The organism is Micromonospora sp. HM134 (assembly GCF_007833915.1).
Taxonomy (GTDB): domain Bacteria; phylum Actinomycetota; class Actinomycetes; order Mycobacteriales; family Micromonosporaceae; genus Micromonospora; species Micromonospora wenchangensis.
On record NZ_CP041061.1, the window covers coordinates 6,530,359 to 6,587,534 of the forward strand.

Consider the following 57,176-nt stretch of genomic DNA (forward strand, 5'->3'; position numbering starts at 1 on the left):
TTCACCGAGCTGGCGGGCGGCACCGGCCGGACCACCGCCCCCGGCTTCGACGTGGACGCCCTGGTGGCCTACCTGGGTGCCGGCGCGCCGGTCGCCCCCACGGCGGCGGACCGCATCACCCGGCTGGGCTGACCGGCGGGAAGGGCCCCTCGTCGGCGCGTCCGCGCGGCGACGGGCGGGCCCTTCCCTCGGCCGTCCGGGTGCTTGCGCGGCCGGTCACCGGTCGGCATACTCGACGACGTGATCGAGCGGCGGTTCTTCTTTTACTACGGCACCGGGAGTCCGGCAGCCGTGGGTCGCGCCTGATCGACAGACCTACGAAAGCCCCGGGCTCGGAGAGCCCGGGGCTTTTTCGTCCCGGGATCCGAACACCGGGCCCGAGACCCGAGGGGTACGACGATGATGACTGACGTGGTGGAGTCCAGCGGTGGCCCCGCGCGGCACGACGATCCGGCCGGGGCGGACCCGACCGGGGCCGCGGCCGCCCGTACCGGCACCGGCGACACGGTGGCGGCCGAGCGGATCGTGGCGATCAGGGAACGGATCGACGAGATCGACCGTACGCTGATTGCCCTCTGGCAGGAGCGGGCGGCGCTGTCCCAGGAGGTCGGGGCGACCCGGATGGCCTCCGGGGGCACCCGGCTGGTGCTCTCCCGGGAGCGGGAGATCCTGGAGCGTTTCCGCAGCGAGCTGGGGGCCGACGGCACCCAGCTGGCGCTGCTGCTGCTGCGGGCCGGGCGCGGGCCGCTGTAACGGCGACCCGGCGGGCGTGGGGCGCCGTAGCGGCACCCGGGTGGACGCGGGCCGCTGTTAGGGGCGCCGGGGGCGTGGGCCGTGGTGGAACGACGAACCGCCTGCCGCCGTCGGGTGGACGGTGGCAGGCGGCCCGGGTGGTGTCACGCCTCGTGCGTGGCGACGATCTCCCGCTTCTCGGCGAAGTGGCAGGCGCTCGGGTGGTCCGAGCCCGACCGGATCTCCAGCAGCGGCGGCTGCTCGGCGCAGACGTCCTGCGCCTTCCAGCACCGGGTCCGGAACCGGCAGCCCGACGGCGGGCTGATCGGCGACGGCACGTCGCCGGTGAGCCGGATGATCGCCTTGTTCTCCCGCAGCGTCGGGTCCGGCACCGGCACCGCCGACAGCAGCGCCTGGGTGTACGGGTGGGTCGGCCGCTCGTAGATCTCGTCCTCGGTGCCGATCTCCACGATCTTGCCGAGGTACATCACCGCGACCCGGTCGGAGAGGTGCCGGACCACCGACAGGTCGTGCGCGATGAACACGTACGACAGGCCCAGCTCGTTCTGGAGCTTCTCCAGCAGGTTCATCACCTGGGCCTGGATCGAGACGTCCAGGGCGGAGACCGGCTCGTCGCAGACGATCACCTCGGGGCGCAGGGCGAGCGCGCGGGCGATGCCGATCCGCTGCCGCTGGCCGCCGGAGAACTGGTGCGGGTACCGGTTGATGTGCTCCGGGTTGAGGCCGACCAGGTCGAGCAGTTCCTTGACCTTGTCCCGGCGGCTGCCCCGCGGCGCGACCTCCGGGTGGATCTCGAACGGCTCGCCGATCAGGTCACCGACGGTCATCCGGGGGTTCAGCGAGGTGTACGGGTCCTGCATCACCAGCTGGATCTGCCGGCGCAGCCGCCGCAGCGCGCCACCGGAGAGCTTGGCGATGTCCTGGCCCTTGTAGTGCACCGTGCCGGCGGTCGGCTTCTCCAGGTTCATCAGCACCCGGCTCAGCGTCGACTTGCCGCAGCCCGACTCACCGACCACGCCCAGCGTCTCGCCCGCCTTCAGGTCGAACGAGACGCCGTCGACGGCCTTGACCTGGCCGATGGTCTTCTTGAACACGATGCCCCGGGTGACCGGGTAGTGCTTGACCAGGTCACGGACTTCGATGATGTTGTCAGTCACGGTTCACCAGCTCCTCGGCGAAGTGGCAGGCGCTGGCCCGACCGGTGCCGATCTGCAACAGCGGGGGGACGGTCTCCCGGCACACCGGCTGCGCCATCGGGCAGCGCGGGTTGAACGGGCAGCCCGGCGGGATGTTCATCAGGTTCGGCGGGAGGCCCTTGATGGTGCGGAGCTGCTGCCCCTTCTCGTCCAGCCGGGGGATCGAGTCGAGCAGGCCGAGGGTGTACGGGTGCGCCGGCTTGGCGTACAGGTCGTAGACGTCGGCTTCCTCGACGATCCGGCCGGCGTACATGACCGCGATCCGGTCCGCGACGTCGGCGACCACGCCGAGGTCGTGGGTGATCAGGATCATGCCCATCCGGCGTTCCCGCTGGAGTTCGCCGAGCAGGTCCATGATCTGGGCCTGCACGGTCACGTCCAGCGCGGTGGTCGGCTCGTCGGCGATCAGCACCTCGGGGTCGAGCGCCAGCGACATCGCGATCATCGCGCGCTGCCGCATGCCGCCGGAGAACTGGTGCGGGAAGTTGCTGAACCGGCCCTTGGCGTTCGGGATCTTGACCTGGTCGAGCATCTCGATCGCGCGCTTCTTGGCGTCGGAACGGCTCATCCCGCGTCGGATGCGGAACTGCTCGGCGATCTGGAACCCGACGGTGAAGACCGGGTTCAGCGCGGAGAGCGAGTCCTGGAAGATCATCGCGATGCCCTCGCCACGGATGCGGCGACGTTCCTCGGCGGACATGGTGAGCATGTCCTTGCCGTGGAAGCGGACCTGACCGCCGGTGACGAAGCCGGGCGGCATGTCCAGGATGCCCATGATGGTCTGCGCGGTGACGCTCTTACCGGAGCCGGACTCGCCGAGCACGGCGAGGGTCTCCCCCGCGTCGACGTGGTAAGTCACTCCGTTGATGACCTTGGCGACGCCGTCCCGGGTGCGGAACTCCACCCGCAGGTCGTCGACCTCGAGCAGCCGACCGGAGGGGCGGCCGGATCCGTCGGCACCGGGCGCGGACTGCTCGGACACGAGAATGTCGGACAACTCAGTCTCCCCTATCGGAGCTTCGGGTCGAGGGCCTCGCGGACCGCCTCGCCGAGCATGACGAAGCTCAGCACGGCGGTGACGAGGAACGCGGAGGGGAAGAAGAGCAGGAAGGGCGAGACCCGGAGATAGTTCTGCGCTTCATTGATCATGATGCCCCAGGAGACCACCGGGCTCTGCAGGCCGATGCCCAGGAAGGAGAGGGTGGCCTCGGCGCCGATGAAGGAGCCGATCATGATCGTCCCGTAGACCAGCAGCGGCGCCAGGCAGTTCGGCAGCAGGTGCTTGAAGATGATCCGACCGGTGCTGGCACCCATCGCCCGGGCGGCCACGATGTAGTCGGCCTCCTTCGTGGCGAGCACCGAGGACCGCATCAGCCGCATGACCACCGGCCAGCTCAGCAGCACCAACGAGCCGATCACCAGGAACTTGATCTCCCACTCGCTGTTGTTGGAGCCGGCACCGTTGAAGGTGGTCAGGATGACGATCGCGCCGAGCACGAACGGCAGGCCGAAGAAGATGTCGGTGACCCGGGAGAGCAGGCCGTCGATCCAGCCGCCCTTGTAACCGGCGATGACGCCGATCGTCCCACCGATCAGCAGGGTGCCGATCGTGGAGAGCAGCGAGACCACGATCGAGGCGTTGGCCCCGTAGATCACCCGGGCGTAGACGTCGCGGCCCTGCACGTCGTAGCCGAACCAGGCGTCGGACGACGGCTCGACCCGGCTGCGGGCCAGCACACCGTCGGTCGGGTTGCCGGAGGTGAACAGCGACGGGAAGGTCGACATCACCACGAAGAGCACGATGAAGACGGCGGAGATCCAGAACAGCGGCTTGCGACGCAGGTCGAGCCAGGCGTCGCCGAGCAGGCTACGCGGCTTCTCCTTCTTGTCCGCCGGGCCGGCGGGGGCCGGGGAGCTTGCCTCGGTCAACTGCTCGGGACGGGGCGTGCTCACGATCGAAGCGGCACTCGGGTCGCTCATGCCTGCACCTCGCTGCGCTCGGCGCCGGCCTGGTTGCCCGCGCACACTGCAATGACGGTTCGTTCGCTGCTGCGCTCACTCATAGCGGATCCTCGGGTCCAACGCGGCGTAGAGCAGGTCCACGAGCAGATTCATCACCAGGTAGACGAGCACCAGCACGACCACGATGGAGACAACGGTAGCGCTCTCCTTGGTGACGATCGCCCGCAGCACGGTGCGGCCGATGCCGTTGATGCCGAAGATGCCCTCGGTGATGATCGCGCCACCCATCAGGGCGCCGAGGTCGGTGCCGAGCAGGGTCACCACCGGGATCAGCGAGTTGCGCAGCAGGTGGATACCGACCACCCGGCGCATCGGCAGCCCCTTGGCGATCGCGGTACGCACGTAGTCGGCCCGGCGGTTCTCCGCGATGCTGGTACGCGACACCCGGGCGATGTACGCCATCGACGCGCTGCCCAGCACGAAGCCCGGTAGGAGCAGTTCGGAGATCCGCATCTCGTTGGAGACGGTCGGCTTGACGATGCCCAGCTTCACACCGAAGAACCACTGGAGCACGAAGCCGACCACGAAGACCGGCAGCGCGATCAGGAAGAGCGTGGAGACGAGGACCAGGTTGTCCAGGAAGCCGTTGCGGCGCAGGCCGGTGAGCACACCGGCGGTGAGGCCGATGACACCCTCGATGATCAGGGCCACCAGGGCCAGCTTGAGGGTGTTCGGGTAGGCGGTGGAGATGATCTCGCCGACGTCGCGCCCCGACCAGGTGGTCCCGAAGTCGCCTTGCAGGAGGTTCTTCATGTAGGTGGCGTACTGCACGAACCAGGGCTGATCCAGCTGGAACTTCTCGGTCATCATGGCCCGGTAGTTGTCCGGGCAGCCACGGTCACCGCACTTGCCGGCGAACGGGTCCCCGGGGACCTTCCACACCAGCAGGTAGATCATCAGCGTCGTCCCGATGAACACCGGGACGAGTTGGAGCAGCCGTCTCACCAGATAACGGCCCATGGGGTGGTCCTCCTGACAAGGGGTGTGCCGGGGGCGGGGGTGCGGCCGACACGGGTGGCGACAACGTGGCGAGGGATGGGGTGCACCCACTCGCGGAACGGCCCCGGGTCGGGCTCACCGGTAGGCGAGCCCGACCCGGGGTCAGACCGTTCGGATCAGAGCTCGACGGAGGTGATGTCGAGCTCGCCGACGTTGGTCAGCTCCATCTTCTTGATCTTCTCGGAGTGACCGGACTGCTGGCCACCGAAGTAGATCGGCATCGACGGAACGTCCTGGTCGATCTTCTCGACCGCCTTGGCGAACAGCTCGTGCGAGGCCTCCAGGCTCGGGGCGGAGCTGGCCTGCTTGGCCAGGGCGTCCACCTCGGGGTTGCTGTAGAGACCGTCGTTCGAGGAGCCACCGGTCACGTAGAGCGGGTTGACCCAGTTCTCGACGTCCGGGTAGTCCTGCTGCCAACCGGCGCGGTAGGCGCCGTCCATCTTGTGGGCGTTGATGTTCTGCCGGAAGACCGCGAAGGTCGGCACACCGACGGCGACCGCGTCGATACCCAGGTTGGTCTTGATCTGCTGGGCGACGGCCTCCATCCAGTCCTTGTGGCTGGCGTCGGCGTTGTAGTACATCTTCAGCTGCCCGGTGAAGCCACCGGCCTCGGTCAGCAGGGTCTTGGCCTGGGCCACGTCGAAGGCGCACGCGGTGCAGTTGCCCGGCTTGGCGCCCGGGGTCAGCGGGTTGGCCCAGCTGTCGGCCGGCTTGCGGTTACCGAAGAAGATCTTGTCGGTGATCTCCTGCCGGTTGATCGACAGCGAGATCGCCTTGCGCAGCTTGGCGTTCTGGAAGCGCTTGTCGTAGATCGGGAACGCGATGATGCCGGTGGACGGCGTGGTCGACGGGATCGCCCGGTCGGCCAGGTCGGCCTTCCACTTGTCGCCGGCCAGCGAGGAGACCGGAACCTGCTGCTGGAAGTCCAGGTTGTTGGAGACCAGGTCGTTGTAGGCCGCCGTGTCGTCCTGGTAGATCTTGACGGTGACGTCCTTGATCTTCATCTTGTCGCGCAGGTTGTAGTCGTCGAACCGCGTCAGCTTGATCGCGACGTTGTTCTCCCACGAGACGAAGCTGACCGGGCCGTTACCGATCGGCTTCTTGCCGAAGGCCTCGGCGCCCTGCGAGAAGAAGGCGTCCGGCAGCGGCATGAAGGTGCTGTAGCCGAGCTTGGTCGGGAACACGGCGGTCGGCGCGGCGAGCGTGACCTCGAAGTTCCAGTCGTCGACGACCTTGAGGCCGGACATCTCCTTGGCCTTGGGCTCGGGGGCCTTCTTCGGGCCGTCGCCGTCCGGGTCGGAGGTGTTGACGTCGGCGAAGCCGGCGATGTCGGCGAAGAAGCTGGCGTTCTGCGCGCCGTTCGGCGAGTACGCGCCCCAGTTCCAGGCGTCCACGAAGTTCTTGGCCTTGACGACGGTGCCGTCGTGGAACTTCGTGTTCTGCTTGATCTTGATCTTGTAGACCTTGGAGTCGCTGGTCTCGATCGACTCGGCCAGCGCGTTCTGCGGCGCGCCACCGTTGTTCGGGTACTCGACCAGGCCGGTCCAGAGCCAGTCGATGATCTTGCCGCCACCGGTCTCGGTGGTGTTCGCCGGAACCAGGGGGTTCTCCGGCTCGGTGCCGTCGACGACGATGGCACCGTCCGAGCTGCTGGCGCTGCCGCCTTCGTCGTCGTTGCCGCTGGAGCAGCCGGACGCGATGAGCGCGAACGCCGCACCCATCGCGATGGCGCCGCTCGCCCGCTTCGAGACTCTCATTCCGAGGGGCCTCCTCTTTCTAACCTGGTTCCGTCGTGGGTTTCACGCACGTTGGGGGGTGACACCGCACGGCGATCCTGTGTTGCGGATCACCGGTTACCGCAGAGAAATCGGGACACCCCAGGGGGACCGATCCGCCGGGCCACCGCACTCCCGCACTCGGCTCCCGGGCAGGCTCGACGACCACGATCCGCGCCATGGGCAGCGGTGACGTGGTCGGTCGGGACACACGGGTGCCTCACGTCAGGGGTGAGGTGCTGCCACTGTGACACCCACCGGCCCATTACGTGAAGGTGCCGTTATCAAGCCGTTAGTTGCCCGCCATGTTGCCGATACTTGAGAAAAGATCATGAGATGCCCTGGTCGTACCGCTCTGAGCAGGAAAGACAGCAAGTCTGCCCCACCAGGTGGTGACCGGCGGGTAGCAAGTGTGAGCTTTCCCGCCGTCCGGTCGAGGCGGTTCGACGTCCACCGAGAGTTGGCCGATTTCGACCATCCGGATGATGGTGCCTTCCGCCGGGCGGAGGCAAGTCCCGCCCGGCCGGCCGACGACACCGGCGCAGGTCCGCGCCGGCTCGTCCGGACGCCGCCACCACGTGCCGACGCCGCCCCACCGGGGCCGGACCGGCCCGGCCGAGACGGGCCGGCCCCGGCACCGTTGCGGTGCCGGGGCCGGAGGTACCCGTACCTCAGACGGTGAAGCGGATCCGGCGACGGCGGACCAGCAGCACGGCCACCGCGCCGAACGCGAGCAGGGCCATCCCGGCCAGGGCGGCCAGCGCGATCGGCGACCCGGTCAGCGGCAGCCCACCGCCGTTGCTGGCCGGCGAGGTCGACGGAGCAGGGCTGGCCGGCGGCGACGAGGACTCCGCCGGGGTCGACGGCGACGGGGACGCCGCCGAGGGCGACGGCGACGGGGACGCCGCCGAGGGCGACGGGGACGGCGTCGGCGACCCGGACGGCGAGGCCGACGGCGACGGCGAGGCCGGGGCGGCGGCGAAGGTCGCCGCCGCGTCGGCGGTGACCGAGGTGCCGGTGCTGCCACCCAGGATCAGCTTCTGCTTGGCGTTCTTGCCGCCGGAGAAGAGGAAGACCCGCCCGAACGAGACCGAGTCCGGGGCGGAGACGGTCACCGTGACCCGGCCGGCGGCGGTGGCGGTCAGCCAGAACCGGCCGCCGTTGGTGGTCGTGTCGACCGGACGCCCCTCGGCGTCGACGGCGCTGCCGCCCTCGACCTTCAGCGCGATCTCCCCGGCCGGTCCGTGCACGGTGAACGGCCCGGCCCGCCCGCCGGTGGTCGCGGTGGCCGAGGCCGGGTCCAGGCTCAGCTCGGCCTTCGGCTCCGGCTGGTCGGTGGCGTTGCGCACCAGGTAGTCGTGCACCCGCCGGATCACGTCGTACTCGGCGGCGGCGGTCAGCCCCCGCTCCCAGTCACCCAGGGTGATGCCGTCGCTGAAATGCCAGACGGCCGTCTGGGTGCCGAAGTAGAGCAGCGCGTCACGCCGCGAGTCGGGCAGCCCGGCGGGCAGGCTCGCCCCGGCCGCCGCGAGCAGCTTCGCCCGGTCGGCGTTCGGGTAGCCGTGGGTGAGCACCCACTGCACCCGGCCGAGGTTCTTCACCTCCGACTCGTCCCAGCTGCCCTCGGCGTACTCGCCGTTGCGGGCCACCGGGGTGTGGAAGTCGATGCAGAAGACCGGCACGGTGCCGTCCTTCAGCTCCAGGGCCAGCGCCGAGGTCTTCTGCGCCCGACCGTCCAGCTTCAGCGTGACGCTGGTGCCCGGCACCGCCCGCGCCACGCCCTTCGTCGCCGGCTCGGCGGCGGCCGGACCGGCTGCGGCGAGCACCAGCGCGCCACCGGTGACGAGCGCCGTGGCGATACCCGCCCAGCGTCGTCCTCGTTCTCCGAACATCAGTTCCGTGCACCTCTCCCCAGGGGTGGGCCCGCTACCGGCGGGCCTGCGTGCGTCGCCGTCCCGCGGGGTCGTGACACCACCCGCACGCGCGAAGGCGACGGGGCATTATGCGACACGAATTGATCTCTTGTCAGCCCTGGGGTGATGCTCCCGGAATGGGAGGTGTCAGACGAGTCGTCGGTCCGCCGCCCAGCGGGACAACTCGTACCGGTTGGACATCTGGAGCTTGCGCAGCACGTTCGACACGTGCGTCTCGACCGTCTTGATCGAGATGAACAGCTCCTTGGCGATCTCCTTGTACGCGTACCCCCGGGCGAGCAGGCGCAGCACCTCGCGCTCCCGGTTGGTGAGCTGGTCCAGCTCGGGGTCGGCCACCGGGGCGTCCGGCCGGGCCGCGAAGGCGTCCAGCACGAACCCGGCCAGCCGGGGGCTGAACACGGCGTCCCCGTCGGCCACCCGGCGGATCGCGTCGGTCAGCTCGTCCGGGGAGATGGTCTTGGTCACGTAGCCCCGGGCACCCGCCCGGATCAGCCCGATCACGTCCTCGGCGGCGTCGGACACGCTCAACGCGAGGAACTTCACCTGCGGGTGGCTGCGGCGCATCGCGTCCAGCACCGCCCGTCCCCCGCCGTCGGGCATGTGGACGTCGAGCAGCACCACGTCCGGCCCGGTGGCGGCGATCCGGACGACCGCCTCGGCCACCGTGCTCGCCTCCCCCACCACCTCGACGTGCGCCCCCAATTCGGCCCGGACCCCGGCCCGGAACATGGCGTGGTCGTCGACCAGGAAGACCTTCAACCGTTGCGCCCGGTCCGGCGTGCCCGTCCCCGGTTCCATCGACTGTTCCGCCATCTCAGCTGTCCCTTTCCGCCGTGGAGCCGGTGCCGGTGATCGGCAGCATCAACCGGACCTCCGTCCCCTCCCCGGGCTCGGAACGGATCTCCGCCCGGCCACCGTGCCGCTTCATCCGCCCGATGATCGACCCTCGGACCCCGTGCCGGTGATCCTCCACGGTATCCGGGTCGAAACCCTTGCCCCGGTCCCGGACGAAGACGCTCACCTGCTCCGGCTCGACCTCGGCATAGAGCGACACCGTCTGCACCCCGGCGTGCCGGGCCGCGTTGACCAGCGCCTCCCGGGCAGCCGCCACCAGCGCGCCCACCCGTTCGTCGGTCTGCCGGTCGCCCACCACCACCGCCTCGACGGTGATCGCGAAGGTGTCCTCCACCTCGGCGGCGGCCTGCTCCAGCGCCGCCGCGAGCCGCTCGGTCGGCGAGGCGGTCGGTTTGTAGAGCCAGTTGCGCAACGACCGCTCCTGGCCCCGGGCGAGGCGCTGCACCGTCTTGACGTCGCTGGCGTTGCGCTGGATCAGGGCGAGGGTGTGCAGCACCTGGTCGTGCACCATGGCGGCCAGCTCGGCACGCTCCTGCTCGCGGATGCGCCCCTCCCGCTCCGAGCGGAGCTGGTTCCACGTCCGCCACAGCACCGGCGCGGCGACCACCCCGACGCCGACCAGCCCGACCAGCGCGAAGATCACGCCGTTGACCACCGCGTCGAGGTTCTGCACCGGGGAGTAGACCGCCGCCACGCCGATGATGCCCACGGCGACCAGCACCGCGCCGCCGGCGAAGCGGAGCACGAGGGCCCGCCGGTCGGTCTCCTCCACCACCGCGCCGAGCCACGGCACCGGCATCGACCCGCTCCACTGCCGACGACGTTCCGGCGCGGACTGGTGCCAGATCACCCCGGCACCGACCGCGATGATCGCCACCAGCCAGCCGGCGGTGCCCGCCGCGCCGACCGAGTCGAAGAGCATCACCTGGACCAGCAGCACACCGAGGCCGATCGCCACGAACGGCAGTAACTGGCCGGGGTCGCGCCGGGGCGGCGTGGCGGTGTCGCCCGGTCGCAGCGGCACCACCGCCCAGAACGCCGCGTACAGCAGCAGGCCCAGGCCGCTGAGCCCGAGCAGCACCATGAACGCGACGCGGACCCGCAGCACCGAGATGCCGAGGTGGTCGGCGATGCCGGCGGCCACCCCGGCGGCCAACCGGTGCTCGGGCGCCCGGTAGAGGCGGGGTGGCGGCGGGGTCACGACGCTGATCGGAGGCTCCCTGGTCACGGTGGGTGGTGAACGGACACCGAAGCGGTACGGTGCCGCTCCGATCGTCACACGCCCGGGACGTCGCCGACCACGGGGACGCCCCCGACATCCGCCCGCCGGGATCTCAGGGTGGGGTCAGGGTCGGTTCCGGAGGCAACCCGGCCCGACGACGGCGCAGGATCGAGTCATGACCGAGGACCCCGCCCTGCCGCCGTACCCTCCGGTGGCCGCACCGGGTGGTACGCCGCCGCCCGGTCCCGCCGCCGGGCCGGACCCCACGGCGCCCGCGTCGCCCACGGGGGGCGACGACGCGCCGCCACCGCCCGGTGGCTATCCCCCGCCGTCCGGCGCGGCCAGCTTCACCTCCCGGTACGGCCTGGTCCGGCCCCGCGACGGCCGTTACCTCGCCGGGGTCTGCGCGGCGATCGGCCGGGCCACCAACACCGACCCGGTGCTGTGGCGGGTGCTGCTCGCCGTGCTCGGGTTCTTCGGCGGGGTGGGCATCCTGGTCTACGTGGCCGCCTGGTTGATCATCCCGGGTGAGGGCGACAGCGCCTCCCCGCTGGAGTCGATGCTCGGGCGGGGCCGGTCGAGCATGTCCCCGATCACCGTGATCGTGCTGACCATCCTGGTCGCGGTCAGCTTCGGCTACATCGTCACCGACGCGTTCCGGGCGGTGCTGCTGGGCGCGGCGATCCTGATCGGTGGCGCGCTGCTGCTCAACCGGGACGGCCGGTCCGGCCTCGCCGGTCCGGCACCCGCGCCGGCCGGGCCGCCCGGACCGGTGCCCCCGGTCGGTTACCCGGCGCCCGCGCCGTTCACCCCGCCCGCACCCGCCGTGCCGTTCCCGGCCGACGCCCCGGCGGCCCCCCGGGCGGGCGGCGCGGTGGGCTGGCCGGCACAGGGGCCGACCGCCGCGCTGCCGCCCTGGCCGGCGGCCCGGCCGGTGGAGATCACCGCGACCCGGGCGGAGGCGCCGGGCTGGCCGCCCCGCCCACCGGTGCCCGGTCGACCCGCCGCCGCACCGGCGGCCGTCCCGCCACCCGGTACGGGCTACCGGCCACCGTTCGCCCCGCACGGCCCGTACGCCGGGTCAGGCCCGCCCCCGCCCGCGCCCCGGGTCAAGCCGCCGAAGAAGCCGAAGGAACGCTCGGCACTGGGTGCCGCGACCTTCTCACTGATCTTCCTGGTCCTCGGCGTGGTGGCCATCCTGGACCTGCTGGACGTCTTCCCGATCGGCGCGGCCGGCTACTTCGCGGCGGTGCTCGCCACCATCGGGCTCGGCCTGCTGGTGGGCACCTGGTTCGGGCGGGCCCGCTGGCTGATCGCCCTCGGTCTGGTCGCCGCCGCCGCGCTCGCCGTCGCCACCGTCGCCGAGTCCTACGACCGGGTCCGGGGCGTCGACGGGGCGGTCACCTGGGCACCCACCAGTTACCGGGAGCTGGCCGACCGCTACGAGAACAGCTTCGGCGACACCACCCTGGACCTGCGCGCGGTGGACTTCGACAAGCGGGACACCGACCTCACCGTGGTGGTCAACTTCGGGGAGGCCACCATCGTGGTCCCGCCGAACGTGGACGTCACCGTGGTGACCAACGTCAAGGCCGGGGAGGCGACCGTGTTCGGGCGACGTAGCGCCGGATTCGAGGGACAGGCACGGCAGGTCACCGACCTGGGCCCGGACGGGGCCGGCGGCGGCACGCTGCGGCTCACCGTCCAGGTCAACGCCGGCAACCTGGAGGTGACCCGGTGAAGGCCCACCGCACCGACCTGGTGTCGTTCGTCTTCGGGCTGCTCTTCGTCGGCCTCGCCCTCTGGTGGCTGCTGGCCCAGATCCTCGGGTTGGCCCTGCCGGCGGTGGGCTGGTTCCTGGCCGGCGCGCTGGTGCTGATCGGGCTGCTCGGCCTGGTCGGCGCGGTCCGGTCGGCGCGGACCACCGACGCCGGGTCCCCGGCCGACGGCAGCGCCGCGACCCCCACCCCGGCCCCGGCCGACCCGGCGGGCCGGCCGGTGAGTGGGCAGGTCAGCGGCCCGACGGGCAGCCCCGTGGGCGGTTCTTCGGGTGGGTCCGACGAACGGGTCGGCTGGCGGGACACCGCCGAACTGCACCTCGGTGACCCGGCGGACGAGCCGGGACGGCCGGACGCGGTGGACCGCCTGCCCGGGCAGGACGAGCCGGCCCGGGTCGACGACGGGGACACCCGGCGGTGGCCGGCCGACGACCCGGTCACCGGTCCACCCGGCACCCCACCACTGCCGCCGAGCTGACCGCGCCGGTGCGGGCGGCCTCCGCCGGCTCGTATGCTGGCCGGGGAGATCCCGCCTCCGTCGGCCGAGCCCCGCCGGTGGCCGCGCGCCGGGCGGCCCGGCACCGGCCCGGGTGCGCCTCGTCCGGGCACCCGAGGCGGTCCCGCCGCGACGTCCGTCTACCCCGTCAGGAGCCCGCCCGACATGACCCAGTCCCCCGCCGTGCGCCCCTCCGGTCCGCCCGGTCCGGTCCGCATCGGCGAGCGTGCCGCCCGTACCCTCGTCGCCGAACTCGCCCGACGCAACGACCCGAAGGCCGCCCTGCTGGTGGGTGCGGCCCCGGGGACCGCGGTCCTCGCCGCGGCGATCGACGCGCTGCTGCCGGGCGACACGCTGACCGTCGTGCCGGGCCCGACGACCGACGCCGCCACGCTGCGCGACCACGTGACGGCCCAGGGCCGCTGGGTGGCCGACCGGGTACGGGTGGTCGACTCGCTGGCCGAGGCGGACGCCGCCGAGCTGGTCATCGCCGCCGAGCCGTTCACCGGCACCGGTGAGGAGGCCCGCGACGCCGTCGACGGCCTCACCAAGTACCTGACCGACGGCGCGGTGCTCAGCGTCGCCGCGCCGGTGTTCCGTACCGGGGGGGCCGCCGCCGAGCTGGACCGGCACGGCGTGCTGCACGGTGTGCGTTCCGACCTGGTGCTGCGCAACTCCCCGCCGGTACGGGTGCACCACCTGCGGTTCACCCCCGCCGGTGCCGCGTCGGCCGCCCGGCTCGCCCCGGCGTACCGGCCGTCGAGTGTGCCGCTGACCCGGGGCATGCACATCGACTCGAACGGGGTCGCCGCGGCCGGTATCGCGCTCGGCCTGGCCGCCGTCGCCCGGGTCGCCCGGCCGAAGTCGAAGCTGTGGCTGGTGCCGGCGCTCGCCGCCGCCCCGGTGGCCGCGTTCTTCCGGGACCCGCAGCGGGACGTGCCGGAGGACCCGTCCGCGGTGGTCGCCGCCGCCGACGGTCAGGTGCTGTCGGTGCAACGGCTGTACGACGAGCGGTTCGGCGACGGCGAGTGGCTGCGGATCGCGGTCTTCCTGTCGGTGCTGGACGTGCACGTCAACCGCTCGCCGGTGGCCGGCAAGGTGGTCGACTACTTCGTCGCCGACGGCGGCTTCGTCAACGCGATGAAGCCGGACGCGGAGCACAACGTCGCCGCGTACACGGTGCTGGACACCGAACACGGCACGGTGGTGGTGGCGCAGCGGACCGGGTTGATCGCCCGCCGGATCGTGCAGCGGGCTCCGGTGGGGGCGCTGCTGGCCCGGGGGGAGCGGTTCGGGCTGATCCGTTTCGGCTCCCGTACCGACGTCTACCTGCCGGCCGACGCCGCCACGCCGCTGGTCGGCCCCGGCGACAAGGTGGTCGGCGGTTCCTCGGTCATCGCCCGCTGGAGCTGAGCAGACCCGGTACCGATGCGAACAGGGGCGCCGCGGTCGCGGCGCCCCTGTCGTTGTCGCTGCGGACGGGTCAGGCGGTACGGCGCTGGTGCAGCCAGAGCAGCGGCCCGCTGACCAGGTAGCCCACCACCACGAGGGCGAAGGTGAGCCGGATGTCGACCAGCGCGCCGACGGCCGGGGCCAGCCACAGCCACGGCGGCAGCTTGACCAGCCGGGCCAGCTTCGCGTACGGGAAGCTGGAGACCATCGCGAAGGCGAGCAGCGCCACCCCGCCGATCTGCACGGTCGCCGGCAGCGGCAGCCCGATGGCCACGCCGAGCGCGAGCACCGCCGCCGCCATCGTGGTCGGTACGCCGCAGAAGAACCGGCCGTCCTTCGGCGAGACGTTGAACCGGGCGAGCCGGATCGCGGCGCACGACGCGACCAGGGCCGCGGCGACCGCTGCGGCGCCGGTGGGGGCCGATCCGGCCAGCGAGGCGTAGACCACCACCGGGGCGGCCAGGCCGAACGAGCACATGTCGGCAAGCGAGTCCATCTGGGCGCCGAACGGGCTGGCCACGCCGAACTTGCGGGCGAGCGCGCCGTCGAGGCCGTCGAACGCGACGCAGGCGATCAGCAGCAGGGCCGCGATCCGGGTCTGGCCGTTCATGGCGACGAAGATGGCGTTGATGCCGAGCACCAGGCTAGCCAGGGTGCAGGCGTTGACCAGCGCGAACTTCATCCGCCGGGCGGGGGTACGCGCGCCGGGGAGCAGCGGGATCGCCATCGCGGGCGACTCGTCGACTCCGGCGGTGGGGCCCAGGACCGGGCTGACCGGGGCGACCGCCTCGATCTCGGCGCGGTCGAGGGTGATACCGCGACGGTCGAAGCCGTACCGGCGGTGCTGGCGGTCGACGCGGTGCTCGGGAAGGACCAGATCGGTGCCGCTGAGCTGGTCACCGTCCCGGCGACCCACCCGGACCAGCAGTACCTGGCGGGCGAATGTGCTGCTGCGGCGCAACCGGCCCGCCCAGCGACGCCCTGCGGGGCGCGGACTGTCAGTCGTACGACGCCGGCGCCATGGGGCTCTCGGCACGTTTCCTCCATCACCGGATCGGCTGGCCGCCCGTGCGGGCGGGTGTCCGGCTGTCTCGTGCCGGACCGCTCTTGGCCCGGCAGCCGTTCAAGCGGAGTACACCATTGCACAGCGGCGTGGTGGTTGGCGATAGCTGCCGGCGGTACTTATAACCTCGTTAACCGCGCAAACCGCTGTCTTGTTCCCATCTCGGACTTCTGGGTCCGTTTTTCGGACTTCATCGCCCGTTTTCTTCGCCAACCGCACGGCCGACTTTACCGGAGCACCACCCGGTCGGCTCGTCGAGCGTCCGTCAGCCGACCGCCCACCGGGTGGCGATCACCGCGACGTCGGTCATATCCAAGGCGCTGAGCTGGGAATACGTGAACCAGGCAGCGTCAGCAGTCGATCCACCGGCCTGTTCGGTCACCACCGGCCCGGTCGGCTCGTCGACCAGCACCCGGTAGATCACCCGTACGCCGTGCCAGTCCAACGGCCGCCCCTCGGGACCCACCGCGCCCGGATTGTGCAGATTATCGGCCAGAATCAGCCGGTCGACCCGGCCCCGCTGACCCGATTCCTCCACCAGTTCCCGTAACAGACCGTCGACCGGCTGCTCACCGTGATCGGTCCCGCCGCCGGGCAGGTGCCAGAGGCCGGCACCCGGATAGCCGGGCGCGATCATCGTGAGCAGCACCCGCCCGTCGGGATCGGTGACCAGCCCGTACGCGGCGAACCGCTGCCGCCGGTCGGCCGACCCCACCGCCGCCGGCCCGACCGGCACACCGGGTGGCGGGCCGGCGGGAGGCGGCGGGACGGGCAGGCCGAGCAGGTCGGCGGTGAACGACGCCAGCGGCAGCGTCGCCGCCTCCTGCGGGGTGCACCAGGCCAGCTCACCGGGGCCGTCGCCACCGCCGACCCCCGGCGGTGGCGTTCCCCCGGCCACCGGCCGGTCGCCCGGGACCGTGACGTCGAACACCAACCGGTCGGTGTGCACCGGCCCGGCGGCGTCCGCCGGGTCCACGGCGGTCAGGTCGGCGACGGCGGCGCGTATCCCGGCGACCGCCACGGCCAGCCCGGTCTGCCCGGCGCACTCGCGGACCACGGTGTCGGCCGGATGCTCCGCGTGCCGCACGGCGCCCCCGGGCAGCCGCCAGAGCCCCGCCGCCGGATCGGACGCCGCCCCGCCGGTGCTGTCGCCGCCCCCGCGCCGTACGCGTACCAGCAGCACCCGGCCCGCTTCGTCCGCACACCAGCCGTACGCCGCGATCCGTCGTCGCTCCTGCACGTCACCCTCCCCCGCCCGCGCGATCCGCCGTCGATCATGAGGCTAGCGGTCGTCCGGGCGGGGCGGGTGCCGTCGTACCGGCCGCCGGTGGTCGCACCGACGGGCCGGCGGGCGGGACCGGTCAGGCGGTGAGCCGGGCGGCCTGGACGGCCTCGGCGGTGACCTCGGTGAGCCGGTCGGTGGGCAGGGCGCCCAGCTCGTCCCGGGCGAACCAGCGGGCCTCGCAGGTCGAGCCGCCCACGTCGGTGACGGTCGGCGGGGCGGGCTGGTCGACCATCACCCGGTAGAAGGCCCGCACGCCGTGCCAGTCGATCGGGTAGCCCTCCGGGCCGAGCGAGGCGGCGTCGCGGTGGCTGGCCACCCCGAGCAGCTCGACCAGCCGGCCGGTCTGCCCGGTCTCCTCGACCAGTTCCCGGATCAGCGCCGCACCCGGCTGCTCGCCGTAGTCGGTGCCGCCGCCGGGCAGGTGCCAGCAGCCCGCGCCCGGGTAGCCGTCGGAGACCCGGGTGAGCAGCACCCGGCCGTCCGGGTCGGTGGCCACCGCGTACGCGGCGAAGCGCTGCGCCCGGTGCAGCCCGTCCGGGCCGGGCACGGCGTAGAAGGAGGGGAACTCGGGTGCCTCGTCGGGAACCACGTCGGCCGAGGACGCCGGCAGCCCCAGCGCGCGGGCGGTGAAGGCCCGCAGCGGCAACTCCCGCGCCTCGTCGAGGGTGTACCAGCGGGCCAGGTCGGTGGAGCGGTCCACCCGGTCGGTGAGGGTGCCGCCGCGTACCGACACCTGGTAGATCAGGCGGTCGGTGTGGATGGTGATGCCCCGCTCGGGCAGGGCGCGCATGTCGGCCAGGACGTCGGCCAGGCCGGCGACGGCGACCGAGAGGCCCGTCTCGGCGGCGGTCTCCCGGACGACGGTGTGGTTCGGGTCCTCGCCGTGGTCGACCGCCCCACCGGGCAGGGACCATACGCCGGGGGTGCCGGAGCGCTCCGATGCGCGGACCAGCAACACTCGGCCGACTGAATCTGCACAGACTGCATATGCCGCGATCCTGCGGAGCGGCTCCAGCAAGGTGGTCACGGAGCCAAATTCTCCCCGGGTCGCGTTACCGACGCGGAAAAGAGTCGGATTCCTGACTCAGGGCTGGTCACTCAGGGATCGATCAGGGTAGGCATCCGGGCGGTCACCGAGGTCGACGGGGCGTCCGGCGCGGACCGTGGAGACATGACCTCGACGAGCACCCCCCACGCCCCGTACAAGCAACTCCGCAGGCCGACCACCGACCGGATGGTGGCCGGCGTCGCCAGCGGCCTCGGCCGCTACTTCGCCGTCGACCCCACCCTCGTCCGGGTGCTGTTCGCGGTGGCGACCCTGGTCACCGGCGGTGTCGCCGCGCTGGCGTACCCGGTCATGTGGTTCCTGATGCCCGAGGAGCCGGCCGGCGCGCCGGCCTGGCCGCACCCGGCGGCGCAGCCGCAGGCGGCCCCGACCGCCTGGCCGCAGCAGCCGGGCGGGCCGGTGACCGGGCCGCAGCCTCAGCCGCCGGCGACCCCGCCGACGGCCGGCTGAGCCCGGCTCACTCCCACTCGATGGTGCCCGGCGGCTTGCTGGTCACGTCCAGGACCACCCGGTTGACCTCGGCGACCTCGTTGGTGATCCGGGTGGAGATCCGGGCCACCACCTCGTAGGGCAGCCGGGACCAGTCGGCGGTCATCGCGTCCTCGCTGGAGACCGGGCGCAGCACCACGGGATGCCCGTAGCTGCGCCCGTCACCCTGCACCCCGACGCTGCGCACGTCGGCCAGGAGCACCACCGGGAACTGCCAGACGCCCCGGTCCAGGCCGGCGGCCGTCAGCTCCTCCCGGGCGATCAGGTCGGCCTGGCGCAGCAGCGCCAACCGCTCCCGGTCGACCGCGCCGATGATCCGGATGGCCAGCCCCGGCCCCGGGAACGGGTGCCGCCACACCATCGCCTCGGGCAGCCCCAACTGGAGCCCGAGCGCCCGGACCTCGTCCTTGAACAGCGTGCGCAGCGGCTCGACCAGGGCGAACTTCAGATCCTCCGGCAGACCGCCGACGTTGTGGTGGCTCTTGATGTTGGCGGTGCCGGTGCCGCCGCCGGACTCGACCACGTCCGGGTAGAGGGTGCCCTGCACCAGGAACTCGACGTCGCCGTGCGCGGCGACCTCCCGGGCGGCGGCCTCGAAGACCCGGATGAACTCCCGGCCGATGATCTTCCGCTTCTGCTCCGGGTCGGTCACCCCGGCCAGCGCGCCGAGGAACCGCTCGGCCGCGTCGACCACCTTGAGCTTGATGCCGGTGGCCGCCACGTAGTCCTTCTCCACCTGCTCGGCCTCGCCGGCCCGCAGCAGGCCGTGGTCGACGAAGACGCAGGTGAGCTGGTCACCCACCGCCCGGTGCACCAGCGCGGCGGCGACCGCCGAGTCGACCCCGCCGCTCAGGCCGCAGATGACCTCCTTGTCGCCGACCTGGGCCCGGATCCGGGCCACCTGCTCGTCAATGATGTTCTGCGGCGTCCAGGTGGGCTCGATGCCGGCGATGTCGTAGAGGAAGCGGCGGAGCATCTCCTGCCCCTGCGCGGTGTGCCCCACCTCGGGGTGGAACTGCACGCCGGCCCGGCGACCGGCCAGGTCCTCGAAGGCGGCGACCGGGGCGCCGGCCGACTCGGCGGTCACCGTGAAGCCGGCGGGGGCCTCGGTCACCGCGTCGCCGTGGCTCATCCAGACCGGCAGGTCCGCCGGCAGGTCCCGCAGCAGCACCCCCGGATCGAGCAGCCGGGGACGCAGCGGGGTGCCGCCGTACTCCCGGTTGCCGGTCCGGGCGACCGTGCCGCCGAGCGCCTGGGCCATCGCCTGGAAGCCGTAGCAGATGCCGAACACCGGCACGCCCGCGTCGAACAACCCGGCGTCGATCTGCGGGGCGTCCGGGGCGTAGACGCTGGACGGGCCGCCGGACAGGATGATCGCGGCCGGGTCCTTCGCCAGCATCTCGGCGACCGGCATGGAGTGCGGGACGATCTCCGAATAGACCTTCGCCTCGCGCACCCGGCGCGCGATGAGCTGGGCGTACTGGGCTCCGAAGTCCACCACGAGGACGGGGCGAGGCGTGCTCATGTGGGCAAAGCCTACCGACAGTCACACCCGCCCCGGGCACGGGCCGCCCCCGGGCGCGCCGCACCCGGTCAGCGCCGGTCAGCGGCGCAGCGCGCCGGGGGCGTCCGCCGGGACCGCCGGGTGCCGCGGGGGCACCGCCGCCACCCGGGTGTACGCCGACCCGAGCGGCGGCCGGGGGTCCGGTTCGCCCTTGTTCGGCCAGTACGACATCGCCCGCTCCGCCTGCGCGGTGATCGTCAGCGACGGGTTCACCCCGAGGTTCGCCGAGACCGCCGCCCCGTCGACCACGTGCAGCCCCGGGTGGCCGTACACCCGGTGCCAGGGGTCGATCACGCCGTCGGCCGGGGTGCCGCCGATCACCGCTCCGCCGAGGATGTGCGCGGTCATCGGGATGTCGAACGGTTCGGTCAACGCCCCGCCCGGGGTGCCGCCGATCTCCTCGGCGAGCAGCCGGACCGCCCGGTTGCCGGCCGGAATCCAGGTCGGGTGGGGCGCACCGTGCCCGGGGCCGGAGACCAGCCGCCGCCGGCCCAGCGGCCCCCGCTGCCAGCGGGTGGTCAGCGAGTTGTCCGCCGACTGCATCACCAGCGCGATCACCGTCCGCTCGGACCAGTGCCGCACCGAGAGCATCCGGGCGGCCAGCCGGGGCTGCCGCACGATCGCGCCCAGCCAGCGCCGCACCCGGTGCGGTCCGCCGTCGACCAGCAACGACTGGAGCAGCCCCATCGCGTTCGCGCCCCGGCCGTAGCGGACCGGCTCGACGTGGGTCTGCGGGTCGGGATGGAACGAGCTGGTGATCGCCACCCCGTCGGTGAAGTCCAGCCCCCGCTGCCGGGCCTGCCGGCGGCCGACCGACGCGCCGAGGATCGCCTCCGAGTTGGTCCGGGTCAACGCGCCGAGGCGGTCCGACAGGTGGGGCAGCGCGCCGGTCTGTTTCATCGCGTGCAGCAGCCGCTGGGTGCCGAGCGCACCGGCCGCGAAGACCACCTGGTCGGCGTGGAACACCTGGCGACGCCGCCGCAGCCAGGCGCCGGTACGCACGGCGTGCACCAGGTAGCCCCCACCGTCGGCCGGCCGCACGGCGGTGACCGTGGTCAGCGGGTGGACCCGCGCGCCGAGCCGTTCGGCCAGCCACAGGTAGTTCTTGACCAGGGTGTTCTTGGCGCCGTGCCGGCAGCCGGTCATGCACGACCCGCAGTGTGTGCAGCCGGTGCGTTCCGGCCCCGCCCCGCCGAAGTACGGGTCCGCCACCCGCTCGCCGGGGCGGCCGAGGTGCACCCCCACCGGGGTGGGCCCGAAGGTGTGCCCGACCCCCATCCGCTCGGCCACCGTCCGCATCGCCCGGTCCGCGCCCGTGCTCCGGGGGTACGGGGTGACCCCGAGCATCCGTCCGGCCTGGTCGTAGTGGGGGGCGAGTTCGGCCCGCCAGTCGGTGACGTCGCGCCACTGCGGATCGGCGTAGAAGGCGTCCGGTGGCTGGTAGAGGGTGTTCGCGTAGACCAGGGAGCCGCCGCCGACGCCGGCACCGGAGAGCACCAGCACCCCGCCGGCGGCACCCCGGGCGGCCGGGCGGAGCAGGCTGATCCGTTGCAGCCCGTAGCAGCCCAGGCGGGGGGCCCAGAGGAACCGGCGCAGCCGCCAGGAGGTCTGCGGGAACTCGTCGTCGGCGAACCGCCGGCCCGCCTCCAGCACGCCGACGGTGTAGCCCTTCTCGGCCAGCCGCAGCGCGGTGACGCTGCCGCCGAAGCCGGACCCGATGACGAGCACGTCGTACCGCATGACCGCATCATTACCGGCGGGTAGCCATCGCGCCAGTGCCGGATTTCGCGCGATCATGCTGACCGTCGCCGACCGCAACCCGGGGGGCCGGTCGAAGCGTTGTGCAGACGGGGGTGGCGAGCGATGAGTCAGGAAACCGGAACGGGACGACCACGCTGGGTGTGGGGACTGGCCGCCCTGGCCGTGGTCGTCCTGGTGGGGGTGGCCGCCCTGGTGGTGACCCGGGTGGTCCGCGACGACGAGCCACGGCGTACGGCCGGGCCGGCCGCCACGACCGCCGGCCCGACGCCGACGCCGAGCCCCACCCCCAGCCCGACCCCGCCCCCCGGGGCCTCGATCACCGGCCCGCTCAACCTGCTCCTGGTCGGGGTGGACACCCGGGTCAGCGTGCCCGGCTGGGAACCGCACGGCGACGCGGTGCTGATCCTGCACGTGCCGGCCGGGCTGGACCGGGCGTACCTCTTCTCGCTCCCCCGCGACCTGGTGGTCGACATCCCGGCGTTCCCGAAGTCGGGCTACCGGGGCGGCCGGACGAAGCTCACCCACGCGATGAGCTACGGCAGCCGGGTGCCGGGCAAACCCAGGAACCCCAGCGCCGCCCAGGGGTACGAGCTGCTGCGCAGCACGGTCAGCGGCTACACCGGGCTGCGTTTCGACGCCGGTGCGGTGGTCACCTTCAACGGCTTCGACCGGCTGGTCGACACCCTCGGCGGGGTGGACCTCTATGTCGACCAGCGGGTCCCCTCGCTGCACCGCCGGCCGGACGGCAAGTACCGCGACCCGGCCCCGGGCGGCGGCGGGTACACCGGCCCGCAGATGGTCTACGAGAAGGGCGAGCGGCACCTCAACGGCTGGCAGGCGCTGGACTACGCCCGGCAGCGCTACATCGCCGGCGGCGACTACGCCCGGCAGCGCCACCAGCAGCAGCTCCTCCGGGCGCTGGCCGCCAAGATCCTCAACGAGAACCTGGCCCGCGAGCCCGACCGGGTCGAGCAGGTGGTGTCGGCGCTCGGCGACACCCTGGTCTACGCGGGCGGCCCCCGGATCGTCGACCTGGCGTACGCCCTGGGCGGACTGAGCGCCGACCGGATCACCCTGGTCGGGCTGCCCGGCGACGGGGTGGGCAAGGGCAGCAGCTACCGGGGCGAGCAGCTGACCAGCGTCGGCAAGGGATTCCTGCCCGCGCTCAAGGCCGGCAAGGCCGAGAGCTACCTGGACGCCCACCCCGAGCTGCGGGTGAAGAACTGACCGTCGGGGGACGCGCTCAGCGGCGGGTGGGCGGGGCGGGACGCTCGGTGCCGTACAGCCAGGCGGCGAAGAGGTCGTCGAGCTGCTGCCCGCTGACCCGCTCGGCGGTCGCCACGAACTCGGCGGTGGTGGCGTTGCCGTTGCGCTTCTCGGCCGCCCAGGTCTTCAGCAGGCGGAAGAACGCGTCGTCGCCGACCGTCACCCGCAGCGCGTGCACCGCCATCCCGCCCCGCTGGTAGACCGACTCGCTGAACAGGTTCGCCACCCCGGGCGCGGCCGGCGGCACCCGCCAGACCTGGTCGTCGGACGCGGCGTACTGCTGCTCGAAGGCGGCCTGCGCGGTGTCCCGGCCCTCGTGTTCGGCCCAGAGCCACTCGGCGTACGTGGCCAGCCCTTCGTTGAGCCAGATGTCCGCCCAGCGGGCCACCGACACGCTGTCGCCGAACCACTGGTGGGCCAGCTCGTGCGCGACCACCCCGGTGTTCTCGCCGGCCCGGAAGAAGTTGGCCGAGTAGACCGGCCGGCTCTGCGTCTCCAACGCGTACCTGATCCGGGGCTCGTCGACCACCACCCCGCCGTACGCCGCGAACGGGTACGGCCCGAAGACGCTCTCCAGGTAGTCGGCGACCGCCACGGTGCGGGCGATCGACTCGTCGGCGGCCCCCCGGGGCAGGCTGTCGGCGACCGCGCTGAACACCGGCCGGCCCTGGTGCTCGCCGGTGCTGGTGCGGTACTTCCCGATCACCACCGTGCTCAGGTAACTGGCCATCGGGGCGGCCTCCGACCAGCGCCACGTGGTGAAGCCGCCGGCCGCCGGACGCTGTCCCTTCGGCACCCCGTTGGCGACCGCGACCAGCCCTTTCGGCACGGTGATCTCGAAGTCGTAGGCGGCCTTGTCGGAGGGGTGGTCGTTGACCGGGAACCAGGTGCTCGCCGACTCGGGTTGGCCGAGGGCGACCGCGCCGTCGGCGGTGTGCAGCCAGCCGCCCTCGCCGATCGTCTCGTTGCGCAACGGCTCCGGCCGGCCGTCGTAGCCGACCTGGACGGTGAAGGCCGTTCCGGCGCGGACCGGGGCGGCCGGGGTGACCACCAGCTCGGTCCCCTCCCGGGTGTGCCGGGCCGGGGCGCCGTCCACGGTCACCCGGCGCACCGTCAGCCCGGCCAGGTCGAGGTGGAACAGCGGCAGGTCGGCCCCGGCGGTGGCCCGGACGGTGGCGTCACCGCGCAGCTCGTCGCTGGCCGGGTCGTAGCGGACCTTGAGGGTGTACCGCTCGACGTCGTACCCGCTGTTGCCGGCGGTCGGGAAGTACGGGTCGCCGACGCCGGCCGGGCCGGGGGTCACACCCGGGGTCGCCCCCGGGGAAGGGGTCGACCGGGGCGCGTTGCGGGGCTCCGGGTCGGCGGTGCAGCCGGCCAGGGCGAGCGCCCCGGTGACGAGCAGCGCGAGGCCGCGCCGGTTCCGGCTCATGGCCACCTTCGTCCCCCGTTCGCCGCCCCGCCGTGCGCGCAGCCTACCGAGCGGGCCGACCCCGTGTGCGCCGAACGACGGACCGACGGCAGGGCGGGTCGGCGGCCCCACGGCAGGGCCGAACGGCAGACCCGGGCAGGACCGGCCGGCGGGGTCGAACGGCGGACCCGACGGCGAGACGGGCCGCGACGGCCGGCCGGCCCACACCGGGGCCGGCCGGCCGTCGTGCCTGGCGGGTCAGCGGTCGAGGACCAGGCCGACCCGCTGGAACTCCTTGAGGTCGCGGTAGCCGCACTTGGCCATCGCCCGACGCAGCCCACCGAACAGGTTGAGCTGGCCGTCCGGCTCGTCGGCGGGGCCGAACAGCAGCCGCTCCATCGAACCGAGCGGCTCACCGGCCACCTCGAACGCCCCGCGCGGCAGGGACGGGTGGCTGGCCGCCGAGTGCCACCAGGCGCCGCCGGCCGGGGCCTCCTCGCACAGCGACAGCGGTTCGCCGAGCATCACCGCGTCCGCGCCGCAGCCGAGCGCCTTGGCGATGTCGCCGGAGGTCTGGATGTCGCCGTCGGCGATGAGGTGCACGTAGCGTCCACCGGTCTCGTCGAGATAGTCGCGGCGGGCCGCGGCGGCGTCGGCGATCGCGGTGGCCATCGGCACCCGGATGCCGAGCACCGACTCGCTGGTCGACCAGTCGTCACCACCGATGCCGACGATCACCCCGGCGGCGCCGGTGCGCATCAGGTGCAGCGCCGTCTTGTAGTCGGTGCAGCCGCCGACGACCACCGGCAGGTCGAGGTCGGCGATGAACTCCTTGAGGTTCAACGGCTCGTCGGTGGTCGAGACGTGCTCGGCCGAGACGATGGTGCCCTGGATGACCAGGATGTCGACGCCCGCGTCCAGGATCACCGGGGCCAGCGCCAGGGTGTGCTGCGGGGACACCCGCACGGCCACCGTGCTGCCGCCGGCCCGCAGCTCGCGGACCCGCTCGGCGATCAGGTCGGGGCGGATCGGCTCGGCGTAGACCTCCTGGAGCCGCTTGGTGGCGCGGGCGTCCTCGCCCAGCCCGGCCAGCTCCTCCAGCACCTTGGTCGGGTTCTCGTAGCGGGTCCAGAGGCCCTCGACGTTGAGCACGCCCAGGCCGCCGAGCTGCCCGAGCCGGACGGCCGAGGCGGGGCTCATGGTGGCGTCCGACGGGTGACCGACGCAGGGGATGTCGAACTGGTAGGCGTCGAGCTGCCAGCCGGTGGAGACGTCGTCGACGTCCCTGGTCCGCCGGCTGGGCACGATGGCGATGTCGTCCAGGTGGTAGCCGCGCTGCGCGGTCTTGCCCAGCCCGATCTCGACCACGTCACGCATGAGGGACTCCAGGTGGTTTGGGGTGGTGGGTCAGCGGGTGTGGTAGTTGGGGGCCTCGACGGTCATCTGGATGTCGTGCGGGTGGCTCTCCTTGAGCCCGGCCGCCGTGATCCGGATGAGCTGGCCCCGGTGGTGCAGGTCGGGAATGTTCTCCGCGCCGGCGTACCCCATCGCCAGCCGCAGCCCGCCGACGAGCTGGTGGGCCACCCGGGACAGCGGCCCCCGGTAGGGCACCTGGCCCTCCACGCCCTCCGGCACCAGCTTGTCGTCGCTGAGCACGTCCTGCTGGAAGTAGCGGTCCTTGCTGTACGACTTGGCCTGGCCCCGGGACTGCATCGCGCCCAGCGACCCCATCCCCCGGTACGCCTTGAACTGCTTGCCGTTGACGAAGATCAACTCGCCGGGGCTCTCCTCGCAGCCGGCCAGCAGGCTGCCGAGCATCACCGTGTCGGCACCGGCCACCAGGGCCTTGGCGATGTCGCCGGAATACTGGATGCCGCCGTCGCCGATCACCGGGACGCCGGCCGGACGGGCCGCGCGGGCCGCCTCCATGATCGCGGTCACCTGCGGCACCCCGACCCCGGCGACGATCCGGGTGGTGCAGATGGCACCCGGGCCGACGCCCACCTTGACGCCGTCGGCACCGGCGTCGACCAGGGCCTTCGCCCCGGCGTAGGTGGCCACGTTGCCGCCCACGATGTCGATCGTGACGTCGGCCTTGAGCCGGCGGACCATGTCCAGCACGGCCCGCTGGTGGCCGTGCGCGGTGTCCACGATCAGCACGTCGACACCCGCGTCGACCAGGGTCCGGGCCCGCTTGTAGGCGTCCTCGCCGACCCCGATGGCGGCGGCGACCCGCAGCCGGCCGGCGTCGTCCTTGGTCGCGTCCGGGTACTGCTCGCTCTTGGTGAAGTCCTTGACGGTGATCAGCCCGCGCAGCCGCCCCGAGTCGTCCACGATCGGCAGCTTCTCGACCTTGTGCTGGCGCAGCAGCGTGAGCGCGTCGTCCTTGCTCACCCCGACCGGGGCGGTGACCAGCGGCGTCCGGGTCATGATCGCGTGGACCGGGGTGGCCGGGTCGGAGACGAACCGCATGTCCCGGTTGGTGACGATGCCCACGAGCTGACCCTCGCCGTCGACCACCGGTACGCCGGAGATGCGGTAGCGGCCACACAGCTCGTCGACCTCACGCAGGGTGTCCTCGGGGCTGGCCGTCACCGGGTTGGTGATCATGCCGGACTCGGAGCGCTTGACCAGGTCGACCTGGAGCGCCTGGTCCTCCAGGGACAGGTTGCGGTGCAGCACGCCGATGCCGCCCTGGCGGGCCATCGCGATCGCCATCCGGGCCTCGGTGACGGTGTCCATCGCGCTGGACAGCAGCGGGATGGACAGCTCCACGTTGCGGGTGAGCCGGGTGCGGGTGTTCACCCGACTGGGCACCACGTCCGACTCGCCGGGCTGGAGCAGCACGTCGTCGAAGGTCAGCCCGAGCGGCACCACCCGCGCCGACCCGGCCGGCAGCTCCGGCAGGTGGCCGCCCCACTCGCCGCTGTCGACGCCGGCCGGAAGATCGGTGCCGGCCGGAAGATCGGTGCTGGGCGAATTCTCCACGATTGCTCCCCTGAGCTGCTCGGACGGGATTCAGCGAGGCGGCGCGCGCGGCAACCGGCGCACGCCGGGGTGACGGCGAGTCGTCTCATCGTACCCACTGAGCAGGGCGGCCCTCGCCGGTGACCGGTCGGGGTCGGCGACGCCACAGCGACCGCCGGGGGGCGCGTGCGGCGAGGGTTGGGTCTACGGTGAGGGGGTGCACGACGAGCCCATCGACCCGTTCAACGGCGACCCGGCCGATCCGGCTGCGGGGCTGGACGATCCGGGCGACGACGCCCCGCTCGACCCGCTGACCGAGGTCGAGCGGCAGGACGTGCTGGAAGACCTCGCCGACCTGGAGATCTACCAGGCCCTGCTGTCCCCGATCGGGGTACGCGGGCTGGTCATCGAGTGCGAGGACTGTCGCGAGCCGCACTACTTCGACTGGGACCTGCTCCGGGGCAACCTGCGGCACCTGCTCAGCTCGGGCCGGCCCCGGGTGCACGAGCCGGCCTACGACCCCGACCCGGACCACTACGTCACCTGGGACTACGCCCGGGGCTACGCCGACGGGGTGCACGACACGCTGACCGAGTCCGCAGGCGACGACACCGACCCGGACGACTGACCCAGGGGCGTTCAGGCGACCAGGCCGGCGCGGAAGCCGGCGGCCACCGCGTGCGCCCGGTCCCGGGCGCCGAGCTTGCGGAACAGCCGCCGGGCGTGCGTCTTGACGGTGTCCTCCGAGACGAACAGTTCCCGCCCGATCTCCGCGTTGCTCTTGCCCTCGGCCATGCCCAGCAGCACCTGGAGTTCCCGTTCGGTCAGCCCGACCGAGGTCCGGCCGGCGCGTGCGCCGGAGGTCGGGCGGGGCAACCCGGCGGCCGGGGCCGGCTCGGCCGACGTGCCCTCCTGGTCCCCCTCGACCTCGTCGTCGCCGCGCTGCACGGGCACCACCGACGGCGCACCGGGCGTACCGTCGGCCGGCGTCGGCGACCAGCCCGGCGCGGGCGGACGACCGGGTCGCGGGGGTGCGCCGACCGCGGCGGTGTCCCGGGCGGGGTCGGCGACCCGGTGCCGGGCGGGCCGGCCGGGTGCTGCGAGCAGCAGCAACGCCTTCGCCACCGCGCTGGTCAGGTCGTGGTCGGCACCCTGGATCAGGCCCCGCGCCCCGGCGCTGATGGTGGCCGCCGCCGCCTCCGACTCCTCGGTGCCGAGCAGCAGCACCGCGGCCTGCGGGGCGCGGGCGAGCACCCGGCGCACGAAGCCGGCGCTGTCCGGCCGGGTGAGCGCCGTGTCGGCCAGCACCACGTCGACCGGGCGCTCGGCGAGCCGCAGCATCACCTCGGGATCGGAGACGGCTGTCCGGACGACCGCGGCCAGGCCGAGTCGCGCCGCCGCGTTGGTCAACTGCTGCGCGGCGATCGGTGTCCGAACGCATACGAGAACGGTACGCACGGTGGTCTCCTCTCCGGACACGAGCAGACCATGACGGGGTCCACCGGGGAGGAGGTTCCGGGCAATCCTCTGAACTTTTCCGACATTTGGGTCATATGCCGCAGGAGGCTTCGGGTTTTCGATCTCAACACGTGTGAGTCGGCGAGGGTTCGGGTACCGAGGCTCCACGCCGGAAACGGGGTACGCCAGCGCGGACCACAGCCCGGACGCCGGTTCAACGAGGATCTCCGCGGTGCCGCGCGGGAGGAGGGGTGCTGATGTCGAACGTACGTAGACTGCCCGGACCCATCGTCGACCTGTGGGACTGGCAGCGTCTCGGCGCCTGTCGGGGCCGGGACAGCGCACAGTTCTTCCACCCGGACGGCGAGCGCGGTTCGTCCCGGCTGCGCCGGGAGTCCGGTGCCAAGTCCGTCTGCCAGGCCTGCCCGGTGCGGGCCGAGTGCGCGGCGCACGCCCTGTCCGTGCGGGAGCCGTACGGCGTCTGGGGCGGCCTCAGCGAGTCCGAGCGGCAGCGGCTGCTCGCCCTCGGCTGGGAGGACCTGGCCGACCGCCGGCAGACCCGGGTGGACATCGCCCGGATGGAGGCCCGGCTCGGCGCTTCGCACAAGACCGCCGTACCGGCCCAGCGCAAGATCGCCTGACCGACCCCCACACCTCGACGAGGCCGCGCTCCGATGATCGGAGCGCGGCCTCGTCGTTTCCCGGCACGTGTTCCCGGCACGGACGAGAAGCGGGGCGGGCCCGGCATCGCCGGACCCGCCCCTTCATTCCACCCGATCCTGCTCCGAGCCGTCGAGCGGCTCATCCGGTACGGCGTACGCCGCCGGTCGCGGGAGTCAGGAACAGCGGGGTCGCGCCTGCGTCACGCCGTCAGCGCTGCAGGGTCAGCAGACCCGGCCGGTACGGCAGGAGGCCGTAGTCACCGCCCGAGTTCGTGGCGCGGCCCTGGTACAGCAGCTGCAGGTTGCACGGGTCGATCGTGTTCGTCTGATCCGCGCTGGTGCGCAGCAGCTCGCCGTGGCTGATGTCGTTGGTCCAGGTGGCACCGCTGTTGGCCTTGCCCGCGAACGGGTTGTTGTAGGTCGTCGCGTTCGGCGTCCAGGTGCCGCTCAGGCTGGTCGCCGTGAACGAGCGGAAGTAGCGCTCCCAGGAGCTGGTCCTGGCCTCGATGATCATCAGGTACTGGTTGCGGCCCGCGACCTTGTAGACCTGCGGCGCCTCGAAGATGTTCTCCGTGGTGTCGCTCATGATGGTCGTGTAGCTGGAGCCGAAGCTGCCCGGGAAGTTCCCGATCGGCATGATCTGGCGGTAGATCTTGCCGTTGTCGCCGGCGAAGAACAGGTACATGTTCTGGTCGTCGCCGATGATCGTCTGGTCGATCACGCCGGTGCCGGAGTCGGTGATCTTCGCGGTCGACAGGGTCTGCGCGGCCGACCAGCCGTTGGCGTTGGCCGGGTTGGTCGACGTGCGGTACGAGAACGACGTCGGGCCCCACTGGTGGGCGAGAACCCAGATGTTCTTCGGCGCGAAGTAGAACAACGACGGCGCGACGGTGCTCTGGCTCATGGTGTTCTGGGGGGCCGAGCCGAGCTGGTTGAGGTTGTCGACCAGGCCGAAGTTCATCGAACCCCAGCCGCCGGTGGCGCTGCTGCTGTGGGTGGTGGCGTACACCAACTGCTTGCCCTGGTAGGGGGCGATGGTGAAGTCCTTGAGTGACGCCCAGCCGGACTTCGGCTGTGCCAGCGGGCCGGTCGACGACCAGCGGTAGGTCGACGGCAGGGAGCAGTTACCCGTCGGCGGCGGGGTGGTCGGCGGAGGTGTCGTCGGCGGCGGGGTGGTGGGGGGCGGCGTGGTGGGGGGCGGGGTGGTCGGCGGCGGCGTGGTGGGCGGGTTGGTCGGCGTCGTGCCGCCGTTGCAGGCCACCCCGTTGAGCGCGAAGCTCGTCGGGACCGGGTTGCTCGACGTCCACGCCCCGTTGAAACCGAACGACACCGAGCCGTTGGTCGGGATCGCGCCGTTGTAGCTCACGTTCTTGGCGGTGACCGCCGAGCCGCTCTGCGTCACGGTCGCGTTCCACGCCTGGGTCACCGACTGCCCGGAGGCGAAGGACCAGGTCAGCGTCCAACTGCTCAGCGCGTCGCCCAGGTTGGTGATCGCGACGTTGGCCCCGAAGCCGCCGCCCCACTCCGAGGACACCGCGTAGTTCACCGAGCAACCCGCCGCCGCCGCACCTGCTGGCAGCGCGGTGACCACCGACGCCGACGCCAGCAACGCGACACCGGCCGAGATCAGGCCGACATTGGCCGATCTGGATCTGGACATAAAACACCCTCCTGACGGGATGGCGACCTGCACATTGGTGGTGGTCGTTGTTAGGTGAACGTTAACAGTCGCGTCAGGTATGTTACGGGAGCGCTCCCACAGCCTCAACCCTCGATACCACCGGGGAATTTTCGGCTATCCGTACATTGATCACTCTTGATGACTTAACGGTGATGGGGGATCAGCGGACGGTGACTGTGACGCTGTGCCAGCCGGTCGCCCCGTCCGGGGCCACCGGTGCGGTCAACGGGGTCTGCGTCTCGCCGTCCCGGTCGGTCGCCCGCACCTGGAGGGTGTGCTCGCCCGGGGTCGCCGGCCACCGCCACGACCACTGCACCCAGGTGTCCACCGACACCGCCGGGGCGAGGGTCGCCTCCTGCCAGGCCCCGCCGTCCACCCGTACCTCGACCCGGCTGATCCCCCGGTGCTGGGCCCAGGCCACCCCGGCCACCGTCACCTCACCGGCGGTGAGCCGGTTACGCGAGCGCGGGGTGTCGATTCTCGACTGGGTCTTCACCGGCCCCTGCGCCGACCAACCGCGCGGCACCCAGTACGCGTCGAAGTCGGCGAAGCTGGTCAACTCCAGCTCGGTCACCCACTTGCAGGCCGACACGTACCCGTAGAGGCCCGGCACCACCATCCGCACCGGGAACCCGTGCTCGACCGGCAGCGGCTCGCCGTTCATCCCGACCGCCAGCAGGGCGTCCCGGCCGTCGCGCAGCACCGCCGTCGGGGTGCCGCAGGTCCAACCGTCGACCGAGCGGCCGACCACCTGGTCGGCCCCCTCCTCCGGGTCCGCCTCGTCGAGCAGTTCCTTGAGCGGTACGCCCAGCCAGCGGGCGTTGCCGATGAGGTCCCCGCCCACCTCGTTGGAGACGCAGGCCAGGGTGACGTACCGCTCCACCATCGGGCGGGCGAGCAGCTCGGCGAAGGTCAGTTCGATCGGGTTGCGGACCCGGCCGTGGATGCGCAACCGCCACGTCTCCGGATCGACCTGCGGCACCACCAGCGCCGTGTCGATCCGGTAGAAGCCGCTGTTCGGGGTGGTGTAGGGGGCGAGCTGGGCCAACGACAGATCCGCGCCGGCCGGCACCGTCGGCGCCACCGCCGACGGGGTGGGCAACGCGACGGCATCCCGGGCCGCCGAGACGCCCCGTCGACCGGCGAGCCAGTGCCCGCCCAGCCCCACCACGGTCGCCGCGCCCGCGAGCAGGCCCGCACCGCGCAGGAACCGACGCCGGGACTCCGGGTCGGTCGACTCCAACGGCTCCCACCCGGCCGGCGGCGCGACCGGCGACCCGCCCCCCGGGGCCGGGCCGAGCGGAACGGCGGCTCGCTCGGCGGCGGGCATCGGGGACGACGGAGTCGGGGACGGCCCGACCGGCGGAGTCGGCGACAGCGGAGTCGGGGACGGCCCGGTCACCCCGGACGGCGGGGACGACTCGACCGACGGGGACGGGGACGGCTCGGGGGGTGCGGCCGGCGGGGTGGTGGGCAGCGGGGTGGGTGGCTGCCAGGGCCAGGGGTCGAGCTGCCAGGGACCGGCCACGAAGGCCCAGAGAACCAGCGCGCCCAGCCCCCCGCCGACCAGGGCGGGAAGGGCATCGGCGGCATCCGCACCGGACCGGGTGAGCGCGGCGGCGACACCGAGGCCGGTGAACGCCGCGATGCCCACCAGCCCGACCGCGAGCCGCCGCGCGGCCAGCATCCCGATCCCGGCGGCGAACGCCGCCAGCAGCACCGCCGTGCCGACCAGCAGGGCGATCTTGTCGTACCGGCCGAAGACGTCGATGGCGAACTGCTTGAGCGGCTCGGGGACCGTGTCGACGACCACCCCGCCGACCGCGATCAGCGGGGCGGAGCGGGGGCCGGTGAGGACGGCGACCGGCTCGGCGACACCGATGGCCACCACGGCGGCGGTGACCCCGGCCAGCGCGGCGAAGCCACGGGGGGTGGTGCTCATCCGGCCAGTGTCGTCGATCGACCGGGCCGGCCGCCAACCACGTCACCGTTCCGTAAGCAGCCGTCACCGTACGCGTCAGGGCGCACCGCCGACGTCGACGGTGCGCCCTGAGCTGGCGTACTACCGGGTCAGAAACCCGGGCCGTGCTGGTGACCGTGCCCGTGGCCGTGGCCGTGCCCACCGGCGGCGGCCGGCTCCGGCTGCTCCGGCTTCTCGACGACCAGGCTCTCGGTGGTGAGCAGCAGACCGGCGATCGACGCGGCGTTGGTGACCGCGTTGCGGGTCACCTTCACCGGGTCGATGATGCCGGACTTCACCAGGTCGACGTACTCGCCCTTGGCGGCGTCGAGGCCGTGGCCCCACTCCTGACCGGCGACCTTCTCCACCACCACGTAACCGTCGTGGCCGGCGTTCTGGGCGATCCAGCGCAGCGGCTCGACCAGCGACTTGCGCACGATCGAGACACCGACCTTCTCGTCACCGGTGAGGCCGAGGTCGTCGTCGAGCACCGCGCGGATCTGGGCCAGCGCGGCACCGCCGCCGGGGACCGTGCCCTCCTCGACCGCGGCCTTGGTCGCGGCGATCGCGTCCTCGATGCGGTGCTTGCGCTCCTTCATCTCGACCTCGGTCGCCGCGCCCGCCTTGATGACCGCGATGCCGCCGGAGAGCTTCGCCAGCCGCTCGGCCAGCTTCTCCCGGTCCCAGTCGGAGTCGGACGCCTCGATCTCCTTGCGGATCTGGGCGACCCGGTCGGCGACCTCGGCGGACTGGCCGCCGCCGTCGATGACCGTGGTGTTCTCCTTGTCGACCACGACGCGCCGGGCGGTGCCGAGCGCCTCCAGGCCGACCTGGTCGAGCTTGTAGCCCAGCTCCGGGGCGACCAGCTCGGCACCGGTCAGGATCGCCATGTCCTGGAGCATCGCCTTACGGCGGTCGCCGAAGCCGGGGGCCTTGACCGCGCAGACCTTGATGGTCTTGCGGATCGCGTTGACCACCAGGGTGGACAGCGCCTGGCCCTCGACGTCCTCGGCAACGATCAGCAGCGGCTTGTTGTTCTGGAGAACCTTCTCCAGCAGCGGCAGCAGCTCCTCGATCGCCGAGATCTTCTGCGTGGTGATGAGGATGTACGGGTCCTCCAGCACCGACTCCTGCGACTCCGAGTCGGTGACGAAGTTCGGCGAGATGAAGCCCTTGTCGAACTGGAGACCCTCGGTCACCTCCAGCTCGGTGGTGAGGGTGGAGCCCTCCTCGACGGTGATCACACCGTCGCGGCCGACCCGCTCCATCGCCTCGGCGATCAGCTCGCCGATGGTGGCGTCCTGCGCCGAGATCGTCGCGACGTGCGCGATCGACTCCTTGTCGGCCACCTCGACGGCCCGGCCGAGCAGCGCCTCGGAGACCTTGGTGGCCGCCGCGTCGACGCCCCGCTTGAGGCCGGTCGGGTTGGCCCCGGCGGCCACGTTGCGCAGGCCCTCGCGGACCATCGCCTGGGCCAGCACGGTCGCGGTGGTGGTCCCGTCGCCGGCGACGTCGTTGGTCTTGGTCGCCACCTCCTTGACCAGCTGCGCGCCGAGGTTCTCGTACGGGTTGGTGAGCTCGATCTCCTTGGCGATGGTCACACCATCGTTGGTGATCGTCGGCGCACCGAATTTCTTGTCCAGGACGACGTTGCGCCCACGCGGGCCGAGGGTGACCTTGACCGTGTCCGCGAGGGCGTTGACACCGTGCTCCAGCAGGTGCCGGGCGTCGTCCGAGAAGCTCAGGATCTTCGCCATGAATGTCCCTTCGAAGCGACGTCGCCCCGGCCCGGCGAGCCGGACCGGGGCGACGACACTGGAATCGGTTTGGTTACTTCTCGATGACCGCGAGAACGTCGCGGGCGGAGAGCACCAGGTACTCCTCGCCGGCGTACTTGATCTCGGTGCCGCCGTACTTCGAGTACAGGACGGTGTCGCCGACCTTGACGTCGAGCGGCACGCGGTTGCCCTTGTCGTCGATCCGGCCCGGGCCGACGGCGAGGACGGTGCCCTCCTGCGGCTTCTCCTTGGCGGTGTCGGGGATCACGATGCCCGACGCCGTGGTGGTCTCAGCCTCGTTCGCCTGGACCACGATCCGGTCCTCGAGCGGCTTGATCGCAACCTTGGTCGCGGTAGTCACGGGCATACCCTCCTGGGGTACTTGGTTTCGTTGCCGGCCGAGAGTCCGACCAGCGTCAATCTGCCACATGCCACCGGGCGGGGCCGTCGTCGCGGGTGCCGGTCCGCCTGGCGTTCAGCACCCGGACCGGATGATCCGGACGCTGGCACCCTCAGGGTGAGAGTGCTAATCGCAGGTTATTCCTCGGCTAGCACTCCGTCAAGGAGAGTGCCAATCTGCCGCCCCTCGTGTCGCCGTCCCGCCGATGATCAACTCGATGGTGGCGATGTTGCGGTGACGACACCGCCCGGACACCGCAACATCGGCCCACCCGAGTCGGTCTCCCGGGAGGACCGGACAATGGGCGGGTGGATCTCGACCAGTTCGCCGCGCTGCGTACCACCGAGGGGTCGGCCGTGCTCGCCGCGGCGGCCGGGGTGGCCGGCGGCGACCCGCTGGTCGCGGCGGCGGCGCTGCGCTCGCGCGGGGTGCCGGCCGGGCTGGCCGCCGCCGCGCTGACCCAGGCCGAGCTGCGCCGCCGGGCGGTCGGCAAGTTCGGCCCGGAGGCGGCCGGGATGTTCCTCACCCGCCCCGGCCTGGAGCAGGCCACCCGCCGGGTGGTCGCCGACCGGCGGGCCGCCCGGCTCGCCGCCGTCGGGGTGCGCACCCTCGCCGACCTGGGTTGCGGCCTCGGCGCCGACGCGCTCGCCGCCGCCCGCGCCGGCATCCGGGTGTACGGCGTGGAGGCCGACCCGGTCACCGCCGCGCTGGCCGCCGCGAACGCCGAGGCCGCCGGGCTCGCCGGGACGTTCACCGTGGAGTGCGGCGACGCGACGGCGTTCGACGTGACCCGGGTCGACGCGGTCTTCTGCGATCCGGCCCGGCGGCGGGCCGGCACCGGACGGCGGATCTTCGACCCGGACGCCTACTCGCCGCCGTGGGACTTCGTCACCGGGCTGGCCGCACGGGTGCCGCACACGGTGGTGAAGGTGGCCCCCGGCATCGACCACGCGCTGATCCCGGCCGACGCCGAGGCGGAGTGGGTCAGCGTCGACGGGGACCTGGTCGAGGCGGCCCTGTGGTGCGGCGCGCTCGCCGGGGTGCCCCGCCGGGCGACCGTCCTGCGGTCGGGGCCCGGTGACGCCACCCCCCGTGCCCACCGGTTGACCGGCACGGGCGGCGTCGAGGCCGGCGTCGGACCGGTACGGCGCTACCTGTACGACCCGGACCCGGCCGTGGTCCGGGCGCACCTGGTCGCCGAACTGGCCGACACCCTCGACGCGACGCTGGCCGACCCGAGCATCGCCTACCTCTACGCGGACACCCCGCGTCCCACCCCGTTCGGCAGGTGCCTGGAGATCGTCGACGTGCTGCCGTTCTCGCTTAAGCGGCTGCGCGCGCTGCTGCGGGAGCGCCGGGTCGGCCGGGTGGAGATCCTCAAGCGGGGCTCGGCGTTGTCGCCCGAGCAACTGCGCCGGGACCTGCGACTGGCCGGGGAGAACCCGGCCAGCCTGGTGCTGACCCGGGTGGCCGGCGCACCGACGGTGCTGATCGGGCGACCGGTCGCGGACGGGGGCCCGCCGGGCTAGCGTGACCGGCATGGCGGGACAGGCCACCGCGGCGACGGCGCTGCTGACCAAGCGCAGGATCGCGTACAGCACCCACCCGTACGACGTCGCGCCGGACGCGCCGAACTACGGCGCACTGGTCGCGGCGGCGCTCGGGGTGCCGCCGGAGCGGGTGTTCAAGACGCTTGTCGCCGAGGTCGACGGGGCGCTGGCGGTGGCGGTCGTCCCGGTCACCGGCGAGCTGAACCTCAAGGCGCTGGCCACGGCGCTGGGCGGCAAGCGGGCCGCGCTGGCCGACCGGGCCGCCGCCGAGCGGAGCACCGGCTACGTGCGGGGCGGGATCAGCCCGCTGGGCCAGCGCCGACGGTTACCGACGGTGGTCGACGTCTCCGCGTTTGACCACGACACCGTCTACGTGTCGGCCGGCCGGCGGGGGTTGCAGCTCCAGCTCGCCCCGGCGGACCTGGTCGCCCTCACCGACGCCGGCACCGCGCGGATCGCCGCCGGCTGACCCGAGCGTCAGGAGCCGGTGGCAGACCGGACACGGAGCGTGATTGCGGGGCGGGTGTCCCGGGGGTGACAACCGCGTTGCTGAATTGTTACCGCCGCCAACAAACTTCTGACCTCGGCAGTCTTGCGCCCGACTCACGGACGGGAATACGTTGCCGGACACAACAAAACACCGACCACTCCTCCCCCACCCTCGAAAGGACCCGTGCAGATGCGCAAGGGCTTCCTCACCTTCGCCGCCGTCGGCCTGCTGGCCACCGGCAGCATGGCCGCCTGCGGCGACGACTCCAGCAGCAACGACGCCGGCGGCAGCACCGCCAAGAAGCCGAAGATCGGTGTGATCCTGCCGGACAGCAAGTCCTCCGCCCGCTGGGAGACCGCCGACCGCCGGTTCCTCAAGGAGGCGTTCGACAAGGCCGGTGTCGAGTCGGACATCCAGAACGCGCAGAACGACAAGAACGCCTTCCAGACCATCGCCGACCAGATGATCACCAGCGGGGTCACCACCCTGATGATCGTCAACCTGGACTCCGGCACCGGCAAGGCCGTGCTGGACAAGGCGAAGTCGCAGGGCGTCGCGACGATCGACTACGACCGGCTCACCCTGGGCGGCTCCGCCCAGTACTACGTCAGCTTCGACAACGAGGCCGTCGGCAAGCTCCAGGGCGAGGGCCTGGCCAAGTGCCTGACCGAGAAGGGCGTCAAGAACCCGACGGTCGCCTACCTCAACGGCTCGCCCACCGACAACAACGCCACCCTGTTCAAGAACGGCTACGACTCGGTGCTCAAGCCGAAGTTCGAGTCGAAGGAATACACCAAGGGCCCGGACCAGTCGGTGCCGGACTGGGACCCGGCGCAGGCCGCCACGATCTTCGAGCAGATGCTCACCCAGAGCGGCGGCAAGATCGACGGTGTGCTCTCCGCCAACGACGGCCTCGGCAACGCGGCCATCTCGGTGCTGAAGAAGAACAAGCTCAACGGCAGGGTCCCGGTGACCGGCCAGGACGCCGACGTGACCGGCCTGCAGAACATCCTCGCCGGTGACCAGTGCATGACCGTCTACAAGGCCGTCAAGAAGGAGGCCGACGCGGCCGCCGAGCTGGCCATCGCCGTGGCCAAGGGCGAGCGCAAGGAGACCGGGCAGACGGTCAAGGACCCGGAGAGCGGCCGGGACGTCCCGTCCGTGCTGCTGGAGCCGAAGGCGATCGACAAGTCGACCGTCAAGGACGTGGTGGCCGACGGCTACGTCGACAAGGCGAAGCTCTGCACCGGCGCGTACGCCGCGCTCTGCGCCGCCAACGGCATCAGCTGACCGTACGACGAGCGTCGTACCCCGTCGACGCGACGCCGCCCGGCACGGAACCTCGTGCCGGGCGGCGCTCGCCGCCGGACGGGCTCCGAGATCTTCCCTCCGTCCGAAGGAGACCCCCGTGTCCGCGACCCCCCTGCTGGAACTGCGCGGGATCGACAAGAGCTTCGGTCCCGTCCAGGTCCTGCGCGACGTCGCCCTCGCCGCCCACGCCGGAGAGGTGACCGCACTGGTCGGCGACAACGGCGCCGGCAAGTCCACCCTGGTCAAGTGCATCAGCGGCATCTACCCGGCCGACGCCGGCGAGTTCCTCTTCGACGGCCGACCGGTGAGCATCAACAGCCCCCGGGACGCCGCCACGCTCGGCATCGAGGTCGTCTACCAGGACCTCGCGCTCTGCGACAACCTCGACATCGTGCAGAACATGTTCCTCGGCCGGGAGAAGCACAGCGGGCTGGTGCTCGACGAGCCGACCATGGAACAGATGGCGGCGGAAACCCTCGCCGGGCTCTCCGTACGGACGGTGAAGTCGCTGCGCCAGCACGTCTCCAGCCTCTCCGGCGGGCAGCGGCAGACCGTCGCCATCGCCAAGGCGGTGCTCTGGAACAGCAAGCTGGTCATCCTCGACGAGCCGACCGCCGCGCTGGGCGTGGCACAGACCGCCCAGGTCCTCGAGCTGGTCCGCCGGCTGGCCGACAACGGGCTGGCCGTGGTGCTGATCTCGCACAACATGAACGACGTCTTCGCCGTCTCCGACCGGATCGCCGCGCTCTACCTCGGCCAGATGGTCGCCCAGGTGAAGACCACCGACATCACCCACTCGCAGGTCGTCGAGTTGATCACCGCCGGCCGTTCCGGCAACCTCGGTCTCACCGGCGAGCCGGTCACCGCCGGAAACGGCACCGGCGCGGGACCCGCCGACACCACTCCAGGAGGCGTTCGATGACCACCACCGCCGTGCGCAAGGAAGGCCCGGCGGCGGTCACGCCGCCGCCGACCGTCGGCAGCCACCTGCGCGGCTACTGGGGCCGGGTACGCGGCGGCGACATCGGCGCGCTGCCCGCCGTGCTCGGGCTGATCGTGCTCTGCACGGTCTTCTCGATCATGCGGCCGTCGTTCCTCACCGCCGGCAACTTCGCCAACCTGTTCACCCAGGGCGCGGCGGTCACCCTGATCGCCATGGGACTGGTCTTCGTCCTGCTGCTCGGCGAGATCGACCTGTCCGCCGGCTTCGCCAGCGGGGTCTGCGCGGCCATCCTGGCCAACGTCGCCACCAAGGCCGGCTACCCCTGGTACGTGGCCGTGCTCGCCGCGATCCTCACCGGCGTGGTCATCGGCACCGTGCTCGGCTTCCTGGTCGCGAAGATCGGCATCCCGTCGTTCGTGGTCACCCTGGCCGGCTTCCTCGCCTTCCAGGGCATCGTGCTGATGCTGATCAGCGGCGGCGCCAACATCTCGGTCAACGACGAGGTGCTGGTGGCGATCGCCAACCGCAACCTGCCCCCGGCCGTCGGCTGGGCACTGGCCGCCCTCGCCATCGGCGGGTACGCGGCCGTGCAACTGCTGCGGCACCGCAAGCGGCTGTCCCGGGGCCTGACCACCGACCCGATGGCGGTGGTGCTCGCCCGCATCGGTGGCCTGACCCTGATCCTCGGCATCGCGGTCTACATCCTCAACCAGGAACGCAGCCGCAACGTCCTGATCAACTCGCTCAAGGGCGTGCCGATCGTGGTGCCGGTCATCGCGGTGCTGCTGATCGTCTGGACCTTCGTGCTCCAGCGCACCAGCTACGGCCGGCACGTCTACGCCGTCGGCGGCAACAAGGAGGCCGCCCGCCGGGCCGGCATCAACGTCGACAAGATCCGGATCTCGGTCTTCGTGATCTGCTCGTCCATGGCGGCGATCGGCGGCATCGTCGCGGCCAGCCGGGCCAACTCGGTCGACCCGAACACCGGCGGCAGCAACGTGCTGCTCTACGCCGTCGGCGCGGCGGTCATCGGCGGCACCAGCCTCTTCGGCGGCAAGGGCCGGGTCCTCGACGCCGTGCTCGGTGGCGCGGTGGTCGCCGTCATCGACAACGGCATGGGCCTGATGGGCTACAGCGCCGGGGTGAAGTACGTCGTCACCGGTGTGGTGCTGCTCCTCGCGGCCAGCGTGGACGCGCTGTCGCGCCGCCGCGCCTCCGCCTCCGGAACGCGCTGATCCGCGTACACCAGCGGCGGGACATGGGGTGCCACCAACGATGCGGGTAGGACCGAGCCAGGACGAGATCCGGCGGCAGAACCTCGGGGCGCTGCTCCGGCACGTCCACGTGCACGGCGCCACCTCCCGCGCGGAACTCACCACCGCCCTCGGGCTCAACCGCAGCACCATCGGCGCGCTCACCGCCGACCTGGCCGGCGCCGGGCTGGTCAGCGAGGGCACGCCGAAGGAGACCGGCCGGGCCGGGCGACCGTCGCTGGTCGTCCGGCCCGAGTCGGCCCGGGTCTACGCGTACGCGTACTCGATCGAGGTGGACCGGCTGCGGGCCGCGCGGGTCGGTCTCGGCGGCGAGGTGCTGGACCGCCGTGAGCTGGACCGGCCACGCGACCTGGACGCCGCGGAGACCGTCCCGATGCTGGCCGGGGCTCTCAAGCAGATGCGGGAGCGGGTGCCACCGGGTTCCATCTGCGTCGGTGCCGGCGTCGCGGTCTGCGGCATGGTCCGCAAGGCCGACGGGCTGGTCCGGCTCGGCCCCACCACCGGCTGGGTGGACGAGCCGATCGGGGCCGCCCTCGCCGTCGAACTGGGCGTGGAGCTGCCGGTCACGGTCGGCAACGTGGCCGACGTCGCCGCCTTCGCCGAACACGCCCGGGGCGTCGCCGCCGGCTGCGACAACGTCATCTACCTCTACGGGGACGTCGGCGTCGGTGCCGGCATCATCGCCGGGGGCCGGCGGCTCACCGGCCACGGCGGCTACGGCGGCGAGGTCGGCCACATGGTGGTGGTGCGCGACGGCACCGCCTGCGAGTGCGGCTCCCGGGGCTGCTGGGAGACCCAGATCGGCGAGTACGGGCTGCTGCGGGCCGCCGGCCGGTCCGACGCCCGGGGCCGGGAGGCGCTGCTGGCCGTCTTCGACGCCGCCGACCGGGGGGACGCCCGCGCCCAGACCGCCGTACGGCACGCCGGGGACTGGCTCGGGTTCGGGGTGGCGAACCTGGTCAACATCTTCAACCCGGAGATGGTCATCTTCGGCGGCACCATGCGGGACCTCTACCTGGCCGCCGCCGCCCAGGTCCGCAGCCGGCTCAACGAGACCGGGCTGCCCGCCTGCCTGGAACACGTCCGGCTGCGGACCCCGAAACTCGGCGACGACGCGGCCCTGATCGGCGCGGCCGAACTGGCCTTCGAACGGCTCCTCGCCGACCCGCTCGACGCCGCCTGAACGGATACCTCCCGACTCGTGCGCCGCCCGGTGAACTGATCGGCCCGACGGTCCGTACCAGTGGACGGACGGGCAGCCGGCGGGTCGCTGCCCGGCAGGACAGGTCGGCCCGGATCGAGGAGGCACCGCAGCATGGCACCGCTGGATTCCGTACGTCGTCGGCGAGGGCACCGGACCCACCGGGTGGCGGTGCTGCTCGTCACCTTCCTGGCCGGCCTGGTCGTGCTACCCGGCATGGCGGTCGCCGCACCCGGCGTGCAGCTGAACGCCGCCGACATGACGCTGCTCAACGGCGTCCGGTTGGCCGGCCTGTGGGAGATGCCGGCCGGCACGATGGCCGCCGAGAAGGGCCAGTCCGCGCGGGTGCGGGAGGTCGGCGCGGAGATCGCCCGCCAGCACGGCGTCCTCGACGAGTTGGTGGTGCAGGCCGCCAACAAGTTGGGCACGACGCTGCCGAGCGATCCCACCCCCGAGCAGAAGGGGTGGCTGACCGAGATGCAGAACGCCTCCGGTGCTCAGTTCGACCAGATCTTCGTGACCCGGCTCCGGGTGGCGCACGGCAAGATCTTCCCGGTGATCGGCGCGGTCCGGGCCAGCACCCGGGACAACACCGTGCGTAAGCTCGCCGACGAGGCCAACAAGTTCGTCAACGACCACATGGCCATGCTGGAGAGCACCGGGCTGGTCCGCTGGCAGCAGATGCCGCCGGCCGCCATCCCGGCCGCGCAGAACGACTCGCTGGTCGCCGCCGCCCAGGCCGGGGCCGCCTCCGGCCCGTCGGTCGGGGTCAGCACCACCGTGGTCTGGGCGGTCTTCCTGCTGGCGCTCGGCGCGGGCGGCTACGCCACCTGGCGGATCACGCGCCGCAGTTGACCCCGCGCAGCTGACCCGACGGCCCGCAGGCGGCACCACCGCCGGCGGGCCGTCGGGCTGTCCGGGCCCAGCGCCGGGGCCGGGCGACCGGTCAGCGGTCGACCTGGGTGAAGTCCCAGGAGTGCGGGGGGCGGGCGACCAGGGTGGCCGGCGGCTCGGGCAGCGACCGGGGGCTGCTGCGCCACTTCGAGACGACCACCACCCGGTGATCGGTGGAGGAGAAGACCTCGCTGGACAGGTGCAGCGGATCGTGCTCGAACTCCGGCAGCGCCGTCTCGCACACCCAGGTGATCAGGTCGGCGAAGCCGTACGACTCGGCCCGCGCCTCCCACATCCGTACGATCACGTCGGCCTCCCCTCACACGCTGACCGTGGTCAGTGGCAACGCCGAGTCGGCGGGGAGGTCCAGCCGGCTCGGGCGTACCCCGGCGGCCACCAGGTGCGCCCCGAGCGCGGCGACCATCGCGCCGTTGTCGGTGCACAGTCCCGGCCGGGGCGTCCGGACCCGGATGCCGTACCGCTGCGCCCGCTGCTCGGCCATCGCCCGCAGCCGCGAGTTCGCCGCCACTCCCCCGCCGATGACCAGGGTGTCGATCCCGTGTTCCCGGCAGGCGGCCAACGCCTTGCCGGTGAGCACGTCGCAGACCGCCTCCTGGAAGGCGGCCGCCACGTCGGCCACCGGCACCGGCTCGCCGGCCCGCCGCCGCCCCTCCACCCAGCGGGCCACCGCCGTCTTCAGCCCGGAGAAGGAGAAGTCGTAGCGGTGGGCGACGAGATCCTTGGCGGCGGTCAGGCCACGCGGGAAGGCGATCGACGCCGGATCACCGGCCCGCGCCTCCCGGTCGATGTACGGGCCACCCGGGAACGGCAGGCCGAGCAGCCGGGCCACCTTGTCGAACGCCTCACCGGCCGCGTCGTCGATGGTCGCGCCCAGCGGGGTCACCCCCCGGGCCAGGTCGTCGACGCGCAGCAACGAGGAGTGTCCACCGGAGACCAGCATGGCGATCGCCGGCGCGGGCAGCGGACCGTGTTCCAGGGTGTCCACCGCGACGTGGGCGGCCAGGTGGTTCACCCCGTACACCGGCTTCTCGGCGGCCAGTGCGTAACCCTTCGCGGCGGCGACCCCGACCAGCAGGGCCCCGGCCAGGCCGGGACCGGAGGTGACCGCGATCGCGTCGATGTCGGCGAGCGTCACCCCCGCCGCGCGCAGCGCCCGGTCCATGGTCGGCACGATGGCCTCCAGGTGCGCCCGGCTGGCCACCTCGGGCACCACCCCGCCGAACCGGGCGTGCTCGTCCACGCTGGAGGCCAGCGCGTCGGCGAGCAGGGTGTGCCCGCGCACGATGCCGACACCGGTCTCGTCGCAGGAGGTCTCGATCCCGAGGATCAGCGGTTCGTCAGCCATGGTCCGTCCCGTCCGCGCCCGGTTCCGCGTCGCGCCGCATGACCAGCGCGTCGGTGTTGCTCGGTTGGTAGTAGCCCCGCCGTACGCCGATCGGCTCGAAGCCGTACCCCGCGTAGAGCCGCTGGGCGGGGGCGTTGTCGACGGCAACCTCCAGCAGGACGCTGCCGACCCCGCGCCGGGCGGTCTCCGCGAGCAGGTCCTCCAGCAGCGCCCGGCCGATCCCGCGCCGCTGGGCGTCCCGGCGGACCGCGATGTTCTGCACCCACGACTCGCCGCCCGGATCGACCGCCAGGCCCGCGTAGCCCAGCAGCGACCCGTCGGTGTCCAGGGCGACCCGGTAGTGGTGCCCGCTGGCCAGCTCGTTCCAGAACATCGCCGGCGACCACTGTTCGGCACCGAACAGGTCCGCCTCGATCGGCAGCACCTCGGCGATGTGCCACCAGCGGAACCGCTCCACCCGTACGGTCACGGCAGCACCGGCTTGCGGCTGGTCGCCGCGACCGCGTCCGGCCGCCGCAGGTACAGCGGGGTGAGCGTCTCGCCGGGGGCGCCCGCCCGGACCCGGGCGGCGGCCAGGGCGACCAGTGTGGCGGCGTCCGGGTAGCGGGGTTCGGCGCGCAGCGGTAGGCCGAGCACGTCGGCGTACCGGTGGGCACCGTCCCCGACCGCCTCGGTGACGGCCAACTCCCGGGCGCGAGCGGCGGCGACCGCCGGGGCGTCCACCTCCGGCCCGACGATCCGCCGGCCACCGCCGTCGTAGACCGCCCAGTAGACCTCTTTGCGTCGGGCGTCGGCGGCGACCAGCACCCGCCGCTCCCCCGCCGTCGCGGTGCCGGCCGGGGCCGGGCCGGGGTGGCCGATGCCGTCGAGCGAGCAGACGCCGTACGTGGGAATGCCGAGCACCTGGCCCATGGTGGCGGCGGTGACCAGCCCGACCCGCAGCCCGGTGAAGGGGCCGGGGCCGAGCCCGGCGACGATCGCGCCGAGGTCGGCCGGCCGGGCGTCGACGTCGGCGAGTACCGCCTCGACCTGCGGGGCGAGCAGTTCACCGTGGGCCCGGGCGTCGACCGTGCACCGGTGCGCCCGCAGCGCGACGCCGTCCGTCGTGACCTCGGCCAGCGCCGCGGTGACCGCGGGGGTCGAGGAGTCCACCACCAGTACGAGCACGGTAAGCCAGCCTAGCCGTCGGCCCGCGCCACCCGGCCACACCCCGCCCGTCCTCTCGGCCCCTCGCCTTTCGCCCTCGCATCCCGGCCCTTCGCCCTCGCCCCCCGGGTTTCGGGTCCGGCCGTCGGTCATCGCCGCGGATCCTCGCCCTGACCCCGGTCCCGGCCCATCGGACAGCCGGGTGGGGAGCCGGCCGGGGTGGGGTGTGGTATCCCACGTAGAGCAGTATTCCTGTGGGTCATAAATATGACCGACAGGCATACCGCTCGCCGTCGGCACATCATCATGCGGGGATGTCGGAGAGTGGTCGACTCGCTACGGAGATCGCCGCGCTGCTGCGCCGGGAACGTGGTGCCCAGCGGCTCACCCAGCAGCAACTGGCGGATCGGGCGGGGACGAGTCAGAGCGCGGTGGCCCGCGTCGAGCGTGGTGGGCGGGTGCCGAGCCTCGACCTGGTCGAGCGCCTCTTCGCCGCCCTCGGCCGGCAACTCGCCGTCACCACCGAGCAGCTCGACAGCCACCTCGACGCCGAGATGGACAAGCTGGCCGGGCGGTCGACCGCCGACCGGATCGACGAGTTGGGGCTGGACCGGCTGCTCGACCGGTTGGGCGAGCTGCCCCACCTGCTGACCGGCGGCACCGCCGCGCTGCTCCAGGGTGCGCCCGTACCGCTCGACGCGGTCGAGATCGCCGTCCGGTGGCGCGACTCCGCCCGCCGTGGGGCTGACCGACCCGCGGGCCGCCGCGCTGCTGCGCCGGCACCGGCAACGCGCGGCCGACGGCCGTGCCCCGGACGTCGACCCGGCCGCTCGGACCGGGCGGTGAGCGCCCGCCCCACCACGCCGCGATGCGGCGCACCACCACGGACTGCCGCCGAACGCCACCACCGCGCGCCGCCGACGTCAGCCGGCGGCGCGCGGTGGTGGCGACGCCCGCACGGTGCAGAGGGTGCCCGCCGGGTCAGCCGGACGAGCGCTCCCAGTCGATCGGGGGCAGGCCGGCGTCGGCGAGGGCCTTGTTGGTGGCGCTGAACGGGCGGCTGCCGAGGAACCCACGCGGGTTCATCGGGCTCGGGTGGCCGGCCTCCAGCACCACGTGCCGGGGGTTGGTGACCAGGGCCGCCTTCTTGCGGGCGTAGCCGCCCCAGAGCAGGAAGACCACCGGCTCGTCCCGGGCGTCCAGGGCGCGGATGGTCGCGTCGGTGAACTCCTCCCACCCCTTGTTGCCGTGCGAACCGGGGCTGGCCTGCCGGACGGTGAGCACCGCGTTGAGCAGCAGCACGCCCTGCGCCGCCCAGCCGTCCAGGTTGCCGCTGCGCGGCTTGGGCACCCCGAGGTCCTCGCTCAACTCCTTGAAGACGTTGCGCAGCGAGGGCGGCACCGACACCCCCTCGCGCACGCTGAAGCTCAGCCCGTGCGCCTGCCCCGCCTTGTGGTACGGGTCCTGGCCGAGGATCAGCACCCGGCACTGCTCCGGGCCGCACAGCCGGTAGGCGGAGAAGAGGTCCTCCTGCGGCGGGAAGACGGTCTGGGTGGCGTACTCGCGGGCGACGAAATCGGCCAGCGCCGCCGTCCGGGCCGGGTCCAGGTGCGGGGTGAGCACGGCACGCCACGCCTCCGGCAGCAGCGCCAGCAGGTCGAGGGTGGGGGTGTCGTCGGGCATCGGCAACCTTTCACAAACGAAGTCCCCGGCACTCTAGGCAGCGGGTACGACAAGCCTCAGCGCAGGGCGGTCAGGCGTCGCGCCCAGTCCCCGCCCACCGGGTCCAACTCGACCAGCCGGGTGTCGTCGTCGCGCCGGTCGATGCGTACCCGCAGGTGGGCGTCGACGAGCTGCTCGACCAGCCCCTCGCCCCACTCGACCACGGTCACCGAGTCGTCCACCGAGGCGTCCAGGTCCAGGTCGTCGATCTCGGCGCGCGGGTCGGCGGCGTCACCCAGCCGGTAAGCGTCGGCGTGCACCAGGGCCACCGTGCCGCCGCGCGCCGGGTCGGGCCGGTGCACCCGGGCGATCACGAAGGTCGGCGAGGTGATGTCGCCGCGTACCCCCAGGCCGGCGCCGAGGCCCCGGGTGAGGGCGGTCTTGCCGGCCCCCAGCGGGCCGGTGAGCAGCAGCAGGTCACCGGCGCGCAGCACCCCGGCGAGCCGGCGGCCGAAGGCGTGCGTGTCCTCGACCGTGGGCAACGTGACGCGCACGGTCACAACGCCTCCAGGAAGCGTTCCAACGCGGCGTTGACCTCGTCGGCGTGTTCCAGCATCACCACGTGCCCACTGTCCTGGATCTTGAGGTATTCGGCGTGCGGCAGCCGACGGACGATCTCGTCCGAGTGGACCACCGGCGTGATCATGTCCTTGTCGCCCACCACCACCAGCACCGGTGTGCCGCTCAACGCGGCCAGCGCCGGGAACCGCGAGTGGGTGGCCAGGGTCCGCAGGTAGCGGGTCACCGTGTCGGCCGACGTCCGGGAGTTCATCCGTTCCACGTACGACACCAGGGCCGGGCTCGGTTTCGGGGTGCCGAAGCCGTACCGGCGGGTCAGCAGCCAGGCCACGTTGGACGTGGACCTGCGGGCCCGGTCGATCACGAGCCCGCCGTACCGGGTGGCGTTGCTCATCATGAACAGCACCGGCGAGCCGACCCGGCCGAGCAGGGCCGGCGCGACCAGCTTCGTCTCGGCCAGCAACCCGCCCGACGTGGCCATCAGCACCGTGCCGACCACCCGGTCACCGAACAACTCCGGGTACGCCTCGGCGAACGCCATGATGGTCATCCCGCCCATCGAGTGCCCGACCAGCACCAACGGCCCCTCCGGGGCGGTCGCGTCGATCACCCGGCGCAGGGTGTGCCCGAGCGCGGCGAGGTCGTACTCGCCGGTCTCCAGCCGTCCCGACCGGCCGTGCCCCGGCTGGTCGTAGGCGACGATCCGGTAGTCGCCGCGTTCGGCGAGCAGCTTGCGCTGGAAGTGGAACGTCCCCATGTCCAGGCAGAAGCCGTGCACCAGCACCACCGTCGGACGCCCCGGCACCGGCCGGGTCGGCTCGACCACCTCGACGTGGATGTCGGTGCCGTCCGGCAACTCCAGCCGGTACGCCTCGTCGTAACGCTGCTCGCCGAAGTCCTCCCCGGCGTACGGGTCGGCGGGGTCGGCCTTGAGCCGGCGGACCAGGGCCCGTTCGGTGGCCACCCCGGCGGCCAGCCCGGCGGCGGCCACCCCCACCGCGGCCCCGACCACACCGGCGACCCGCCCGGCGGCGGTCCTCGGCCGGGGCACCCGGAACCGGCTGACCGCGCTCACGGGCGCGCCCCGTCGTAGACCCGGGGCACCCGGACCCCGCCGAACCGGGTGACGATCTCGTAGTTGATCGTGCCGACCGCCTCGGCCCAGTCGTCGGCGGTGGGCATCCCGTCGTCGCCGCTGCCGAACAGGGTCGCCACGTCACCGGCGGCCACCTCGTCCTCGCCGCAGTCGAGCACGAACTGGTCCATGCAGACCCGGCCGGAGATGGTCCGCCGCTTCCCGCCCAGCTGCACCGGCCCCACGTTGGAGGCGTGCCGGGGCACCCCGTCGGCGTAGCCCAGCGGCACCACGGCCAGGTTCGCCGCCCCGGCGGTGGTGTAGGTGTGCCCGTACGACACTCCGGTGCCGGCGGGGACCCGCTTGGCGAGCATCACCCGGGCCCGCGCGGTCATCGCCCGGCGCAGCCCGAACTGCTGCCCGGCGATCGGCGACAGCCCGTAGACGGCGATCCCGGGCCGGACCAGGTCGAAATGGGTGTCGGGGCGGGTCAGGGTGGCCGCCGAGTTGGCCAGGTGCCGGTAACGCGGGCGCAGCCCGGCCCGTTCGACCATGGCCAGCCCCTCGTGGAAGACGGCCAACTGCCGGTCGGTGGTGGGGTGGCCGGGCGAGTCCGCGTACACGAAGTGGCTCCACACGCCGACCACCTCGACCAGGCCGTCGGCCTGGGCCTTCGCGGCGGCCTCCAGCAGGGTCGGCCAGTCGGCGACGGTCGCGCCGCCCCGGGACAACCCGGTGTCGATCTTGAGGTGCAGCCGGGCCGGCCGGTCGGCGGCCCGCCCCGCCGCGACCATCTCGTCGAGCTGGGACAGGCTCGCGGCGGCCAGGTCCACCCCGGCCGCCACCCCCTCGTGCAGGGGCAGCCCCGGGTCGAGCAGCCACGCCAGCACCGGCACGGTGATCCCGGCCCGGCGCAGCGTCAACGCCTCGTCGAGGGTGCACACCCCCAGCCAGTCCGCCCCCGCGTCGAGCGCGGCCCGCGCCGACGGGACCATGCCGTGGCCGTACCCGTCGGCCTTCACCACCGCCATCAACTCGGCGCTGGTGCCCGACCGGAGCCGGGCCACGTTCTGACGGATCGCGTCCAGATCGACACGTACCTCGGCCTGCCACATACGCCCAGCCTACTGGCGTCGGTGATCACCGGGTCGGTGGACGCCGACCCGGACGGCCCCGGTCAGAGCAACGGAGCCACCACCGGGCGTAACGCGGTCACCACGTCCGGCGCGGTCACCGGGCCGCCCCGGGCCGCCTCCCGCCCGGCCAGCCCGTGCAGGTACGCCGCGCCGGCCGCCGCCCGTTCCGGGGCCAGTCCGGCGGCGAGCAGCGAACCGAGCAGCCCGGCCAGCACGTCCCCGGTGCCCCCGGTGGCCAGCGCGGGACTGCCGGTCGGGTTGACGTACGCCCGGCCGTCCGGCGTGCCGACCACCGTGCGGTCCCCCTTGAGCAGCACCGTCGCGTTCATCCAGGCGGCCAGCCGCAGCGCGGCGGCGACCCGGTCGGCCCCCGGTTCCTCGCCGCACAGCCGGGTGAACTCCCGGTCGTGCGGGGTGACCACGATCGGGGCGTCCCGGTCCCGCAGCCGACCGGCGAGCGAGCCGTCCACCAGCAGGGTCAACGCGTCCGCGTCGAGCACCACCGGCACCGGCGCGGCCAGCACCGCCCGCAGTTCCGCGCCGGCCTGCTCGTCGGTGCCCAGGCCGGAGCCGCAGACCCAGGCCTGCACCCGGCCCGCCCCGGCGACCCGGTCGGTGGCGATCACCGACGGATGCTGCCGGACCACCTCGTCGCGGGCGCCACCGGCGTACCGGACCAGCCCGGTGGGGCCGGCCAGCGCGCCACCCACCGAGAGCACCGCCGCCCCCGGGTAGGTCCGCGACCCGGTGGCCACCCCGACCACGCCCCGGCGGTACTTCTCCGAGGACGCGCCGGTACGGGGCCACCAGTCGCACACGTCCGACCATTCGGTGACCCGCAGCACGGGGGTGCCGCGCAGCCACGGTCCGAGCCCGATGTCGACCAGTTCGACCTGCCCGGCCAGCGGGGCCGCCGGGCCGACCACCAGGGCCGGCTTGAGCGCGCCGAACGCCACCGTCACGTCGGCCCGCACGGCGCGGGGCCGGCCCGACCCGTCCGTCGGCACGTCCCCGGTGTCCACCGCCACCCCGCTGGGCACGTCCACCGCGACGACGGTGGCCCGGCCCCCGTCGCGGCCCCGCAGGGCGGGCAGGCCGGCGACCAGTTCGTCGGCGGCGTCCCGCAACCCGCCGGTGCCCCCGATCCCGACGATCCCGTCGAGCACCAGGTCGACCGTGGCGGGCGGAGCGTCGACCAGCCGTCCCCCGGCGGCCCGCAGCGCCGCCAGCCCGTCGGCGTGCGCCCGCCCGGGGGCGGTCGGCAGCACGGCGACCTGTGCGCCCCGGCGGGCCAGCCGCTCGCCCGCGTACAACGCGTCGCCGCCGTTGTCGCCGGTGCCGACCAGCAGCAGCACCCGTGCGCCGTACACCCCGCCCCGCTCGGCGAGCAGCAGGGCGCACCGCCGGGCCAGCCCGGCCGCCGCCCGCTGCATGAGCGTCCCGGGGGGCACGGTGGCCATCAGGCCGGCCTCCGCCGCGCGTACGTCCGACACCCGCCACACCGATCTCATGCCACCCCCGTCTTCGCCGCCGACCGGCCGTCCCGGTCGGGCGCGTCCGCCGTGGTCGAGATCACCCTACCGGCGGTGGGGGCGGCAGATTAGCCACCGGCGTCGCGGCCGGCAAGACCTGTGGACAACCCGGGGGTACGACCGCCGCCCGTCGTCCACAGGGCCCGCCGGAGCACCGCCCGGCCACCTAGCGTCGGCGGCACGGTCACGGCGGCGGGCCGGGCGAGGGGCGGGAGGCGGACATGACGGACGAGCCGGTGCGGGTCGACCTGCCGGTGCTGCGGGCGGCGGCCGGCGGGCTGGCCGACGAGGCGTACGCGCTGGCCCGGGGGCTGGCGGGTCACCCCGGGCTGGTGCTGTCCGCGCCGGGTTGGCGGGCCGGGGCCGCACTGGCCGGGCTGGAGTCGGCGGTGCACGCCTGGCACGGGGTGCTCGGCGTACGGGTCGCCGAGACCGGTACCGCGCTGCGGGCCGCCGCCGAGGCGTACGCGGCGGCCGACGACCGGGCCGCCGGGCGGCTGGCCGGTCGACCCCGATGATCGGGTACGCCCAGCTCTGGGCCGCCTCCCCCGGCGACTGGGCGGCGGCTGGGGTGGCCTGGCGGGGGCTGGACGCGCCGGTCACGCGCCGGCGGTCCGGGCTGGCCGAGCGGGCGACGACGCTGCAGGCGGGCTGGTCGGGCGGGGCGGCCACCAGGGCCGGTGGCCGGCTCGACGGGCTGCGCGCGGAGCTGGGCACCATCCTGCCGGCGCTGGTCGAGACCGATCAGGTGCTCGCCGAGTTCGCCGGTCGGCTGCGGGTGGCCAAGGCCCGGCTCGCCGAGGCGGTTGCGCTGGCCGACCGTACCGGTGTGGCGGTCGACCGGCACGGTGGGCTGCGGGCGGTCCCCCCGACCTGGCGCGGCCCCGAGTCGGGTGTGCTGCCGGCCGGGATGGGTGCCCGCCCCGCCCCGGCGGGCGGTGCCGACGCGGCCCACTCCCCCGGTCCCCGCGCCGGTGCCGGCGCGACCGGAGGTGGGCCCGGTGGTGGCGGGGCCGGGAACGGCGGCGGGGTGGGGTCGCCGGCGGCGGTGGCCCAGGTGGCGGCGGCGCTGCGGGAGGCGCTGGCGCTGGCCGACGGGGCCGACCGGGAGGCCGCCGGCCGGCTGGCCGAGTTGACCGGGGCGGCCCGCACCGGCTGGGTGGAACGGCCACCACCGGGCCGGCCGGCCGACGATGCCACCCCGGCGGCGGTCCGCGCCTGGTGGGACGGCCTCACCCCGGCCCAACGGCGCTGGCTGGTGCTGCACGAACCGGCCCGGACCGGCCCGCGTGACGGGGTGCCGGCGGCGGCCCGGGACCAGGCGAACCGGCTGCTGCTGGCCGGGCACCGGGAGGCCCTGCTGGCCGAACGCCGGGCGTTGTCGGCCAGCGGGTCGGGTGGGCGCTCCGGGCTGCGCCGGATCGACCGGGCGCTGGCCGCCCTGGACGGGCTCGCCGGGCGGCTCGCCGCGACGACGGGACCCCGGCCGTACCTGCTCGGGCTCGACCCGCGCGGCGACGGCCGGGCGATCGTCGCGCTGGGCAACCCGGACCGGGCCCGCCGGGTGCTGACCTACGTGCCGGGGATGACCAGCGACCTCGCCGACGTCCCCGGTGAGCTGGGCCGGGCCGCCCGGGTGCAGGACCGGTGCACCGCTCTCGCCCCCGGCGAGGAGACGGCGGCGGTGCTCTGGCTGGACTACGACGCCCCCGACTTCCTGCCCGAGGCGTCCTCACCCGCCCAGGCCCGGGACGCCGGGCCCGACCTGCACCGCTTCCAGGAGGGGCTGCGCGCCACCCACGACGGGCCGCCGGCCCGGCAGACCGTGCTGGGGCACAGCTACGGCTCGCTGGCGGTGGGCAGCGCCGCCCGCGACCACGGGTTGGCCGCCGACGCGTTGGCCTTCGTCGGGTCACCGGGGGTGGGGGTCGACCGGGCCGGAGCGCTCGGCCTGCCACCGGGGCAGGTCTGGTCGAGCACCGCCGGCGACGACGTGATCCGGCTGGTCGAGCCGCCCCGGGAGCTGGCCGGTCGGGCGGTGCTGGCCACCTCGCCGCTGGCCAGCGCCGCCTCGCTGTTCCGCCCGGACGACCACCGACTGTGGTTCGGGCACGACCCGAGCGATCCGGGTTTCGGCGGCCGGACCTTCCCCAGCGGGCGGGGCGGCCACACCGGCTACTGGGAGCCCGACAACCCCGCTCTGGACGGGATGGCCCGGATCGTGCTCGGCCGGTGAGCGATGTCCTACTCCACGGTGACCGACTTCGCCAGGTTGCGCGGCTGGTCCACGTCGTGCCCCCGGGCGGCGGCGATCTCGGCCGCGAACACCTGCAACGGCACGGTGGTGACCAGCGGCGCGAGCAGGGTCGGCGTACGCGGCACGTAGATCAGGTGGTCGGCGTAGCGGACCACCGCCTCGTCGCCCTCCTCGGCGATCACGATGGTCCGGGCGCCCCGGGCCCGGACCTCCTGGATGTTGGAGACGACCTTGTCGTGCAGCATCCCCCGGCCGACCGGCGACGGCACCACGCAGATCACCGGGGTGCCCTTGTCGATCAGGGCGATCGGCCCGTGCTTCAGCTCACCGGCGGCGAACCCCTCGGCGTGCATGTACGCCAACTCCTTGAGCTTGAGGGCACCCTCCAGGGCCACCGGGTAGCCGACGTGCCGGCCGATGAACAGCACCGTCGGCTCCGACTTCAGCTCCCGGGCCAGTTCCCGCACCGGCTCGATCCGGCCCAGCAGCTCCCGCAGCTTGCCCGGCATCTCCTGGAGCTGGGCCACCACCGCGCCGACCTCGTCGGCGAACTTGATCCCGCGTACCTGGGCCAGGTGCAGGCCGATCAGGTAGCAGGCGACCAGTTGGGTGAGGAACGCCTTGGTCGAGGCGACGGCGATCTCCGGGCCGCCGTGGGTGTAGAGCACCGCGTCGGACTCGCGCGGAATGGTGGAGCCGTTGGTGTTGCAGATGGCCAGCACCCGGGCCTTCTGCTCCCTGGCGTGCCGCAACGCCATCAGGGTGTCCATCGTCTCGCCGGACTGCGAGATCACCACGATCAGGGTGGACCGGTCGAGCACCGGGTCGCGGTAGCGGAACTCGCTGGCCAGTTCCACCTCGCAGGGGATGCGGGTCCAGTGCTCGATGGCGTACTTGGCGACCATGCCCGAGTGGTACGCGGTGCCGCAGGCCACGATGAAGATCTTGTCGACGTCGCGCAGGTCCTGGTCGCTGAGGCGGACCTCGTCGAGGGCGATCTCCCCGGTCTCGGTGAGCCGGCCCAGCAGGGTGTCCGCGATGGCCTGCGGCTGCTCCTCGATCTCCTTGAGCATGAACCAGTCGTAACCGCCCTTCTCGGCGGCCGAGGAGTCCCAGTCGATGTGGAAGTCCTTGCCGGTGGCCGGCTGGCCGTCGAAGTCGGTGATCTCGATGCTGTCGGCGGTGATCAGGACGATCTGGTCCTGCCCCAGCTCGACCGCCTCGCGGGTGTGCTCGATGAACGCCGCCACGTCACTGGCCAGGTAGTTCTCCCCGTCGCCCCGGCCGACCACCAGCGGCGAGTTACGCCGGGCGCCGACCACCGCACCCGGGATGGCCGCGTCGACGGCGAGCAGGGTGAACGCGCCCTCCAACCGGCGGCACACCACCCGCATCGCGGCGGCGAGCAGCTGCGGGCCGTCGGTGCCACCGGCCGCCCGCAGCTCGGCGAGCGCGTGGGAGAGCAGGTGGGCGGCGCACTCGGTGTCGGTGTCGCTGGTGAACTGGACGCCGTCGTCCTCCAGCTCGGCACGGAGCTTGGCGAAGTTCTCGATGATGCCGTTGTGGATCACGGCGACCCGGCCGTCGGGGGCCAGGTGCGGGTGGGCGTTGCGGTCGGTCGGGCCGCCGTGGGTGGCCCACCGGGTGTGGCCGATGCCGGTGGTGCCGTCACCGATGCCGACCGGGCTCGCGGCGCAGTCGTCGGGGTTGGTGGCGGCCCGCTCGGAGAGGACCTTCTCCAGGTTGGCCAGCTTGCCGGCCTTCTTCTCGGTGAGCAGCTCGTCGTCGCAGACGATCGCGACCCCGGCCGAGTCGTACCCCCGGTATTCCAGCCGCCGCAATCCGTCGAGCACGATGCCGAGCGCCGGGCGCGCGCCGGCGTAACCCACGATTCCACACATGGTTCGCAGCCTAACCCAGTTTCGCTCACCTCGTGTGCGCAGAAGCCGGGCAAACGATCACCGAATTTGAGCGATCGGGCGGTGACGGGCGGCAATCGGACGACCGTCACGCCCGTCCGGCCGTACGGGGTTGCGGCCGGCCCGCCGGTACGACAGTCTCTCGGCGACCCTGGAACGTCCCTGGGACGGCCCGCACGCCCCTTTCCTCCCTTTCCGTCCCCGGAGCAGCCATGTCCGACACGCCACCCCCCAGCGACCCCGCGCCCCCACCCGGCGACCCCGCTCCCGCGGCCAGCGATCCCACCCCTGCGGTCGGCGATCCGACGCCTCCGGCCTCCGGCAGCCCGGCCCCCTGGCCCACCGGCACCCCGGGCCCGTCCGCATGGGCCCCGCCGGACCCGCTCGCGGTCCCGCAGCCCTGGGCGGCCCCCGGCCCCTGGGCCCACGGATCGGCATCCGACCCCTCCGGTGCCGGCCACCCCGGCCCGACAGGCTCGACTTCTCCCTACCCGCACGGCTCGGCTTCCCCCGACCCGGTCGGCTCGAACTCCCCCGGCTCGGTCTCCCCCGGCACACCGGCCGATCCGCCGGCCAGCCCCGTCGATCCGTCCGGCACGCCCGGCGACTGGTCCGCCGGGAGCCCCGGGGGTCCGCCGCCCGCCGGCTGGCCCGGCACGGTCCCGGGAGGCTGGCCCGGCGCGGCACCCGGAGGCTGGGCCGGCGCACCCGGAGCACCGCCCGGCCACGGCTGGCCCGGTTACGACCGGCCCGGCCCGGCCCCCGGTACGCCCGGTGCCGTCTGGCCCGCCGGGCCGCCCGGAACCCCCGCCGGGCCGCCCGCCGCCGGCTGGCCCGGGGGACCACCCGGTCACGGCTGGCCGCCGCCGGGTTATCCGCCACCGTTCGCCCACCCCGGGTACCCGTCGCCGGGCGGACGGTCCTCCACCGGCGCCGGTGCGGTGGTGGGCATCGTGGTCGCCGTAGTCGTGGTGCTCGCCCTCGTCGGCTGCGCCTGCTTCTGCGGGGGCGGTGCCCTGCTGGGCGGGACCGGGCCGGACACGGCGACCGAGGACCCCTACGGCCGGGGCTACTACGACGACGAACCGGAGCCGAGCTGGAGCCCGCCGCAGCCGTTCCAACCGTCCGCGCCCGCCACCCGGCCGGCCGACGGCCCCGGCCGGTACCCGGTGACGTACGAGGTGACCGGCACCGGCCCGGTGGACCTCCAGTTCTACGACGGGGACGGCTACTTCATCCAGCAGGAGAAGGTACGGCTGCCCTGGCGGATGGAGCTGCGTACCGACGATCCGAACCGGGTGCTGGTCAGCGCCGCCCGCTCCGACGGCAACCCGGGCGGGTTCCGGTGCGCCACCACCGTCGGCAACCGGCCCCGGGTCACCGACGTGGCCGGTCCGGACGACTGGCGGGTGCAGTGCCACGCCCGCCCGATCCGCTGACGACGCCGGATTAGCGGCGGAAGCCGGATCAGGGGCAGACGCCGGCTCGGTGCGGCAAGCCCGAGCAGGGGCGGACGCCGGATCAGGGGCGGAAAGGCCGTGACGAGCCCTG

General features: G+C 73.2%; 50 protein-coding genes and 1 pseudogene (1 of these 51 running past the window's edge). 20 read left to right on the plus strand and 31 right to left on the minus strand.

Features of this window, described 5'->3' with window-relative positions; genetic code table 11:
• Positions 1-132 carry the 3' portion of a bifunctional UDP-sugar hydrolase/5'-nucleotidase gene (locus tag FJK98_RS28295; RefSeq protein WP_145921673.1) on the plus strand. Its footprint begins 1,719 nt before the window's first position, so only the last 132 of its 1,851 coding nucleotides appear in the window; the start codon falls outside the window, past its left edge; its stop codon occupies positions 130-132.
• 267 nt (positions 133-399) lie between these two features.
• Positions 400-753, plus strand: a complete 354-nt coding sequence (locus FJK98_RS28300) for a chorismate mutase (RefSeq protein ID WP_145921674.1) — start codon at positions 400-402, stop codon at positions 751-753.
• Positions 754-896: 143 nt separating this feature from the next.
• On the opposite strand, the gene FJK98_RS28305 is transcribed toward FJK98_RS28300, so the two are convergent.
• The 8 genes from FJK98_RS28305 to FJK98_RS28340 all read right to left on the minus strand — a co-directional run bounded on the left by FJK98_RS28305 (position 897) and on the right by FJK98_RS28340 (position 10,762).
• Positions 897-1,910: an ABC transporter ATP-binding protein gene (locus FJK98_RS28305; RefSeq protein WP_145921675.1), complete on the minus strand. Its 1,014-nt coding sequence runs from the start codon at positions 1,908-1,910 to the stop codon at positions 897-899.
• Complete coding sequence (locus FJK98_RS28310; protein WP_145923048.1) at positions 1,903-2,931, minus strand: ABC transporter ATP-binding protein; 1,029 nt, start codon at positions 2,929-2,931, stop codon at positions 1,903-1,905. Before FJK98_RS28310 ends, FJK98_RS28305 begins: the two co-directional genes overlap by 8 nt.
• Before the next feature lie 26 nt (positions 2,932-2,957).
• Positions 2,958-3,929, minus strand: coding sequence for an ABC transporter permease (locus FJK98_RS28315; RefSeq protein ID WP_145921676.1), 972 nt, complete (start codon positions 3,927-3,929; stop codon positions 2,958-2,960).
• A gap of 75 nt (positions 3,930-4,004) precedes the next feature.
• A complete protein-coding gene (locus FJK98_RS28320) occupies positions 4,005-4,931 on the minus strand; it encodes an ABC transporter permease (RefSeq protein WP_088645799.1) in 927 nt (308 codons plus the stop codon).
• A gap of 155 nt (positions 4,932-5,086) precedes the next feature.
• Positions 5,087-6,727 (minus strand): ABC transporter substrate-binding protein, encoded by a 1,641-nt coding sequence (locus FJK98_RS28325; RefSeq protein WP_145921677.1) that lies wholly within the window; start codon positions 6,725-6,727, stop codon positions 5,087-5,089.
• A gap of 689 nt (positions 6,728-7,416) precedes the next feature.
• Positions 7,417-8,637, minus strand: coding sequence for a thioester domain-containing protein (locus FJK98_RS28330; protein ID WP_168222565.1), 1,221 nt, complete (start codon positions 8,635-8,637; stop codon positions 7,417-7,419).
• A 168-nt stretch (positions 8,638-8,805) separates the two neighbouring features.
• Positions 8,806-9,492 (minus strand): response regulator transcription factor, encoded by a 687-nt coding sequence (locus FJK98_RS28335; protein WP_145921679.1) that lies wholly within the window; start codon positions 9,490-9,492, stop codon positions 8,806-8,808.
• A 1-nt stretch (position 9,493) separates the two neighbouring features.
• Positions 9,494-10,762 (minus strand): ATP-binding protein, encoded by a 1,269-nt coding sequence (locus FJK98_RS28340; protein ID WP_145921680.1) that lies wholly within the window; start codon positions 10,760-10,762, stop codon positions 9,494-9,496.
• 169 nt (positions 10,763-10,931) lie between these two features.
• Between FJK98_RS28340 and FJK98_RS28345 the strand changes: the two genes are divergently transcribed.
• From FJK98_RS28345 to FJK98_RS28355, 3 genes and pseudogenes are all read left to right on the plus strand, one after another.
• Complete coding sequence (locus tag FJK98_RS28345; protein WP_145921681.1) at positions 10,932-12,497, plus strand: PspC domain-containing protein; 1,566 nt, start codon at positions 10,932-10,934, stop codon at positions 12,495-12,497.
• Positions 12,494-12,739: pseudogene (locus tag FJK98_RS28350) on the plus strand (hypothetical protein); the annotation flags it as partial. The gene FJK98_RS28345 and the pseudogene FJK98_RS28350, both read left to right, overlap by 4 nt.
• Before the next feature lie 456 nt (positions 12,740-13,195).
• Positions 13,196-14,443, plus strand: coding sequence for a phosphatidylserine decarboxylase (locus FJK98_RS28355; protein WP_145921682.1), 1,248 nt, complete (start codon positions 13,196-13,198; stop codon positions 14,441-14,443).
• A gap of 70 nt (positions 14,444-14,513) precedes the next feature.
• Here FJK98_RS28355 and FJK98_RS28360 read toward each other — a convergent pair whose 3' ends face one another.
• From FJK98_RS28360 to FJK98_RS28370, 3 genes are all read right to left on the minus strand, one after another.
• Entirely contained in the window at positions 14,514-15,443 is a 930-nt protein-coding gene (locus tag FJK98_RS28360) for a phosphatidylcholine/phosphatidylserine synthase (RefSeq protein ID WP_145921683.1), read from the minus strand.
• 367 nt (positions 15,444-15,810) lie between these two features.
• Positions 15,811-16,785, minus strand: a complete 975-nt coding sequence (locus tag FJK98_RS28365) for an NUDIX domain-containing protein (RefSeq protein ID WP_145921684.1) — start codon at positions 16,783-16,785, stop codon at positions 15,811-15,813.
• 121 nt (positions 16,786-16,906) lie between these two features.
• Positions 16,907-17,857, minus strand: a complete 951-nt coding sequence (locus FJK98_RS28370) for an NUDIX hydrolase (RefSeq protein ID WP_145921685.1) — start codon at positions 17,855-17,857, stop codon at positions 16,907-16,909.
• Between the two features lie 144 nt (positions 17,858-18,001).
• Between FJK98_RS28370 and FJK98_RS28375 the strand changes: the two genes are divergently transcribed.
• Positions 18,002-18,346 (plus strand): PspC domain-containing protein, encoded by a 345-nt coding sequence (locus FJK98_RS28375; RefSeq protein WP_145921686.1) that lies wholly within the window; start codon positions 18,002-18,004, stop codon positions 18,344-18,346.
• Between the two features lie 7 nt (positions 18,347-18,353).
• Here FJK98_RS28375 and guaA read toward each other — a convergent pair whose 3' ends face one another.
• Together guaA and FJK98_RS28385 are read right to left on the minus strand one after the other, a co-directional pair.
• A complete protein-coding gene (guaA, locus tag FJK98_RS28380; RefSeq protein ID WP_145921687.1) occupies positions 18,354-19,910 on the minus strand; it encodes a glutamine-hydrolyzing GMP synthase in 1,557 nt (518 codons plus the stop codon).
• Between the two features lie 78 nt (positions 19,911-19,988).
• Complete coding sequence (locus FJK98_RS28385; protein ID WP_145921688.1) at positions 19,989-21,689, minus strand: FAD-dependent oxidoreductase; 1,701 nt, start codon at positions 21,687-21,689, stop codon at positions 19,989-19,991.
• A 123-nt stretch (positions 21,690-21,812) separates the two neighbouring features.
• Here FJK98_RS28385 and FJK98_RS28390 point away from each other — a divergent pair, with 123 nt between their 5' ends.
• Positions 21,813-22,937 (plus strand): LCP family protein, encoded by a 1,125-nt coding sequence (locus FJK98_RS28390; RefSeq protein ID WP_145921689.1) that lies wholly within the window; start codon positions 21,813-21,815, stop codon positions 22,935-22,937.
• A gap of 16 nt (positions 22,938-22,953) precedes the next feature.
• Here FJK98_RS28390 and FJK98_RS28395 read toward each other — a convergent pair whose 3' ends face one another.
• The 3 genes from FJK98_RS28395 to guaB all read right to left on the minus strand — a co-directional run bounded on the left by FJK98_RS28395 (position 22,954) and on the right by guaB (position 27,372).
• Positions 22,954-24,405, minus strand: a complete 1,452-nt coding sequence (locus FJK98_RS28395; RefSeq protein ID WP_145921690.1) for a M1 family metallopeptidase — start codon at positions 24,403-24,405, stop codon at positions 22,954-22,956.
• 237 nt (positions 24,406-24,642) lie between these two features.
• Complete coding sequence (locus FJK98_RS28400; protein ID WP_088645785.1) at positions 24,643-25,761, minus strand: GuaB3 family IMP dehydrogenase-related protein; 1,119 nt, start codon at positions 25,759-25,761, stop codon at positions 24,643-24,645.
• Between the two features lie 30 nt (positions 25,762-25,791).
• Entirely contained in the window at positions 25,792-27,372 is a 1,581-nt protein-coding gene (gene guaB / locus FJK98_RS28405) for an IMP dehydrogenase (RefSeq protein ID WP_145921691.1), read from the minus strand.
• A gap of 196 nt (positions 27,373-27,568) precedes the next feature.
• Here guaB and FJK98_RS28410 point away from each other — a divergent pair, with 196 nt between their 5' ends.
• Positions 27,569-27,979 carry a DUF5319 domain-containing protein gene (locus FJK98_RS28410; RefSeq protein WP_145921692.1) on the plus strand — a complete coding sequence of 137 codons (411 nt, stop codon included), beginning with the start codon at positions 27,569-27,571 and terminating at the stop codon, positions 27,977-27,979.
• A gap of 11 nt (positions 27,980-27,990) precedes the next feature.
• On the opposite strand, the gene FJK98_RS28415 is transcribed toward FJK98_RS28410, so the two are convergent.
• Positions 27,991-28,809 carry a helix-turn-helix transcriptional regulator gene (locus FJK98_RS28415; protein WP_145921693.1) on the minus strand — a complete coding sequence of 273 codons (819 nt, stop codon included), beginning with the start codon at positions 28,807-28,809 and terminating at the stop codon, positions 27,991-27,993.
• A gap of 257 nt (positions 28,810-29,066) precedes the next feature.
• On the opposite strand from FJK98_RS28415, the gene FJK98_RS28420 reads away from it, so the two are divergent.
• Complete coding sequence (locus FJK98_RS28420; protein WP_145921694.1) at positions 29,067-29,450, plus strand: WhiB family transcriptional regulator; 384 nt, start codon at positions 29,067-29,069, stop codon at positions 29,448-29,450.
• Between the two features lie 229 nt (positions 29,451-29,679).
• Here FJK98_RS28420 and FJK98_RS28425 read toward each other — a convergent pair whose 3' ends face one another.
• The 4 genes from FJK98_RS28425 to groES form a co-directional block, all read right to left on the minus strand.
• On the minus strand, positions 29,680-31,131 hold the full coding sequence (locus tag FJK98_RS28425; protein ID WP_145921695.1) for a non-reducing end alpha-L-arabinofuranosidase family hydrolase: 1,452 nt from the start codon (positions 31,129-31,131) through the stop codon (positions 29,680-29,682).
• 181 nt (positions 31,132-31,312) lie between these two features.
• Positions 31,313-32,839, minus strand: coding sequence for a molybdopterin-dependent oxidoreductase (locus tag FJK98_RS28430; RefSeq protein ID WP_370517097.1), 1,527 nt, complete (start codon positions 32,837-32,839; stop codon positions 31,313-31,315).
• 383 nt (positions 32,840-33,222) lie between these two features.
• Positions 33,223-34,869 carry a chaperonin GroEL gene (gene groL, locus FJK98_RS28435; RefSeq protein ID WP_145921697.1) on the minus strand — a complete coding sequence of 549 codons (1,647 nt, stop codon included), beginning with the start codon at positions 34,867-34,869 and terminating at the stop codon, positions 33,223-33,225.
• Between the two features lie 73 nt (positions 34,870-34,942).
• Entirely contained in the window at positions 34,943-35,257 is a 315-nt protein-coding gene (gene groES, locus FJK98_RS28440) for a co-chaperone GroES (protein ID WP_084261531.1), read from the minus strand.
• A gap of 341 nt (positions 35,258-35,598) precedes the next feature.
• Here groES and FJK98_RS28445 point away from each other — a divergent pair, with 341 nt between their 5' ends.
• The 7 genes from FJK98_RS28445 (at position 35,599) to FJK98_RS28475 (ending at position 42,914) form a co-directional block, all read left to right on the plus strand.
• Positions 35,599-36,819, plus strand: coding sequence for a methyltransferase domain-containing protein (locus tag FJK98_RS28445; RefSeq protein ID WP_145921698.1), 1,221 nt, complete (start codon positions 35,599-35,601; stop codon positions 36,817-36,819).
• Between the two features lie 10 nt (positions 36,820-36,829).
• The gene (gene ybaK / locus FJK98_RS28450) at positions 36,830-37,309 is read left to right on the plus strand and encodes a Cys-tRNA(Pro) deacylase (protein WP_145921699.1); all 480 of its coding nucleotides are present in this window, start codon (positions 36,830-36,832) and stop codon (positions 37,307-37,309) included.
• A 210-nt stretch (positions 37,310-37,519) separates the two neighbouring features.
• Positions 37,520-38,620 (plus strand): sugar ABC transporter substrate-binding protein, encoded by a 1,101-nt coding sequence (locus FJK98_RS28455; RefSeq protein ID WP_145921700.1) that lies wholly within the window; start codon positions 37,520-37,522, stop codon positions 38,618-38,620.
• 118 nt (positions 38,621-38,738) lie between these two features.
• Positions 38,739-39,563, plus strand: coding sequence for an ATP-binding cassette domain-containing protein (locus tag FJK98_RS28460; RefSeq protein ID WP_145921701.1), 825 nt, complete (start codon positions 38,739-38,741; stop codon positions 39,561-39,563).
• Positions 39,560-40,819, plus strand: coding sequence for a sugar ABC transporter permease (locus tag FJK98_RS28465; RefSeq protein ID WP_145921702.1), 1,260 nt, complete (start codon positions 39,560-39,562; stop codon positions 40,817-40,819). Before FJK98_RS28460 ends, FJK98_RS28465 begins: the two co-directional genes overlap by 4 nt.
• Before the next feature lie 40 nt (positions 40,820-40,859).
• Positions 40,860-42,041 carry an ROK family protein gene (locus tag FJK98_RS28470; protein WP_145921703.1) on the plus strand — a complete coding sequence of 394 codons (1,182 nt, stop codon included), beginning with the start codon at positions 40,860-40,862 and terminating at the stop codon, positions 42,039-42,041.
• 132 nt (positions 42,042-42,173) lie between these two features.
• Positions 42,174-42,914 (plus strand): DUF4142 domain-containing protein, encoded by a 741-nt coding sequence (locus tag FJK98_RS28475; RefSeq protein ID WP_145921704.1) that lies wholly within the window; start codon positions 42,174-42,176, stop codon positions 42,912-42,914.
• A 91-nt stretch (positions 42,915-43,005) separates the two neighbouring features.
• Here FJK98_RS28475 and FJK98_RS28480 read toward each other — a convergent pair whose 3' ends face one another.
• From FJK98_RS28480 to tsaB, 4 genes are read right to left on the minus strand one after another with little or no spacing between them, the layout of a single operon-like run.
• A complete protein-coding gene (locus tag FJK98_RS28480) occupies positions 43,006-43,260 on the minus strand; it encodes a hypothetical protein (protein ID WP_145921705.1) in 255 nt (84 codons plus the stop codon).
• A gap of 12 nt (positions 43,261-43,272) precedes the next feature.
• Positions 43,273-44,319, minus strand: coding sequence for a tRNA (adenosine(37)-N6)-threonylcarbamoyltransferase complex transferase subunit TsaD (gene tsaD / locus FJK98_RS28485; RefSeq protein ID WP_145921706.1), 1,047 nt, complete (start codon positions 44,317-44,319; stop codon positions 43,273-43,275).
• Positions 44,312-44,788: a ribosomal protein S18-alanine N-acetyltransferase gene (gene rimI / locus FJK98_RS28490; protein WP_145921707.1), complete on the minus strand. Its 477-nt coding sequence runs from the start codon at positions 44,786-44,788 to the stop codon at positions 44,312-44,314. Before rimI ends, tsaD begins: the two co-directional genes overlap by 8 nt.
• Positions 44,785-45,486 (minus strand): tRNA (adenosine(37)-N6)-threonylcarbamoyltransferase complex dimerization subunit type 1 TsaB, encoded by a 702-nt coding sequence (gene tsaB / locus FJK98_RS28495; protein ID WP_145921708.1) that lies wholly within the window; start codon positions 45,484-45,486, stop codon positions 44,785-44,787. The genes rimI and tsaB overlap by 4 nt, the downstream gene beginning before the upstream one ends.
• 293 nt (positions 45,487-45,779) lie before the next feature.
• Between tsaB and FJK98_RS28500 the strand changes: the two genes are divergently transcribed.
• Positions 45,780-46,517, plus strand: a complete 738-nt coding sequence (locus FJK98_RS28500) for a helix-turn-helix domain-containing protein (RefSeq protein WP_145921709.1) — start codon at positions 45,780-45,782, stop codon at positions 46,515-46,517.
• On the opposite strand, the gene ung is transcribed toward FJK98_RS28500, so the two are convergent.
• The 5 genes from ung to FJK98_RS28525 all read right to left on the minus strand — a co-directional run bounded on the left by ung (position 46,447) and on the right by FJK98_RS28525 (position 51,428).
• On the minus strand, positions 46,447-47,148 hold the full coding sequence (ung, locus tag FJK98_RS28505; protein WP_145921710.1) for a uracil-DNA glycosylase: 702 nt from the start codon (positions 47,146-47,148) through the stop codon (positions 46,447-46,449). The two genes, FJK98_RS28500 and ung, sit on opposite strands and share 71 nt — an antisense overlap.
• 56 nt (positions 47,149-47,204) lie before the next feature.
• Positions 47,205-47,687: a tRNA (adenosine(37)-N6)-threonylcarbamoyltransferase complex ATPase subunit type 1 TsaE gene (gene tsaE / locus FJK98_RS28510; RefSeq protein ID WP_145921711.1), complete on the minus strand. Its 483-nt coding sequence runs from the start codon at positions 47,685-47,687 to the stop codon at positions 47,205-47,207.
• On the minus strand, positions 47,684-48,781 hold the full coding sequence (locus FJK98_RS28515) for an alpha/beta fold hydrolase (RefSeq protein ID WP_145921712.1): 1,098 nt from the start codon (positions 48,779-48,781) through the stop codon (positions 47,684-47,686). The genes tsaE and FJK98_RS28515 overlap by 4 nt, the downstream gene beginning before the upstream one ends.
• Complete coding sequence (alr, locus tag FJK98_RS28520) at positions 48,778-49,896, minus strand: alanine racemase (protein ID WP_145921713.1); 1,119 nt, start codon at positions 49,894-49,896, stop codon at positions 48,778-48,780. Before alr ends, FJK98_RS28515 begins: the two co-directional genes overlap by 4 nt.
• 62 nt (positions 49,897-49,958) lie before the next feature.
• On the minus strand, positions 49,959-51,428 hold the full coding sequence (locus FJK98_RS28525) for an NAD(P)H-hydrate dehydratase (RefSeq protein ID WP_145921714.1): 1,470 nt from the start codon (positions 51,426-51,428) through the stop codon (positions 49,959-49,961).
• A 242-nt stretch (positions 51,429-51,670) separates the two neighbouring features.
• Here FJK98_RS28525 and FJK98_RS28530 point away from each other — a divergent pair, with 242 nt between their 5' ends.
• Positions 51,671-51,967 carry a hypothetical protein gene (locus FJK98_RS28530; protein ID WP_145921715.1) on the plus strand — a complete coding sequence of 99 codons (297 nt, stop codon included), beginning with the start codon at positions 51,671-51,673 and terminating at the stop codon, positions 51,965-51,967.
• Positions 51,964-53,685 carry an alpha/beta hydrolase gene (locus FJK98_RS28535; RefSeq protein WP_145921716.1) on the plus strand — a complete coding sequence of 574 codons (1,722 nt, stop codon included), beginning with the start codon at positions 51,964-51,966 and terminating at the stop codon, positions 53,683-53,685. Before FJK98_RS28530 ends, FJK98_RS28535 begins: the two co-directional genes overlap by 4 nt.
• Before the next feature lie 8 nt (positions 53,686-53,693).
• Here the strand turns inward: FJK98_RS28535 and glmS are convergent, their stop codons facing one another.
• Positions 53,694-55,607 (minus strand): glutamine--fructose-6-phosphate transaminase (isomerizing), encoded by a 1,914-nt coding sequence (gene glmS, locus FJK98_RS28540; RefSeq protein WP_145921717.1) that lies wholly within the window; start codon positions 55,605-55,607, stop codon positions 53,694-53,696.
• A 971-nt stretch (positions 55,608-56,578) separates the two neighbouring features.
• Between glmS and FJK98_RS28545 the strand changes: the two genes are divergently transcribed.
• Positions 56,579-57,064: a hypothetical protein gene (locus FJK98_RS28545; protein WP_145921718.1), complete on the plus strand. Its 486-nt coding sequence runs from the start codon at positions 56,579-56,581 to the stop codon at positions 57,062-57,064.
• Positions 57,065-57,176 lie beyond the last annotated feature (112 nt).

Bases quoted from the DNA above. Each gene is read 5' to 3' on its own strand.
- FJK98_RS28330 (WP_168222565.1), bottom strand. From the start codon at position 8,637: ATGTTCGGAGAACGAGGACGACGCTGGGCGGGTATCGCCACGGCGCTC.
- groL (WP_145921697.1), bottom strand. From the start codon at position 34,869: ATGGCGAAGATCCTGAGCTTCTCGGACGACGCCCGGCACCTGCTGGAG.
- FJK98_RS28430 (WP_370517097.1), bottom strand. From the start codon at position 32,839: ATGCTGGCCGCGCGGCGGCTCGCGGTCGGGCTGGTGGGCATCGCGGCG.
- FJK98_RS28420 (WP_145921694.1), top strand. From the start codon at position 29,067: ATGTCGAACGTACGTAGACTGCCCGGACCCATCGTCGACCTGTGGGAC.
- alr (WP_145921713.1), bottom strand. From the start codon at position 49,896: ATGTGGCAGGCCGAGGTACGTGTCGATCTGGACGCGATCCGTCAGAAC.
- FJK98_RS28345 (WP_145921681.1), top strand. From the start codon at position 10,932: ATGACCGAGGACCCCGCCCTGCCGCCGTACCCTCCGGTGGCCGCACCG.
- FJK98_RS28525 (WP_145921714.1), bottom strand. From the start codon at position 51,428: ATGAGATCGGTGTGGCGGGTGTCGGACGTACGCGCGGCGGAGGCCGGC.
- FJK98_RS28335 (WP_145921679.1), bottom strand. From the start codon at position 9,492: ATGGCGGAACAGTCGATGGAACCGGGGACGGGCACGCCGGACCGGGCG.
- FJK98_RS28455 (WP_145921700.1), top strand. From the start codon at position 37,520: ATGCGCAAGGGCTTCCTCACCTTCGCCGCCGTCGGCCTGCTGGCCACC.
- FJK98_RS28315 (WP_145921676.1), bottom strand. From the start codon at position 3,929: ATGAGCGACCCGAGTGCCGCTTCGATCGTGAGCACGCCCCGTCCCGAG.
- ybaK (WP_145921699.1), top strand. From the start codon at position 36,830: ATGGCGGGACAGGCCACCGCGGCGACGGCGCTGCTGACCAAGCGCAGG.
- FJK98_RS28375 (WP_145921686.1), top strand. From the start codon at position 18,002: ATGACCTCGACGAGCACCCCCCACGCCCCGTACAAGCAACTCCGCAGG.
- ung (WP_145921710.1), bottom strand. From the start codon at position 47,148: ATGCCCGACGACACCCCCACCCTCGACCTGCTGGCGCTGCTGCCGGAG.
- guaA (WP_145921687.1), bottom strand. From the start codon at position 19,910: ATGAGCACGCCTCGCCCCGTCCTCGTGGTGGACTTCGGAGCCCAGTAC.
- tsaD (WP_145921706.1), bottom strand. From the start codon at position 44,319: ATGGCTGACGAACCGCTGATCCTCGGGATCGAGACCTCCTGCGACGAG.
- glmS (WP_145921717.1), bottom strand. From the start codon at position 55,607: ATGTGTGGAATCGTGGGTTACGCCGGCGCGCGCCCGGCGCTCGGCATC.
- FJK98_RS28470 (WP_145921703.1), top strand. From the start codon at position 40,860: ATGCGGGTAGGACCGAGCCAGGACGAGATCCGGCGGCAGAACCTCGGG.
- FJK98_RS28465 (WP_145921702.1), top strand. From the start codon at position 39,560: ATGACCACCACCGCCGTGCGCAAGGAAGGCCCGGCGGCGGTCACGCCG.
- FJK98_RS28530 (WP_145921715.1), top strand. From the start codon at position 51,671: ATGACGGACGAGCCGGTGCGGGTCGACCTGCCGGTGCTGCGGGCGGCG.
- FJK98_RS28395 (WP_145921690.1), bottom strand. From the start codon at position 24,405: ATGAGCCGGAACCGGCGCGGCCTCGCGCTGCTCGTCACCGGGGCGCTC.
- FJK98_RS28320 (WP_088645799.1), bottom strand. From the start codon at position 4,931: ATGGGCCGTTATCTGGTGAGACGGCTGCTCCAACTCGTCCCGGTGTTC.
- FJK98_RS28325 (WP_145921677.1), bottom strand. From the start codon at position 6,727: ATGAGAGTCTCGAAGCGGGCGAGCGGCGCCATCGCGATGGGTGCGGCG.
- groES (WP_084261531.1), bottom strand. From the start codon at position 35,257: ATGCCCGTGACTACCGCGACCAAGGTTGCGATCAAGCCGCTCGAGGAC.
- FJK98_RS28400 (WP_088645785.1), bottom strand. From the start codon at position 25,761: ATGCGTGACGTGGTCGAGATCGGGCTGGGCAAGACCGCGCAGCGCGGC.
- FJK98_RS28475 (WP_145921704.1), top strand. From the start codon at position 42,174: ATGGCACCGCTGGATTCCGTACGTCGTCGGCGAGGGCACCGGACCCAC.
- FJK98_RS28385 (WP_145921688.1), bottom strand. From the start codon at position 21,689: ATGCGGTACGACGTGCTCGTCATCGGGTCCGGCTTCGGCGGCAGCGTC.
- FJK98_RS28500 (WP_145921709.1), top strand. From the start codon at position 45,780: ATGTCGGAGAGTGGTCGACTCGCTACGGAGATCGCCGCGCTGCTGCGC.
- FJK98_RS28390 (WP_145921689.1), top strand. From the start codon at position 21,813: ATGAGTCAGGAAACCGGAACGGGACGACCACGCTGGGTGTGGGGACTG.
- FJK98_RS28300 (WP_145921674.1), top strand. From the start codon at position 400: ATGATGACTGACGTGGTGGAGTCCAGCGGTGGCCCCGCGCGGCACGAC.
- FJK98_RS28355 (WP_145921682.1), top strand. From the start codon at position 13,196: ATGACCCAGTCCCCCGCCGTGCGCCCCTCCGGTCCGCCCGGTCCGGTC.
- FJK98_RS28425 (WP_145921695.1), bottom strand. From the start codon at position 31,131: ATGTCCAGATCCAGATCGGCCAATGTCGGCCTGATCTCGGCCGGTGTC.
- FJK98_RS28535 (WP_145921716.1), top strand. From the start codon at position 51,964: ATGATCGGGTACGCCCAGCTCTGGGCCGCCTCCCCCGGCGACTGGGCG.